Annotated in this window: 46 protein-coding genes and 7 pseudogenes (2 of these 53 only partly in view); 25 read left to right on the forward strand and 28 right to left on the reverse strand. The window is 64.7% G+C overall.

Annotation, left to right across the window (positions count from 1 at the left end):
- Together ACVWW1_RS31145 and ACVWW1_RS31150 are read left to right on the forward strand one after the other, a co-directional pair.
- Positions 1-482 carry the final stretch of an SDR family oxidoreductase gene (locus tag ACVWW1_RS31145; protein ID WP_456658516.1) on the forward strand. Its footprint begins 847 nt before the window's first position, so the window shows 482 of its 1,329 coding nt (coding positions 848-1,329); its start codon lies off the left edge, out of view; it ends in the stop codon at positions 480-482.
- 59 nt (positions 483-541) lie between these two features.
- Positions 542-949, forward strand: a complete 408-nt coding sequence (locus ACVWW1_RS31150; protein WP_456658517.1) for a thiol-disulfide oxidoreductase DCC family protein — start codon at positions 542-544, stop codon at positions 947-949.
- Positions 950-1,006: 57 nt separating this feature from the next.
- Here the strand turns inward: ACVWW1_RS31150 and ACVWW1_RS31155 are convergent.
- From ACVWW1_RS31155 to ACVWW1_RS31190, 8 genes and pseudogenes are all read right to left on the reverse strand, one after another.
- Positions 1,007-1,949, reverse strand: a protein-coding gene (locus ACVWW1_RS31155) for an IS630 family transposase (protein WP_456655323.1) whose coding sequence is annotated in 2 segments (ribosomal slippage) — positions 1,007-1,612 and positions 1,614-1,949 — 942 coding nt in all. Because the reading frame shifts where the segments join, the coding sequence is not laid out codon by codon here.
- Between the two features lie 136 nt (positions 1,950-2,085).
- Positions 2,086-3,343: pseudogene (locus ACVWW1_RS31160) on the reverse strand (flavin monoamine oxidase family protein).
- A 187-nt stretch (positions 3,344-3,530) separates the two neighbouring features.
- Complete coding sequence (typA, locus tag ACVWW1_RS31165; protein WP_092121300.1) at positions 3,531-5,357, reverse strand: translational GTPase TypA; 1,827 nt, start codon at positions 5,355-5,357, stop codon at positions 3,531-3,533.
- 282 nt (positions 5,358-5,639) lie between these two features.
- Positions 5,640-5,801 (reverse strand): hypothetical protein, encoded by a 162-nt coding sequence (locus tag ACVWW1_RS31170; protein ID WP_456658518.1) that lies wholly within the window; start codon positions 5,799-5,801, stop codon positions 5,640-5,642.
- A 75-nt stretch (positions 5,802-5,876) separates the two neighbouring features.
- Positions 5,877-6,146 (reverse strand): hypothetical protein, encoded by a 270-nt coding sequence (locus tag ACVWW1_RS31175; RefSeq protein WP_456658519.1) that lies wholly within the window; start codon positions 6,144-6,146, stop codon positions 5,877-5,879.
- On the reverse strand, positions 6,143-7,588 hold the full coding sequence (locus ACVWW1_RS31180; protein WP_456658520.1) for a radical SAM protein: 1,446 nt from the start codon (positions 7,586-7,588) through the stop codon (positions 6,143-6,145). Before ACVWW1_RS31180 ends, ACVWW1_RS31175 begins: the two co-directional genes overlap by 4 nt.
- A pseudogene (locus ACVWW1_RS31185) lies at positions 7,569-8,250 on the reverse strand (prolipoprotein diacylglyceryl transferase). Before ACVWW1_RS31185 ends, ACVWW1_RS31180 begins: the two are co-directional and overlap by 20 nt.
- 198 nt (positions 8,251-8,448) lie before the next feature.
- Positions 8,449-9,216, reverse strand: coding sequence for a Crp/Fnr family transcriptional regulator (locus ACVWW1_RS31190; RefSeq protein ID WP_456658521.1), 768 nt, complete (start codon positions 9,214-9,216; stop codon positions 8,449-8,451).
- Positions 9,217-9,417: 201 nt separating this feature from the next.
- Here ACVWW1_RS31190 and ACVWW1_RS31195 point away from each other — a divergent pair, with 201 nt between their 5' ends.
- Both ACVWW1_RS31195 and ACVWW1_RS31200 read left to right on the forward strand, forming a co-directional pair.
- Positions 9,418-9,792 carry a response regulator gene (locus ACVWW1_RS31195; protein ID WP_456658522.1) on the forward strand — a complete coding sequence of 125 codons (375 nt, stop codon included), beginning with the start codon at positions 9,418-9,420 and terminating at the stop codon, positions 9,790-9,792.
- A 93-nt stretch (positions 9,793-9,885) separates the two neighbouring features.
- Positions 9,886-11,046 carry a hypothetical protein gene (locus ACVWW1_RS31200; RefSeq protein ID WP_456658523.1) on the forward strand — a complete coding sequence of 387 codons (1,161 nt, stop codon included), beginning with the start codon at positions 9,886-9,888 and terminating at the stop codon, positions 11,044-11,046.
- A 26-nt stretch (positions 11,047-11,072) separates the two neighbouring features.
- Here the strand turns inward: ACVWW1_RS31200 and ACVWW1_RS31205 are convergent, their stop codons facing one another.
- From ACVWW1_RS31205 to ACVWW1_RS31215, 3 genes and pseudogenes are all read right to left on the reverse strand, one after another.
- The gene (locus ACVWW1_RS31205) at positions 11,073-12,074 is read right to left on the reverse strand and encodes an N-acetylmuramoyl-L-alanine amidase family protein (protein WP_456658524.1); all 1,002 of its coding nucleotides are present in this window, start codon (positions 12,072-12,074) and stop codon (positions 11,073-11,075) included.
- Positions 12,075-12,224: 150 nt separating this feature from the next.
- Positions 12,225-13,789: pseudogene (locus ACVWW1_RS31210) on the reverse strand (alkaline phosphatase D family protein).
- A gap of 245 nt (positions 13,790-14,034) precedes the next feature.
- Entirely contained in the window at positions 14,035-15,447 is a 1,413-nt protein-coding gene (locus ACVWW1_RS31215) for a TAXI family TRAP transporter solute-binding subunit (protein ID WP_456658525.1), read from the reverse strand.
- 212 nt (positions 15,448-15,659) lie between these two features.
- Between ACVWW1_RS31215 and ACVWW1_RS31220 the strand changes: the two genes are divergently transcribed.
- Both ACVWW1_RS31220 and ACVWW1_RS31225 read left to right on the forward strand, forming a co-directional pair.
- Positions 15,660-15,965, forward strand: a complete 306-nt coding sequence (locus tag ACVWW1_RS31220; protein WP_176534427.1) for a 4a-hydroxytetrahydrobiopterin dehydratase — start codon at positions 15,660-15,662, stop codon at positions 15,963-15,965.
- 95 nt (positions 15,966-16,060) lie between these two features.
- A complete protein-coding gene (locus tag ACVWW1_RS31225) occupies positions 16,061-16,450 on the forward strand; it encodes a YkvA family protein (RefSeq protein WP_207834064.1) in 390 nt (129 codons plus the stop codon).
- A 287-nt stretch (positions 16,451-16,737) separates the two neighbouring features.
- On the opposite strand, the gene ACVWW1_RS31230 is transcribed toward ACVWW1_RS31225, so the two are convergent.
- Complete coding sequence (locus ACVWW1_RS31230; protein WP_456658526.1) at positions 16,738-17,718, reverse strand: NADPH:quinone oxidoreductase family protein; 981 nt, start codon at positions 17,716-17,718, stop codon at positions 16,738-16,740.
- Positions 17,719-17,808: 90 nt separating this feature from the next.
- Between ACVWW1_RS31230 and ACVWW1_RS31235 the strand changes: the two genes are divergently transcribed.
- The 6 genes from ACVWW1_RS31235 to argG all read left to right on the forward strand — a co-directional run bounded on the left by ACVWW1_RS31235 (position 17,809) and on the right by argG (position 23,656).
- Positions 17,809-18,648 (forward strand): SDR family oxidoreductase, encoded by an 840-nt coding sequence (locus tag ACVWW1_RS31235; protein ID WP_456658527.1) that lies wholly within the window; start codon positions 17,809-17,811, stop codon positions 18,646-18,648.
- A 238-nt stretch (positions 18,649-18,886) separates the two neighbouring features.
- Entirely contained in the window at positions 18,887-19,444 is a 558-nt protein-coding gene (locus ACVWW1_RS31240; protein WP_420840908.1) for an invasion associated locus B family protein, read from the forward strand.
- 73 nt (positions 19,445-19,517) lie between these two features.
- A complete protein-coding gene (gene rlmN / locus ACVWW1_RS31245) occupies positions 19,518-20,732 on the forward strand; it encodes a 23S rRNA (adenine(2503)-C(2))-methyltransferase RlmN (protein WP_456658528.1) in 1,215 nt (404 codons plus the stop codon).
- Between the two features lie 4 nt (positions 20,733-20,736).
- Positions 20,737-21,222: a hypothetical protein gene (locus ACVWW1_RS31250; protein WP_456658529.1), complete on the forward strand. Its 486-nt coding sequence runs from the start codon at positions 20,737-20,739 to the stop codon at positions 21,220-21,222.
- Positions 21,223-21,456: 234 nt separating this feature from the next.
- Positions 21,457-22,239, forward strand: coding sequence for a phosphatase PAP2 family protein (locus tag ACVWW1_RS31255; RefSeq protein ID WP_456658530.1), 783 nt, complete (start codon positions 21,457-21,459; stop codon positions 22,237-22,239).
- Between the two features lie 79 nt (positions 22,240-22,318).
- Positions 22,319-23,656, forward strand: a complete 1,338-nt coding sequence (argG, locus tag ACVWW1_RS31260) for an argininosuccinate synthase (RefSeq protein WP_456658531.1) — start codon at positions 22,319-22,321, stop codon at positions 23,654-23,656.
- A gap of 166 nt (positions 23,657-23,822) precedes the next feature.
- Here argG and ACVWW1_RS31265 read toward each other — a convergent pair whose 3' ends face one another.
- Positions 23,823-24,410, reverse strand: coding sequence for a TetR/AcrR family transcriptional regulator (locus ACVWW1_RS31265; protein ID WP_456658532.1), 588 nt, complete (start codon positions 24,408-24,410; stop codon positions 23,823-23,825).
- Positions 24,411-24,506: 96 nt separating this feature from the next.
- Here ACVWW1_RS31265 and ACVWW1_RS31270 point away from each other — a divergent pair, with 96 nt between their 5' ends.
- Positions 24,507-24,872 carry a nuclear transport factor 2 family protein gene (locus ACVWW1_RS31270; RefSeq protein ID WP_176534417.1) on the forward strand — a complete coding sequence of 122 codons (366 nt, stop codon included), beginning with the start codon at positions 24,507-24,509 and terminating at the stop codon, positions 24,870-24,872.
- Between the two features lie 187 nt (positions 24,873-25,059).
- On the opposite strand, the gene ACVWW1_RS31275 is transcribed toward ACVWW1_RS31270, so the two are convergent.
- The 6 genes and pseudogenes from ACVWW1_RS31275 to ACVWW1_RS31300 form a co-directional block, all read right to left on the reverse strand.
- On the reverse strand, positions 25,060-27,393 hold the full coding sequence (locus ACVWW1_RS31275) for an OmpA family protein (protein WP_456658533.1): 2,334 nt from the start codon (positions 27,391-27,393) through the stop codon (positions 25,060-25,062).
- A gap of 234 nt (positions 27,394-27,627) precedes the next feature.
- Positions 27,628-27,861: a hypothetical protein gene (locus tag ACVWW1_RS31280; protein WP_224924749.1), complete on the reverse strand. Its 234-nt coding sequence runs from the start codon at positions 27,859-27,861 to the stop codon at positions 27,628-27,630.
- Positions 27,862-27,991: 130 nt separating this feature from the next.
- On the reverse strand, positions 27,992-28,378 hold the full coding sequence (locus ACVWW1_RS31285; protein ID WP_456658534.1) for a VOC family protein: 387 nt from the start codon (positions 28,376-28,378) through the stop codon (positions 27,992-27,994).
- Between the two features lie 200 nt (positions 28,379-28,578).
- A pseudogene (locus ACVWW1_RS31290) lies at positions 28,579-29,437 on the reverse strand (FkbM family methyltransferase).
- A 30-nt stretch (positions 29,438-29,467) separates the two neighbouring features.
- Positions 29,468-31,516, reverse strand: a complete 2,049-nt coding sequence (locus ACVWW1_RS31295) for an ABC transporter ATP-binding protein/permease (RefSeq protein WP_456658535.1) — start codon at positions 31,514-31,516, stop codon at positions 29,468-29,470.
- Between the two features lie 236 nt (positions 31,517-31,752).
- Positions 31,753-33,897, reverse strand: coding sequence for an ATP-binding protein (locus ACVWW1_RS31300; RefSeq protein ID WP_456658536.1), 2,145 nt, complete (start codon positions 33,895-33,897; stop codon positions 31,753-31,755).
- Between the two features lie 366 nt (positions 33,898-34,263).
- On the opposite strand from ACVWW1_RS31300, the gene ACVWW1_RS31305 reads away from it, so the two are divergent.
- From ACVWW1_RS31305 to ACVWW1_RS31315, 3 genes and pseudogenes are all read left to right on the forward strand, one after another.
- Positions 34,264-34,551, forward strand: a complete 288-nt coding sequence (locus ACVWW1_RS31305; protein ID WP_456658537.1) for a FeoA family protein — start codon at positions 34,264-34,266, stop codon at positions 34,549-34,551.
- Positions 34,548-36,423: pseudogene (gene feoB / locus ACVWW1_RS31310) on the forward strand (ferrous iron transporter B). Before ACVWW1_RS31305 ends, feoB begins: the two are co-directional and overlap by 4 nt.
- A gap of 113 nt (positions 36,424-36,536) precedes the next feature.
- Positions 36,537-39,288 (forward strand): annotated as a pseudogene (locus ACVWW1_RS31315) (bifunctional acetate--CoA ligase family protein/GNAT family N-acetyltransferase).
- Positions 39,289-39,330: 42 nt separating this feature from the next.
- Here ACVWW1_RS31315 and ACVWW1_RS31320 read toward each other — a convergent pair.
- Together ACVWW1_RS31320 and ACVWW1_RS31325 are read right to left on the reverse strand one after the other, a co-directional pair.
- Complete coding sequence (locus tag ACVWW1_RS31320; RefSeq protein WP_456658538.1) at positions 39,331-40,353, reverse strand: helix-turn-helix domain-containing protein; 1,023 nt, start codon at positions 40,351-40,353, stop codon at positions 39,331-39,333.
- A gap of 38 nt (positions 40,354-40,391) precedes the next feature.
- Complete coding sequence (locus tag ACVWW1_RS31325; protein WP_456658539.1) at positions 40,392-41,399, reverse strand: SphA family protein; 1,008 nt, start codon at positions 41,397-41,399, stop codon at positions 40,392-40,394.
- 505 nt (positions 41,400-41,904) lie between these two features.
- Between ACVWW1_RS31325 and ACVWW1_RS31330 the strand changes: the two genes are divergently transcribed.
- The 3 genes from ACVWW1_RS31330 (at position 41,905) to ACVWW1_RS31340 (ending at position 45,626) form a co-directional block, all read left to right on the forward strand.
- Positions 41,905-42,828: a formylglycine-generating enzyme family protein gene (locus ACVWW1_RS31330; RefSeq protein WP_456660716.1), complete on the forward strand. Its 924-nt coding sequence runs from the start codon at positions 41,905-41,907 to the stop codon at positions 42,826-42,828.
- 111 nt (positions 42,829-42,939) lie between these two features.
- A complete protein-coding gene (locus tag ACVWW1_RS31335; RefSeq protein ID WP_456660717.1) occupies positions 42,940-44,541 on the forward strand; it encodes an arylsulfatase in 1,602 nt (533 codons plus the stop codon).
- Between the two features lie 68 nt (positions 44,542-44,609).
- Positions 44,610-45,626, forward strand: a complete 1,017-nt coding sequence (locus ACVWW1_RS31340; protein WP_456660718.1) for an HAD family hydrolase — start codon at positions 44,610-44,612, stop codon at positions 45,624-45,626.
- Positions 45,627-46,033: 407 nt separating this feature from the next.
- On the opposite strand, the gene ACVWW1_RS31345 is transcribed toward ACVWW1_RS31340, so the two are convergent.
- The 5 genes and pseudogenes from ACVWW1_RS31345 to ACVWW1_RS31365 all read right to left on the reverse strand — a co-directional run bounded on the left by ACVWW1_RS31345 (position 46,034) and on the right by ACVWW1_RS31365 (position 50,624).
- Positions 46,034-46,819, reverse strand: coding sequence for a succinate dehydrogenase iron-sulfur subunit (locus tag ACVWW1_RS31345; protein ID WP_176534408.1), 786 nt, complete (start codon positions 46,817-46,819; stop codon positions 46,034-46,036).
- Between the two features lie 18 nt (positions 46,820-46,837).
- Entirely contained in the window at positions 46,838-48,682 is a 1,845-nt protein-coding gene (sdhA, locus tag ACVWW1_RS31350; protein ID WP_456658540.1) for a succinate dehydrogenase flavoprotein subunit, read from the reverse strand.
- A 3-nt stretch (positions 48,683-48,685) separates the two neighbouring features.
- Positions 48,686-49,061 (reverse strand): annotated as a pseudogene (sdhD, locus tag ACVWW1_RS31355) (succinate dehydrogenase, hydrophobic membrane anchor protein).
- Between the two features lie 14 nt (positions 49,062-49,075).
- Entirely contained in the window at positions 49,076-49,474 is a 399-nt protein-coding gene (sdhC, locus tag ACVWW1_RS31360) for a succinate dehydrogenase, cytochrome b556 subunit (protein ID WP_092121389.1), read from the reverse strand.
- A gap of 229 nt (positions 49,475-49,703) precedes the next feature.
- On the reverse strand, positions 49,704-50,624 hold the full coding sequence (locus ACVWW1_RS31365) for a LysR family transcriptional regulator (RefSeq protein ID WP_456658541.1): 921 nt from the start codon (positions 50,622-50,624) through the stop codon (positions 49,704-49,706).
- A 143-nt stretch (positions 50,625-50,767) separates the two neighbouring features.
- Between ACVWW1_RS31365 and ACVWW1_RS31370 the strand changes: the two genes are divergently transcribed.
- Positions 50,768-51,628, forward strand: a complete 861-nt coding sequence (locus ACVWW1_RS31370; RefSeq protein ID WP_176534406.1) for a sulfite exporter TauE/SafE family protein — start codon at positions 50,768-50,770, stop codon at positions 51,626-51,628.
- 101 nt (positions 51,629-51,729) lie between these two features.
- Here the strand turns inward: ACVWW1_RS31370 and ACVWW1_RS31375 are convergent, their stop codons facing one another.
- The gene (locus ACVWW1_RS31375) at positions 51,730-53,256 is read right to left on the reverse strand and encodes a malonate--CoA ligase (protein ID WP_456658542.1); all 1,527 of its coding nucleotides are present in this window, start codon (positions 53,254-53,256) and stop codon (positions 51,730-51,732) included.
- An 87-nt stretch (positions 53,257-53,343) separates the two neighbouring features.
- Between ACVWW1_RS31375 and ACVWW1_RS31380 the strand changes: the two genes are divergently transcribed.
- Positions 53,344-54,105, forward strand: coding sequence for an SDR family oxidoreductase (locus tag ACVWW1_RS31380; protein ID WP_229169601.1), 762 nt, complete (start codon positions 53,344-53,346; stop codon positions 54,103-54,105).
- A gap of 141 nt (positions 54,106-54,246) precedes the next feature.
- Here the strand turns inward: ACVWW1_RS31380 and ACVWW1_RS31385 are convergent, their stop codons facing one another.
- Positions 54,247-55,380 carry an MFS transporter gene (locus ACVWW1_RS31385; RefSeq protein ID WP_456658543.1) on the reverse strand — a complete coding sequence of 378 codons (1,134 nt, stop codon included), beginning with the start codon at positions 55,378-55,380 and terminating at the stop codon, positions 54,247-54,249.
- 38 nt (positions 55,381-55,418) lie between these two features.
- Here ACVWW1_RS31385 and ACVWW1_RS31390 point away from each other — a divergent pair, with 38 nt between their 5' ends.
- The 4 genes from ACVWW1_RS31390 to ACVWW1_RS31405 form a co-directional block, all read left to right on the forward strand.
- Positions 55,419-55,550, forward strand: coding sequence for a hypothetical protein (locus ACVWW1_RS31390; RefSeq protein WP_456658544.1), 132 nt, complete (start codon positions 55,419-55,421; stop codon positions 55,548-55,550).
- A 425-nt stretch (positions 55,551-55,975) separates the two neighbouring features.
- The gene (locus ACVWW1_RS31395) at positions 55,976-56,530 is read left to right on the forward strand and encodes a fasciclin domain-containing protein (protein ID WP_176534400.1); all 555 of its coding nucleotides are present in this window, start codon (positions 55,976-55,978) and stop codon (positions 56,528-56,530) included.
- Positions 56,531-56,710: 180 nt separating this feature from the next.
- Positions 56,711-57,343, forward strand: coding sequence for a cytochrome b/b6 domain-containing protein (locus tag ACVWW1_RS31400; protein WP_456658545.1), 633 nt, complete (start codon positions 56,711-56,713; stop codon positions 57,341-57,343).
- A gap of 11 nt (positions 57,344-57,354) precedes the next feature.
- Positions 57,355-57,490, forward strand: partial view of a molybdopterin-binding protein gene (locus ACVWW1_RS31405; RefSeq protein WP_456658546.1) — the beginning only. It continues 650 nt past the right edge of the window; 136 of the gene's 786 nt are visible here — the first part of the coding sequence; it begins with the start codon at positions 57,355-57,357; the stop codon falls past the right edge of the window.

The following is a 57,490-nucleotide window of genomic DNA, read 5'->3' on the forward strand; positions in this document are numbered from 1 at the left end:
GCGTCACCGGCGATCCCACAGCCTGGATGGAAGCGACCGGCATCGTGCCGAAGACGATCGCGCAAGCGGTCGGTGGGCGCCCCGCAACGATTCAAGATAAATGGTTCGCGCGGCTGTTCCTGATCAAGGCGCTGATCTTCGCAAGCCTCGTGCTGTTCTGGGTCGCGTCCGGCTTCATCGCGCTGGTCATCTCCTATGACGCCGCGGCGGGCATCTTGAGCGCGCATCATTTCCCGCCCGCTTTGGTCGGGCCGGTGACGGTCTTGACCAGCCTGATGGACATGAGCATCGGTGTGCTGATCGCCTTCCGCCGCACCGCGGCGTTTGGCTTGATCGCAGGCATCGTGGCTTCGCTCGGCTACATGGCCGGATCGGCGATCCTGACGCCCGATCTCTGGATCGAGCCGCTCGGCGCGCTGGTGAAGACCGGGCCCGCAATCGTGCTGATGCTGGTCGCGTTGCTGATGTTGGATAACCGGTAGCGTTTTCGAGCGAAGTGGGAACCGGTTCGCGTGAAGAAAACGCGTCGAAGGAAATCAAGATGAGCGAGTGGCCGGATGACGACGTGATCCTCTACGACGGCGTCTGCATCTTCTGCTCGCGCTGGGTTCGCTTCGTCATCGCCCGCGACACAACGCGCCGCTTTCGCTTCACGCCGATCCAGTCCGACTACGGCACGCGGCTGGCAAAGACCTTCGGCATCGACCCCGACGATCCCGACACCAACGCCGTGGTCCATGGCGGCATCGCCTGGATGAAGTCGGACGCGGCACTGACGGTGCTGAGCCATCTCCCCGGCTGGCGCTGGACCCGCGCACTGTTCACAGTACCCAAGCCGCTGCGCGACGCGGTCTACAGCCTCATCGCGCGCAATCGCTACCAGATCTTCGGGAAGTACGAGACGTGCTTTGTGCCCGATGCGGATATGCGGGGGCGGATGTTGGAGTAACAACCGTCATTGCGAGCGTTGCGAAGCAATCCATCTTTCCGCTAGAGCATGATGTGTTTATACGGAAACGTACCCTGAATTTTTGAGATAGTTGGCGCACTCCTCCTTGGAGAAGACGTCGAGGAGTTCGCCGACCTTGCGCCAAGTCGCTTCGACATCACGCGGCTGCGCGGCTCGCATCAGGTGTTTGAGCTTGGCGAAGACCTGCTCGATCGGATTGAGGTCGGGGCTATAGGGCGGCAGGAAGAGCAGATGGGCTCCTGTGGCGCGGATGGCGTTGCGCGCCGCCTTGCCCTTGTGACTGCCGAGATTGTCGAGAATGACGAGTTCACCCTTTGCGAGGGTCGGCGCCAGCACCTGCTCGACATAGAGGGTGAAGAGCTCGCCATTGATGGGGCCGTCGATGACCCATGGCGCGCTGATCCGGTCGTGGCGCAGCGCCGCGATGAAGGTCATGGTCTTCCAATGGCCGAAAGGCGCAGACGCCTGGAGACGTTGCCCACTCGGTCCCCAGCCTCGCAGCGGCGCCATGTTGGTTTTGATCCAGGTCTCGTCGATAAAGACCAGGCGCGAGGCGTCGATCCTGCCCTGATGGGTCTTCCAGCGCGTCCGTTTACGGGCGATATCGGGACGATCTTGTTCGGCCGGCAGGATCGTTTTTTTTGAAGCTCAGCCCTTCGGCATGGACGAACGTCCACACTGCCCGCACGTCGGTCTTGATCCCGCGCGCAGCCAGTTCCTGCGTCAGCTTCCGCAAAGTGAATGGGCCGGAGCGAATGCGTTTGCGCAGCCAGTCGGCATTGGTGCCGGACAGAACCGGCTTCTTGTGACCGCCGATCTTGCCGGGAGAAACGCCTCCGGTCTCCCGCCGCAGATTCTTCCACTTTGTCACACAGGAAGGACTGATCTGAAGCGCTTCTGCAATCGAACGCACGGTCTCGCCCGCGTCAGCCCGCGCCAGAGCGAGTTCACGAAGATCTTCCGAATAGGGTCGCGTCATCCATGCTGGCCCCCGTTCCAGCATGGAGTTTGAATCAGAAATTGTCCCTTCTGGGAATCCCGATTCCGGCAAAAAACAACATGCTCTAGTGGCGACATGGATTGCTTCGTCGCTGTCGCTCCCCGCAATGACGGTGTCACCATTTGCGCGGCAAAGCCGCCAACACTTCCTTCGCCGCCCTCTCTCCGCTGTCCCGCGCGCCATGCGCGGTCGAGAAGAAGTGCGGCGAGGTGGCCTCTCCGGCGAAGAACAGCCGGCCGTCGACCGGTGCGGCCAGTGCGGCGCGCTTGTCGGCGTGGCCGGGCAGCGCGTGCGAGTAGGAGCCGCGGGCGAACGGGTCGTGCGCCCAGCGGGATTCGCTGAGCGGCCTTAGCTTGCGGCGGAAATCGTTGCCGAGGAAGGAGACGATCTCGTCGATGCTGTGGGCGGCGATGGCGCCGTCGCCGGCGTCTTCTAGCTCTCGCGCAAAGCGGCCGCCGAAGAAGCCTTCGATGCAGGGCTGGCCGAACGGGCGGATGTGATAGGTGCCCATCTCGGTGCGCATGGTGGCGCCGCGCAGATTGCCTTCCTTGGGTAGCGCCTCGGGCTCGGCGAGCGCCAGCGTCACCTTGTCGGCGAGGCCGAGCGGCAGGCTGCGCGCGGCATCGAGCTTGTCCGGCAGTGCAGGCGAAAAGCGGATCGCCTCGTCGGCGATCAGATTGGTCGGCACGGTGACGATCACCTTGTCCGCCTCAAGCACGCCGCGCGATGTCTCGATGCGCAGGCGCCGGCCTGCGTGATCGATCAGCCGGACCTCGCAGTTCCGCGCGACCGATACGTGCTCGCCATAGGCTGCGACCAGCGCGCCATAGCCGCGCTTGACGCGCCAATTGACGTTGCTGTCCTCATAGGCGTCGAAGTCGGCCATCGAGGATCGAGAGCTGGTCGAGCTCGCAGCCATTCACATAGGTCGAGATCGCATCGATCATCGCGTTCCAGCGGTTGCCGGGCTCGAGATAGCGATCGGCGGAGGCGTCCTTGCCGCCGCGCGCGGCCTGCTCGATGCGATCGTAAAACTGGTCGAGCGCAAGCATGAACGCGTCGCGGTCGGCCTGCGGGAATGCCTTGCCATAGGCGCGCTCGCGCCACGGCGGCAGGTCCTTGTTGAGCTCGAAGTTTAGCTGCTGGGCGATGCCGACAAAGCTGTTCTGGTCGGCCGAGTGCAGCCAGCCGCAGCCGACGTCGAACACCACGTCAGGCGCAGCCTGGATCGTATGCGCGCGGCCGCCGAGGCGGTCGCGGGCTTCCAGAACGATGCTGGAAAGGCCGGTGCCCTTCAACGCATGCGCGGCGCCGAGGCCCGCAGCGCCGGCGCCAATGATGGCGACATCGATCGTGGAGGGGAGGGAACTCATAGCCCGGCTCTAGCACGTTCGCCGCCGGGCCTGAAGCTGCCACGCGCATGACTGTCATCACCCGCGAAAGCGGGTGATCCAGTATTCCAGAGACAGCGATGATTGAGCCGAGAGGCCTCGGCGTACTGGGTGCCCCGGTCAAGCCGGGGCACGACAGATTGTTCTGCGCGATAGCTTACGCCACCGCTTAAGCTACAGCCTCTTTGGCCTTTTCGGCGCGCTTGCGCTCGTTCGGGTCGAGATGCTTCTTGCGCAGCCGGATCGACTTCGGCGTCACCTCGACGAGCTCGTCGTCCTCGATATAGGCGAGCGCCTTTTCCAGGGTCATCCGGATCGGCGGCGTCAGGCGCACGGCTTCGTCCTTCGAGGTGGTGCGGATGTTGGTGAGCTGCTTGCCCTTCAGCACGTTGATCTCGAGGTCGTTGTCGCGGGTGTGCTCGCCGACGATCATGCCCTTGTAGACCTTCCAGCCCGGCTCGATCATCATCGGGCCGCGGTCTTCCAGCTTGAACATCGCATAGGCCACCGCCTCGCCCTGGTCGTTGGAGATCAGCACGCCGTTGCGGCGGCCCTGGATCTCGCCCTTGTAGGCGGCATAGCCGTGGAAGATGCGGTTCATGATCGCGGTGCCGCGGGTGTCGGTGAGCAGTTCGCCCTGGTAGCCGATCAGGCCGCGGGTCGGCGCGTAGAACACCAGCCGCAGGCGGTTGCCGCCGGACGGACGCATCTCGATCATCTCGGCCTTGCGCTCGCTCATCTTCTGCACGACGACGCCGGAATGCTCCTCGTCGACGTCGATCACGACCTCTTCGATCGGCTCCTGCCAGGCGCCGGTCGCCTCGTCCTTCTGCAGCACGACGCGCGGGCGCGACACCGAGAGCTCAAAGCCCTCGCGGCGCATGGTCTCGATCAGGATCGCGAGCTGCAATTCGCCGCGGCCCGAGACTTCCATCGAATCCTTGTCGGCGGCCTCGACGACGCGCAACGCGACATTGCCCTCGGCCTCGCGCAGCAGGCGGTCGCGGATCATGCGCGAGGTCACCTTGTCGCCTTCGGTGCCGGCCAGCGGCGAGTTGTTGACGATGAACGACATCGACACCGTCGGCGGATCGATCGGCTGCGCCGGCAGTGGCGTCTCGACGGTGGGATCGCAGAAGGTGTCGGCGACGGTGCCCTTGGTGAGGCCCGCGATCGCGACGATATCGCCGGCATCGGCTTCCTCCAGCGGGGTGCGCTCGATGCCGCGGAAGGCGAGGATTTTGGTGATACGCCCCTGCTCAATGGTCTTGCCGTCGGCGCCGAGCACCTTCACGGCCTGGTTCGGCTTGATGGAGCCCGATGTGATGCGGCCGGTGATGATGCGGCCAAGATAAGGGTTGGCTTCGAGGATGGTGCCGATCATGCGGAACGGGCCTTCTTCGACCTTCGGCGGCGCGACATGGCGCACGATCAGGTCGAACAGCGGCTGCATGCCAGCGTCATGCGAGGCTTCCGGGCTGTCGCCCATCCAGCCCTGCTTGGCCGACCCGTACAGAATCGGGAAGTCGAGCTGCTCCTCGCTGGCATCAAGCGCTGCGAACAGGTCAAACACCTCGTTGATCACTTCAGTCGGGCGTGCGTCGGGGCGGTCGACCTTGTTGATCACGACGATCGGCTTCAGGCCGACCTTGAGCGCCTTCGACACCACGAACTTGGTCTGCGGCAGCGGACCCTCGGCGGCGTCGACCAGCACCAGCGCGCCGTCCACCATGTTGAGGATGCGCTCGACCTCGCCGCCGAAATCGGCGTGGCCGGGCGTGTCGACGATGTTGATGCGGGTATCCTTCCACTGCACCGAGGCCGCCTTGGCCAGGATGGTGATGCCGCGCTCGCGCTCCAGATCGTTGGAGTCCATGGCGCGCTCGGTGACCTTCTGGTTCTCGCGATAGGTCCCGGATTGCTGCAGCAGGCGGTCGACGAGGGTGGTCTTGCCGTGGTCGACGTGGGCGATGATGGCGACGTTACGAAGGTTCATGGCTCTTCTTCTGGTCGTGCAATGGTCAGATGCGCGATCTCGCCGGACCAGTTTGGCCGGCCGCTCGCTCACGTGGCCCAATCGGGGCCCGGATCACGCTCATACCCAAGAAATTTGACGGGGACGCATCACCCCAAAAAGGAAGCCCGGTCAGAGGACCGGGCACCTTGCGCGTTGCGGCGCAATATAGTCAGAAAACGCCAAAAAACAACGGTTTATTGGCGGTTTAAGTGCCTGATTTTCGCTCCGGAAGCCGGTTTTGAGGGGCTTTTCGGGGCCGATTCAGCCTCGCTTCTGCGCCCGCGCGAACACAATCAGCCCGAGCCCGCCAAGCGTCACCAGCACCGCAAGGCCGGTGATCGGGTCGTTGGACCCACCCAGAGTGACACTGAGGACCACACAGAGGGCGCCCGGGATCAGCAGCAGCACCCCGACGATCAGCATGAAAATCGCGCAACCACGCGGCAGGCGCGATTCCTGCCGCGGCGGCTCCGTTGGCGGGGGGCGTGTCGGAATTGCTCATGAGCTTCCCTTGATCGCGGCGCGGATCAGCATCACGCCGGCAAAGCAGACCGCGAGCCCGAGCAGGATCAGGAAGAGAATGGAGGGATCGGTTCTCGACTCGCTCAGGACGCCGAACCCGAACAGGAGGGCGCAGAGCCCGGGCAGAAGAAGGATCAGCCCGAACAGCACCATGAACGCAGTCGCGCAGCCGCCGCGTGGTGGCGGAAGGGGCGGGGGCAGCGAGGGCGGAGATCCATCCGGATTGATGGGGCGGTCGTCGCTCATCGGGGCATCCCCTCACCCTGCCGGGCCTCGCGATAGGTCTGCCCGGCCAGGCTCGCGCGGATGCCGTCGATCTTTCCGTCGCGATAGAACAGATTGTAGGTGTCGAACGGGATGATCGCGCCGCTCTCGGTGACGAAGTGGATGCAGCTTCGCTTGACGTTGCCGACGCAGAAGTTGAAGCGATCGAGAAACTGCACGATGGTGACGCGGAACACGTTCTCGTAAGTCAGGCCGTCCGGCACCTCGAAGCTCGGCAGGCAGCACAGCAATTCGCAGACTCGCTCGCTGGTGTTCAGCGGCCCCGACGACAGCGAGAACAAATCGACGAACTTTTCCCGGAGCACCGGATATTTCTCCGGACTGATCGTGTTGGGCATCACGGCGACGAGCTGTTCCTGCGGGATCAGCGAGGTCAGCGGCAACACCTTGTCGCCGTTGCGCAGGCCGTAGCCGATCGAGATGCTCTCGGGATTGCACGGCAGCGGGATCATGTCCTTGTCGCCGAACACCCCGGTCTCGATCACGCGCTGGCGGATCTCCGACAGCATGATGCGGTCGGTGTCCTTGTTGAAATCCTCGTTGCGGCCGGCGTCCTGCACCGGCTGCAGGGTAACGCCGCGGACGCATGTCCAGGTCAGCGCGTGGCGGACGATGTCGCCGATCTCGGCATCGTTGACGCCGCGCTTGATGGTCGCGACCAGCGTGGTCGAGACGCCGTGGCGTTCGAGATTCTCCAGCGCCTGCTGGCGGATCTTGCGCAGATCCGCGCCACGCAGATTGACCAGCGCCTCGCGCTTCAGCGAATCGAACTGCAGATAGACTTCCAGCCCGCGCTTGTTCTCGGCGAGCTCGGCCACGAAGTCCGGCTCGCGCGCGATTCTGAGGCCGTTGGTGTTGATCATGACGTGGCGGATCGGGCGGGCGCGCACCGCATCCAGGATCGCGAAGAAATCCGGATGCAGCGTCGGCTCGCCGCCGGAGATCTGCACGAGGTCGGGCTCGCCCTCGCTCGCCACCAGCGCATCGAGCATTTTCTCGATCTTCGCCAGCGGCGTAAAGCTTAAGCGTGCCGGTGAGGACTCCGCAAAGCACACCGGGCAGGTCAGGTTGCAGTGCTCGGTGATCTCGATCAGCGCCAGGCAGGAGTGCTGCTCGTGGTCCGGGCACAGCCCGCAATCATAGGGACAGCCGAATTCGGTGTGGCGCTGGAAGGCCAGTGGCCGGTCGCCGGGTTTGATGAAATCCTTGCACAGCCGCCAATAGGCCGCATCGGTCGAGACCAAGGTCGACTGCACGCCGTGCTGCTTGCAGCGCTTCTCGTACCAGACCTCGTTGCCTGATATCTGGATCTTGGTCGGCACCAGGCTCAGGCAGGTCTCGCAAAGCGACTGGGTCTGGCCCCAGAAGATGTAAGGGCGGGACTTACGCAGCGGCGCGTTCATGCTTCAAGCTCACTTTCGGGGCCGTCGCCAGCATGACGGCGGCATAAACCATGACAAACAGCGACAGCAGGTGGAACAGCGAGAACGGGCCGATCAGCGTGCCGTACGGCTTGACGAACTCCCACACGAAGCGCTGCAGCCCGTAGTAGAACAGCACGAGGTAGAATCCATTGGTGATGACAGCGGCGTTGCGGTTCAACACGGCCCAGACATAGAAGGCCGCGAACGCCGCCATCGCCAGGCTCTCATAGAGCTGTACCGGATGGCGCAGGATGCCGTCGCCGAAATCGTGGCCCCAGGGCAGCGTGGTCGGCGTGCCATAGGTGAAATCCTCGAGCCCGGCGAAATAGCAGCCGAGCCGGCCGACCGCGACGCCGATCGCAAGCGGCAGCGCGAACCGCGCACCCGTCCGCAACGAAATGCCGTGCAGCCATTTGTAGAGCTCGATCGCGACGATGCTGCCGGCCAGCGCGCCCTCGACCGAGCGGGCGATGCCGGGGATGCCCGAGAACCACAGGTTCAGCGTGCGCGGCGATATACGTCAGCTCGAAGGATTGCCTCGGGAATTGCAGCCCACGCAGGCGCGACAGCCACCACATCGCCACGGCTGCCGCGCACCATGCTGCGACGTCGAAAACGGCGTGAAGTTCAGCCCCACTCATGAGGCGAGTGTAGCGTGATTTTCGCGTTAGGCGATATAGGTTCTCCCTCTCCCCGTTCTTACGGGGAGAGGGTTGGGGTGAGGGACTGCCTCCGCGAGTTGTGACAGCGATGAGACCCGTACCCCCTCACCCGGATTGCATCTGGCGATGCAATCCGACCTCTCCCCGCAAGCGGGGCGAGGTGAGCCGTGTGCCAGCCTAGTTCGTTGGGTTGTCCTCGCTCGGATACACCCCGCGCAGCACTTCCTCGAAGTGATCCTTCACCGCCTCGTTGCACAGGCAGGAGCGCAGCTTGAGCTTGTCGGGGTCGCGGATCACGATCGCGCCGCGGCGCGTGTCCAGCACACCCTCCGCCTTGAAGTTCTGGATCACCCGGCTGGTGTAGCTGCGGCCGACGCCGAGCAGGGTCGAGAGCTGCTCATGCGTCAGCGGCACCACGCCATCGCCATTGGTGCGCTCGATCGCCGAGATGATCCATTTCGCGGCGCGCTGCTCGATCGAGTGGATCGCATTGCAGGCGGTCGACTGGAAGATCTGCGCCAGCATGCAGTCGGCATAGCGCGCGAAGATGTTGCGCACCGAGATCGACGTCAGCTTGGCGGCGTCGCGGAGCTTGCTGATCGGCAGCCGCACGAACGGCCCGCCGAACTTGACGGTGATGCGGGTATAGGCCGGCAGAAATCCCTGGCTGACGATGCCGCCGACCGCGCCCTCGCGGCCGACTAGGATGGTCTCGACGTCGCGGCCGTCCTCGTTGGCCACCAGGTAGGACGCAAGGCTCGGTCCGCATGGGAAATGCACGATCTGGACGTCGTCGCCGGGATTGTAGAGCAGATCGCCGGCCGCCGCCTCGACCACCGCAAGATGCGGTGCGATCAGCTCGTAATCGGCGGCATTCAGCCGACGCAAGAGATTGTTGAACGGCCGGTCGCTCGTCCCGGCCAAATCGGTCCGTTTCGCAATCATTTGGAAAATCCTGAAAGCCCAACGCGGACCATACTGAAAAAGTTCCCGGATCTATGTTCACTAGTGAACAGACGCGCCGGCTTGCGATGTGATGAGTTTCATCTCGGGAACCACTGGCGTGCTTTCGGGCGCCGGTCGCGGGCCATCCGGCCGGACTGATCCGGTCCTCTCATCCATCATCGAAGCAATGGACACCGCGCCATGGAATCCGCTCGCAATGCCAGCATGCCCGGTGACGTTCTCGTGGTCGAGGACGATCCGATCATCTCGCTCTATTTCGAGGACACCATCCTGGGCTTCGGCGCCCGGACGGTGCGCACCGCTGCGAACGTCGCCCGCGCGCTCGAATTGATCGCCGAGCGCGCGCCGGATTTCGCGCTGCTCGACGTCGGTCTCGTCAGGGGCGAGAAGACCTTCGCGATCGCCGAGCGGCTGGATGCGCTGAAAGTGCCCTTCGCGTTCGTCACGGGCTATGGCGCCGATATCAGGCTGCCGGAATCGCTCGCCGGCAAGCCGCGGCTGACCAAGCCTTGTTCGAGCGAAGCGCTGGAAGCCGCGCTGAAAAACGGACACTGACGGATTGCCGGGCTTCGGCCTCGCCGTCGGTGCGTTCGTCGTCTACCATCCGGCTTATCGGATTCGGCGACGCACAGGCATCGGGAAGTCGTCATGGCGATCGGGACATCTGCCGCTGCGCCCGCAGCGGCGCTCTCTCTCGGGCTGCTCCTCGCGCCGGTTGCAACGCATCCGATGGCCGGCGCGGTGTTGTCGTCGCTGGCCTCGGCTGTCGTCGCCGGTTTCGTGTCGCCGGCCATCGCCGAGCCAGCCGCGCTCACGAGCGAGCAATCGGCCGCGCTCAAGACTTACGACAATGCCCTGAAGAACTTCGTATCGATCCTGCGCCAGCGACGCGCGCAGATCGATTCACATCAGTCGCTGCCCGACTTGCCGGGCCAGGCCCTCTACCTTGCCCGTGTCGAGATGATGAGCGCCTACAAGGATCTCACCGATGCGCTTCCGTCCAGGATCGGAAGACCCAACAGATTCGGAATCCCTCCGGCTTATTTCGACGCCGACAATGAGCCGCTGCTCGATGAGTACAGGAAGCTCTTCGACCTGATGGAGGCGCCGCCCGCCAGCGCGCAAAGCTCCGAGACGCCATTCAAGGACGTGGTCGAGCTGGCGACGGTGATCGCGCGCGCCAGGGGTCTGGATGCCGCTGACGCCGCGGTCGCCGGCCGGATCAGTCTCGGCCTGTTCTTTGCCGAGACAAGCGGCAAGCAAAATGCCGGAAATGCGCGGTCGAACACCTACAAGGGCAGCCTGCAGACCGGCCCGTCCGAAGATCGCAACGGTCGAAAGAAGTGGGCCGCCATCAAGCAATCGATCACGGCCCTCGATCCTGCGCTCAGCCGTCGCGACGACATGGAAGAAGCGCGTGTCGGCAATCTCGATCACCGGTTCAATCACTGGACCGCGGTGCGCGATGCGCTCATGAACGAGCATGCGGAGATTTTCCCGCAGGTCCCGGCGATCGCAAAGGCGCTGCCCAACCCGATCGATCAAATGAAGCTCTTCGAGCTCATCCAGATCATTCCCAGCCCGACCAGGTCCGCGCTGAAGTCAGGCGACCTCGTCAATTACAGAATTTCCGAGCCCAGGATCATGGGATATCTGCGAAACAACAGCGTCTTCGCTTTCGGCCGCGCCGACCGGGCAAGGACATCCGCGAGCTTCCGCGAAATCCTCGATGCGATGTGGCTCTTCAGCCCCAAATTCGAACAGGCGCTGGCCAAATTCGCGGAAATCAAGGCCGGCAAACCGGGCTGAGCCGGGAAGTGCCGATCGCTTGGCGGTCAGAGCGGGCCGAGGAGCGCCCATCGCGGCTCGCAGAATTCCTTGACGGCGGAAGCGACGCCGCTGCTGATCGCGTTGCGGCGCTCGGGCGAGGCCATCTTGAGTTCTTCGTCCCGGTTGATGATCGATCCCGCCTCCAGCAGGACGGCGGGCATCGCGGTCCTTCGCAGCACGATGAGCTTATCGTAGCTGTAGACGCCGGTGTCCTTGTTCAGCAGGGGATGCTGGTCGGGGCCCATGATGGGCTGGCTGTATTGCTCGGCATATTGCAGCCCCTCTGCCTTCATTTCCCTGGCGACCAGCTCGGCGAACAGCAGGCTGGTCTTGAAGTCCGGATTGTTGCGGGAGACGAACACCGAGTAGCCGCTGAAGCGATCGCTGAAATGGCGCTTCTTTCCCTCGAATTCCCAGTCCTCGAGCATCTTGTTGGGCACGGAATCATGATGGATCGACAGCAGGAGATCCGCGTGCAGATCGTTGGCGGCGGCGACCCGCTTGAAGAGGCTCGGCCTCGCTTTGCCTTCGGTCAGCAGCAGCCTGGTTTCGGCAAAGCCGTCGGCCTTCAACTTCTCCGCGATCAGCCGCGCAAGGCTCAGATTGAAGGCGAACTCGGCAACATTGCGTGCGCTGATCGCGCCTTCCGATTCAGCGGTATGTCCCACATCGAGAACGATCCGCAATGTCGAGGGATCGCATTTCGCGGCGGCCGGCTTGGAAGCGAAAGGCGGCAGGGCTACCGGCCCGAGGGCGGCGAGCCGCGTGGCGCGTTGCTTTGATGGCGCGCGGTGCTGCCTTGCCAATCTGGCCGGCTTTGCCGATTTCGCGCGCTTTGGCGCCTTGGGATGCTTCGATGAGCTCTTGAAGAGATCAGGCAGCCAGCCGGCATCGCTGACCTCGATCGGCAGCAGCGCGAACACGGCGATCGCGACCACAAGCAAACGGTGCGGCCGAAGCCCCACGACGATGCCACCGAGCACGCGAATCAATTCGCAGCGCCTCATGCTCCGCCCCTCCGGGCCCCCAGCATAACGGCTCCGATAGAGGTACCGGAAGAGGCTGGTGGCGTCCATCCCCCGTCAATCGTGCAGCCCCAGCCTTGAGGCAAGGGCTGCAGGACAGGACGTCGGGTTCCGTCGCGGCTGAGACCCTGATTACACCGGCTTCGGATCGAGCGTGATCGCCCACAGCTCGGCGTCGACGCGGTCGCGCAGGCTCACCGTCATCTGCCCGCTCTTGCCGTCGATCTTGACGTGACCGAAGAACTGCATGCCGGCCGACGGCGGCAGGTTCTGGTTGGCTTCGCCCGGTGCCTTGACGAACTTCACCTCGGGACCAAACGTGTTGTCGAGCTCGTTCGGACCGAATGTGCCGGCATGCAGCGGGCCGGAGACGAATTCCCAGAACGGATCGAACTCCTGGAACTGGGCCTTGTTCGGGTTGTAGTAGTGCGCAGCCGCATAGTGCACGTCGGCGGTCAGCCACACCGTGTTGGCGATGCCTGCGGTCTTGATGAAGCGCAGGATGTCGGCGATCTCGAGTTCGCGGCCGCGCGCCGGGCCGTCGCCCTGCGCGAACGCTTCCGAGCCCTTCTTGTTGGCGGCATCGTCATAGACGATCAGCGATAGCGGCATGTCGGAGGCGATCACCTTCCAGGTCGCGCGCGAGTTGAGCAGCGCGCGCTTCAGCCAGGCCATCTGTTCCGGCCCGATGAAATAGGCGTCGGGGCCGTAGGTCTCCTGCAGGTTCGGACCGTTGGGGCCGCGATAGCTGCGCTCGTCGAGCATGAACACGCGTCGAGATGCGGGCCGTAGCTCAGCGTGCGATAGACGCGGCCGGGCTCGACGATGCTCTCGCGCATCGGATACATCTCGTGGAAGGCTTTTGCCGCGCGCGCCGCGAGCACGTTGATGTCGCGCTCCTTGTAGGCCGCCGGCAGCTGCTTCGACAGCGACCAGTTGTTGGTCACCTCGTGGTCGTCCCACTGCACGAAGATCGGCACCTCGGCATTGAAGGCGCGCAGATTGCCGTCGAGGAAATTGTATTTGTGCGCGGCGCGGTATTCGTCGAGCGTCTCGGCGACCTTGGCCTTCTCCGGGATCGTGATGTTCTTCCAGATCTTGCCGTCGGGCTGCTTCTGCTCGGCGGTGATGACGCCGTCGGCATAGATGGTGTCGCCGGAATGCAGGAAGAAATCCGGGGCGTGCTTCTTCATCGCGGCGAAGGTGATCATGCCGCCGTCGTCAGGGTTGATGCCCCAGCCCTGGCCGGCGACGTCGCCGCCCCACACGAAGGAGACGTCGCGGCGGTCGCTCGGCGCGGTGCGGAAGCGGCCGACCACGGGCTCGCCGACAATGTCGATATGGGCGAGATCGCGGAAGCGGACGCGATAGAAGATGTCCTGGCCCGAGGGCAGGTTCTCCAGCAGCATCTTTGCGGTGAAGTCGCTCTCCGGCAACGCCGTGATCGGCGGCAGCGCGCGGACATCCTTGAACGAATCTGATGTCGCGACCTCGACCATCATCTGGGAGGGACGGTCCGCGCGCGCCCACACCACGCCGCCGTCGACGCCGACATCGCCGGACTGCACGCCATGGGTGATCACGGGGCGATCGGCCGCGCGCGACAGATAAGGCATCGCAATCACGCCGGCGCCGGCCGCAGCAGCCGTCGAGAGAAAACGTCGGCGGGTCAGTCTTCGCGAGAACCGGATCGTCATGGAACCTCCTCAGGTCACAGCGACAATGCGCCGCGGGCCAGCACAGACCTAGAAAAATTCCATGACGGAGAGATTACAGCGGAGAGTACGCAGCGTGAGGCGAGCACGCACGTCAGGCTCCCTCTCGCGCTTGCGGGAGAGGGTGGGGTGGGGGCTCTCTCCACGAGTCGTATCGCCGAGAGAGCCCCCCACCCGCAAGCGGGAGAGGCGAAGGTGAGCTTGTGGAGAGATTGGGAGAGTAAACCCTACGCCGTGCCCGCCGCCCTGAACTGGCTCGCAGTCCGTTGCAAATTCTGCGGCATGCTGAGCAGCAGCGCCTTGCGGTCGGCCACCGCGTTGTGGAACTGCTCGAGCGCGATGTTGAACGCGGTCAGCGTGCCTTCCTCGATGGCGCCATGCTCGAAACAGTCGAGCGTGTGGCGCAGGATGTCGTCGGCTTCCGCCTGCAGTTGGTCGAGCTCATCGGTCGAATCGCTCTGCCGCGCAGCCTTCAGCATCTCCAGCAGGCGTTCGCGCTGCGAGGTGTTGGTGTTGCGCTCGTCCTGCTTGAGATAGCCGGCGAACCATGCACCGGCCGAGCCCATCGCCGAGAACGCCATCAGGCTCCACCAGATGTAATCGCTGTAGCGGTCGAGGAAGGTCTTTTCCTCGCCGTCGACGAAGGCGGCCGCGCCGGGATGCACCGGAATGGTGGCGTCCTTGTCGGTGTCGGGCGTCTCGATCTTGGCGGCGAGCGGGAAATCGTTCTTGAGCGATTGGCGGATCGCGAACAATTGCCGGGTGAATGCCGCGACCGTCGCGTCCGACAGGCCCTTTCGCGCGACGATATGGTGCGAAAAGCTGATCGTCTTCACCTCGTCGTCGGGCCGGTCGGCCGAGCCGAGCGAGCCGGCGGGAATTTCCGCGGCCTCATAGGCCGGATGGTTCTGCGCGATCGCCTCGGACGCGTCGATCGGCAGGAAGGTGGGCTCGCCGCCGTCTTTGGTCGACGCCGTGATCGCATCGATCGTGAGCTTGCTGTTGGCCGGACCGACGGCAAGATAGGCATCGGCCTTCAGGTTCTTGATGGCCTCGACCGCTTCATTGGCCGGGAATTGCACGATCTCGACCTTCATCGGGTCGACGCCGTATTGCTGCAGGATGAGCTTCAGCAGATTGACGTTGGCCGGCGTGCGGCCGACGACGCCGATCTTGCGGCCGGCAAGCTGCGCGATCTTGGTGATCTTTGCGGCCTTGCGGCTCTTGCTCTTGCCCTTGGCTGCGGGCGGCACCCACATCACCACGACGTTCTTGCGCAAGGTCGCGACTGCCTGCGCATTCTTCGGCACCTCGAGATCGCCGCGGATGATGGCGAGGTCGGCCTTGCCGTCGGCCAGCGTCTGCGCGCTGGCGGTGGCGCCGTCGGTCTGCACCGGGCGCAGCTTGACCTGGGTGTGCTGCTGGTTGTTGAAGGCCTGCGCCAGCGCCTGCACGACCTTGAGGTCATCGCTGCTTGCGGGGCCGACCGCGATCCGCAGCGTCACCGGACGCACCGCGAAATAATACCCGGCGGCCATCGCGCCGACGATGGCGAGCGCGCCCGCGATCAAGACGAACATCAGCCGTCGCTTTGCAGAGCGCAGCGGCTTGGGCGATATGCTGGCGGGGCCGTCTGTCATCGATCTCGCAAACAATCGTCGGGGCTCAATCTCGCAAAACTACCAACGCGCACACATTCTGCATTTGTAGCAAATTCCTGGAGCCACAGATGTTACATCTCCGTCATGGTTACCAGCGGCGATAGGACGCTATTTCGGCCTTATTTTCGGCATGGATCCCACCCCGGAGGCCGGTTGTTAGGCTAAGGTCGGCGTCAAACGGGAGGGTTGCCATGGTCGAAAGGCTGTCAGCGGAAGCAAAGAAGGCCGCGCTTTGGGAACTGGCCGGCTGGTCGGAGCTGGCCGGACGCGAGGCGATCGCAAAGACCTTCGTGTTCAAGGACTTCAACGAGGCCTTCGGCTTCATGGCGCGCGCCGCTTTGGTCGCCGAGAAGAGCGACCATCACCCCGAATGGAAGAACGTCTACAAGACGGTCGAGGTCGTGCTGGCGACCCACGATGTCGGCGGGGTGACCAAGCGCGACATCGACCTCGCCAAGGCCATGAACGCGATCGCGAGGCAGTTCGGGGTCAATTGACCCGGCTGCGCGCAACCTTGCGCCGGTTGGCCGACATCCCCAGATTCGCATGGTCCGCCGCCGATCCGTCGCGCGGCGCCAAAGGGAACCTGGTGATGCCATCGACCAACACCGGCGCGGGATTCGGGCCTGCCGACCGGCTGGCGCAGGACCCGGAAAGCGTACGCCGCCGCTTCTGGATCAAGTTCAAGAAAGTGGTGGCGCGGCTGCCTTTCGCCGAGGATCTGCTCGCCGCCTATTACTGCGCCTTCGACCGGCAGACGCCGCGCCATGTCCAGGCGGCGCTGCTCGGCGCGATCGCCTATTTCATCCTGCCGTTCGATTTCATCCCGGACATGCTGCCGGTGCTCGGCTTCACCGACGATGCCGCCGTGCTCGCAACCGCGATCCGCATGGTGGCAAGCCACATCACCCCGGAGCACCGCGATGCCGCGCGCGCCGCGCTGAAGCGCGGAGTGCCGGAAGAGGGAGCGTCGCAAGCGTAGCGGGAAGGAGCTCTCGATCCGTCATCCCCGCGCAACGGCTAAGCCGTTGTCGCTGGAGGTGCGAGCGGAGCGAGCCTCGAAGGATGCACGGCCCCGCCGGTGGCCGTCGACCCTTCGAGACGCGCGCAAGAGCGCGCTCCTCAGGGTGACGGTGATGGCAAGGAGCGCGGTCGTCTGTTCTCAGACTGTAGCCCGGATGAGGCGCAGCGCAATCCGGGGTCTTACTCACCAATCGATCGAGCGGTCCCGGATTTCGCTGCGCTCCATCCGGGCTGCGCGATCTCAGCTCAGCTTCCCGGATGCAAGATCACCTTGCCCATCGCCTTGCGGCCGGCGAGCACCTTCAGGGCTTCTGATGTCTGCGACAGCGGGAAGGTGCGGTCGACATGCGACGATATCTTGCCTTCCGCGGTCCACTGCACGAGCTTCTCGAGGTTCTTGCGGTTCTTCTCCGGGTTCTGCCGCGCCCACGCGCCCCAGAACACGCCACGGATGTCGCAGCCCTTGAGCAGCGCAAGGTTGAGCGGAATCTTCGGAATGTCGCCGGCGGCAAAGCCGATCACCAGGAAGCGGCCTTCCCATGCGGTCGAGCGCAGCGCGGCTTCGGCATAGGAGCCGCCGACCGGATCGAACACGATGTCGGCGCCCTTGCCATTCGTCAGCCTGCGCAGGCCCTCTTTGAGATCTTCCTTGGCGTAGTTCAGCGTCAGCTCGGCGCCGTGCTGCTTGGCGAATGCGAGCTTCTCGTCTGACGATGCGCAGGCAATCACCTTCAGGCCCATCAGCCTGCCGAGTTCGCACGCGGCAAGGCCGGTGCCGCCGGCGGCACCCAGCACCGCGAGCGTCTCGCCCGGCTTCGGGCTCGCGCGATCTTCGAGTGCATGCAGCGCGGTGCCGTAGATGATGATAATGCCGGCGGCGCGGTCGTAATCGAGATTGTCGGGAATCTTCACGATCGTATTCGCCGGCAGCGCGATCTTGTCGCGCGCGCCGTTGTGGCCGCATGAAGCGACGACGCGGTCGCCGACCTTCAGGTCAGTGACGCCCGCGCCGACGCTCTCGATCACGCCCGCGACTTCGGCGGCCGGCGAGAACGGGAACGGCGGCTTGATCTGGTACTTGCCCTGGATCATCAGGATGTCGAAGAAATTCAGCGCCGCCGCCTTGATCGCGATCACGGCTTCGCCCGGACCCGCCACCGGATCGGGCACGTCAGCCAGCACGAGATCGTCGGGTTGACAGTATTGCGAGCAGAGGATGGCTTTCATGGACACACCTGAGTTTCGGACGCAAAAAGAGCTGAAAGCTTCATGCCGGATTTGCGGCGGAGCGACAATACAGTGCGGAGGGATCAAACTATGTTTGAAAAAGGCCTGCTAGCGAAAAAGCGCATCCTGATCACCGGCGGCGGGTCCGGTCTTGGTGCAGCGATGGGCGGCCGCTTCGCCGAACTCGGCGCCGAACTGATCATCTGCGGGCGGCGCGAGGGGCTGCTGGAGGAAACCGCGGGCAAATTCCGCAGCGAGCTCGGCGCCAAGGTGTCGACCGCGCGCTGCGATATCCGCGACGGCGCCGCGGTCGAGGCGATGATGCATCAGGTCTGGCAGGACGCGCCGATCGACGTTCTCGTCAATAATGCTGCCGCAACCTTTATTGCGCAGAGCGAACATTTGTCATTCCGTGCCGCGGACGCGATACTCGCGCCGACGCTGCATGGCACGATGTACTGCACGCTCGCTGCCGGCCGCCGCTGGATCGACGGCAGGCACAAGGGCGTGGTGCTCTCGATCCTCTCGACCTCGACCATCACGGGCCGCGCCTTCACGGTGCCGTCGTCGATGGCCAAGACCGCGGTGCTGGCGATGACCAAGAGCCTTGCCGTCGAGTGGGGCCCGAAAGGCATCCGCACCGTGGCGATCGCGCCGGGTGCGTTTCCGACGCCGGGTGCGACCGGGCAGTTGCGTCCCGAAGCGCGCGGCGAGACCTGGTCGCAGCGCAATCCGCTCGGTCGCGCCGGCGAGCATTCCGAGCTTGCCAATCTCGCGAGCTTCCTGATTTCCGATCAGGCCGGCTACATCAACGGCGAGATGGTGGTGCAGGACGGCGGCGCGCATTTGCGCAGTTCCGGTGCCGAGGACCTGCTGCAATGGACCGATGCGCAATGGGAGAGGCAGCGTGCGGCGCGCGCCAAGGGTTGATCAAGCGCTGATCAAGGTCAGATGCGCGACAACAAGCACTAAGCATGAATCGAGAATCAATGGACGCGCGCGAGGCTGGGCCGGCGCGAGGGTCCGGGCCAACTGCCTTCCCAAAAAAGCGTTTCCCGGTTATCCATCCGAGCCGGCGGAGGGGAATCGCCGAGCCATCTTCCAGTCACAATGATGGGGGAACCAGTTGGCCGTGCGGCAAATTCTGACATCACTGGCTGTTTGTGTCGTGTGCGGGATCGTCTCCCTCGCGCCGGCGCAGGCTGCACCCAAGAAAGATACGGCGAAGGAAGCGGCCAAGCCGGCGACTTCGGCCGCGGCAGCTGCAGCCGGCGGCGCGGAGCCGACGCTGATCGGCCAATTCGGCACCTGGGGCGCCTACACCGCAGCGCCCAACGGCAAGAAGGTGTGCTTTGCGCTCGCCAAGCCGTCGTCGTCGAAGACCAACCCGCCGAACCGGCCGCGCGATCCGGCCTATGCCTTCATCTCGACCCGCCCGGCCGAGAAGGTCGTCAACGAAGTCTCGATCATGATCGGCTACACCGTGAAGCCGGGCTCGGAATCGACGCTCCAGGTCGGCGGCGGGACCTATGCGATGTACACCCAGGGCGACGGCCTCTGGATCAAGAATGCAGCCGAGGAGGAGCGGATGGTGGAAGCCATGCGCAAATCGGCCGATCTGACGGTAAAAGCCGTCTCGGCGAAGGGCACCGAGACGATCGACAGCTTCTCGCTGAAGGGCCTGGCGCAGGCGCTCGACCGGCTGGGGCAGGACTGCCGGCGCTAAGACCGGCTCTGAGGGAAAAATTGAGGTATTTGGCGGCTTTCCAGCACCGGCTGGAAGGCCTATTTGAGGTTTCATGACCGACACCGTGACCACCAATGCCGTGTCCGGCGCCAGCGCGCTGGTCGAAAAGGTTCCGCTCGAGACCTATGTGCCGCCGGCCAAGCCGTCGCTGATCGGGCTGTCGCGCGCCGAGATCGCCGATCGCCTGGGCGAGATCGGCGTGCAGACTGCGCAGCGCAAGATGCGCACCCAGCAGCTCTGGAACTGGATGTATTTCCGCGGCGCCAAGAGCTTTGCCGAGATGACCAACGTCTCGAAAGACATGCGCGCCGAGCTCGAGAAGCATTTTACCGTCGACCGTCCCGAGGTGGTCGCCGAGCAGATCTCCAACGACGGCACGCGCAAATGGCTGCTGCGGCTGCCGAGCGGCGACAAGGTCGAGCGGCCGCACGAGGTCGAGTGCGTCTACATTCCCGAGACCGATCGCGGCACGTTGTGCGTTTCCTCGCAGGTCGGCTGCACGCTGAACTGCTCGTTCTGCCACACCGGCACGCAACGGCTGGTGCGCAACCTCACCGCCGGCGAGATCGTCGGCCAGGTGATGGTGGCGCGCGACCGGCTGAACGACTGGGCCGATCGCGAGGACGGCACGCGGCGCGTCACCAACATCGTGATGATGGGGATGGGCGAGCCGCTTTACAATTTCGACGCGGTGCGCGATGCGCTGCTGATTGTCGGCGACAATGAAGGCATCGGCATTTCCCGCCGCCGCATCACGCTGTCGACCTCGGGCGTGGTGCCGAATATCCAGCGCACCGGTGACGAGATCGGCGTGATGCTCGCGATCTCGCTGCATGCCGTGCGCGACGAGCTGCGCAACGAGCTGGTGCCGCTGAACCGCAAATATCCGATCAAGGAATTGCTGCAGGCCTGCCGCGATTATCCCGGCGCCTCGAACGCGCGGCGTATCACCTTCGAATATGTGATGCTCAAGGGCGTCAACGATTCGCTCGACGACGCCAAGCTGCTGGTGAAGCTGCTCAAGGGCATTCCGGCCAAGATCAACCTGATCCCGTTCAATCCGTGGCCGGGCACCGCCTACGAATGCTCGGACTGGGAGCAGATCGAAAAGTTCTCCGAATACATCTTCAACGCCGGCTATTCCTCGCCGGTGCGCACGCCGCGCGGCCGCGACATCCTCGCCGCCTGCGGCCAGCTCAAGTCGGAGACCGAAAAGCTCTCGGCCCGCGAGCGCCAGGCGCTGCGCGCGATGGCGATGACGGACTGATCAGATGGCCTTCATCGGCCGCCTGTTCGTCGTCGCCTTCGGCTTCCTGATGGCCTGCTTCGTGGCCGGGATCATCGTGGTCGTCGCGGTGCTGTATCCCGAGATCAGCGATTTCGGCGGGCAGATCGACCAGAGTGCGATTAACGTCGTGCTCGGCTTCGGCTTCATCTTCATATCCGGCTTTGCATTGTTGCCCGCGCTGATCGTGGTGCTGATCACCGAGGCCTTCTTCATCAGGAGCGTGCTGGCCTACGCCGTCGGCGGCGCAATCGTCGGTGCGGCCTGCTATCTCGGCCTGGTTCCGTTCGATCCCGACATGATGCAATTCCACGGCATCGTGCGCCGGCACATGGAGATCATGACCGGCGCCGGCATCGTCGCCGGCCTGGTCTACTGGCTGATCGCCGGCCGCACCGCCGGCGCCTGGCGCGAGCCGCCGCGTCCCCTGCCGCCGCCCCCGCCATTGCCGTCGCAATCGCCGCAGCCGTGATGACGGCTCTCACCCTCCCCTGGAGGGGGAGGGTCGTTGCGCATGGAGCGGAGCGCAATGCGCAGCGGGGTGGGGTGATCCCTCAACTCGGGCAGTGCCGAGGCGGAGAGACCTTCACCCCACCCCGGCTCACATTTCGCTCCGCTCAACGTGAGCCGACCCTCCCCCTCCAGGGGATGGTAAGGCAAGCCGACGCACTTTTCATGCTCATCCGCCTCGGCTAAACCGCGCGCCATGAACCGGACCGGACTCTTTATCGCGCTGGCGCTCGCGCTCATCATCGGCATCCTGTTCGGGGTCTATCCCGAGCTCGACCTGAAGCTCGCGGCCATGTTCTACGACGCCGCGCAGAAAACCTTCCCGCTGAAGCTCGACGCGGTGGCGTCGTTCGCGCGCGATGCGGCGATGTGGGTCGCCTGGGCGCTGGTGCTGCCGGCGATCGTGACCATCGTCTGGAAATTCATCCGCCCCGAACGGCCGATGCTGATGTCCGGCCGCGCCGCGGTGTTTCTGCTCACCACGATGCTGCTCTCGGCCGGCGTGCTCACCAACCTCACCTTCAAGAACTACTGGGGCCGGCCGCGGCCGGTGTTCGTGACGCAGTTCGGCGGCGATTTGCCATTCAAGCCGTGGTGGGACCCGCGCGGCGGCTGCCCGCGCAACTGCTCGTTCTTCTCCGGCGAGGGCGCCACCGCGTTCTGGACCTATGCGCCGGCGGCGCTGACGCCGCCCGTCTGGCGGCCGCTGGCCTTTGCCGGGGCGACCGTGTTCGGCATCGTCACCAGCGGGCTTCGCATGGCCTTTGGCGGGCACTTTTTCACCGATGTGGCGATCGCCGGCTTGGTGTCGTTCTTCACCGTCTGGCTGTTCTATGCGCTGATCTATCGCTGGGCCGCGACCCGGCTGACCGATGCCCAGGTCGATGCCGCGCTGACGCGGCTGGCGATGCCCGGCTACCGGCTGATGCAGCGCTGGCGCCGGGGCGGCAAGGCCGAGCCCGGCGGTACGGAAGCCTGATTAAAGGCGTGCCCCGCCTTCCGAAATTTGATATCGCCACCCCAGAAACCTCATCGATTTCGACCGATTGGACCGTCCCATGAGTACGATTCTGAAAAGCCTGCCCACCGGCGAAAAAGTCGGCATCGCGTTCTCGGGTGGGCTCGACACCTCGGCGGCGCTGCTCTGGATGAAGCTGAAGGGCGCCAAGGTCTTCGCCTACACCGCCAATCTCGGCCAGCCCGACGAGGCCGATTACGACGCGATCCCGCGCAAGGCGATGGATTTCGGCGCCGAGAAGGCCCGCCTGGTCGATTGCCGCACCCAGCTGGTGCATGAGGGCATCGCCGCGATCCAGTCCGGCGCGTTCCACATCTCGACCGGCGGCATCACCTATTTCAACACCACGCCGCTCGGCCGCGCGGTGACCGGCACGATGCTGGTCGCGGCCATGCAGGAGGACGGTGTCAACATCTGGGGCGACGGCTCGACCTACAAGGGCAACGACATCGAGCGCTTCTACCGCTACGGCCTGCTGACCAATCCGAGCCTGCGCATCTACAAGCCGTGGCTCGACCAGCAGTTCATCGACGAGCTGGGCGGCCGCGCCGAAATGTCGGCGTTCATGACCGCGCAGGGCTTTGCCTACAAGATGAGCGCGGAGAAGGCCTATTCGACCGACAGCAATTTGCTCGGCGCGACCCATGAGGCCAAGGATCTCGAGAGCCTTGCGAGCGGCATCACCATCGTCAATCCGATCATGGGCGTGCCGTTCTGGCGCGCCGATTGCGACGTCAAGCCCGAGAAGGTCGTGGTACGCTTCGAGGAGGGCCAGCCGGTCGCGCTCAACGGCAAGAGGTTCGCCGATCCGGTCGCACTGTTCCTGGAGGCCAACGCGATCGGCGGCCGCCACGGGCTCGGCATGAGCGACCAGATCGAGAACCGGATCATCGAGGCCAAGAGCCGCGGCATCTACGAGGCGCCCGGCATGGCGCTGCTGCACATCGCCTATGAGCGTCTCGTCACCGGCATCCACAACGAGGATACCATCGAGCAATACCGCATCAGCGGCATGCGGCTCGGCCGGCTGCTGTATCAGGGCCGCTGGTTCGATTCGCAGGCCCTGATGCTGCGCGAGACCGCGCAGCGCTGGGTGGCGCGCGCCGTCACCGGCGAGGTGACGCTCGAGCTACGCCGCGGCAACGACTACTCGATATCGAATACCGAGAGCCCGAACCTGACCTATGCGCCCGAGCGTCTCAGCATGGAGAAGGTCGAGGACGCCGCCTTCACGCCGGCCGACCGCATCGGCCAGCTGACGATGCGCAACTTGGACATATCAGACACCCGCGCCAAGCTCGGCCTGTACAACAAGACCGGCCTGCTCTCGAGCGGCGAAGGCTCGCAGATCTTCCGGCTCGAGAACGACAAGGATTGAGGCGGCGCTCTCTCACCTCGTCGTCCCGGGCAAGCGAAGCGCGACCCGGGACCCATAACCACCGGCCGTGGTGATGAAGCACGCTGGGGCCCCAGCTCGCTTCAACAACTCAATCCCGTGGTTATGGGCCCGGCCTTCGCCGGGACGACGCGGGGAGAGAGTTCGGCTACTTCACCCTGAGCGCATCGAGCAGCGAACGGAACGCACGCGCGTAATCGGTGCCGGTCTTGCCGATGTCGGGCCCGGCGGAGACAGCGACTGCGGCTTCCGTCACCGCGCCGAGCAGCAGCCGCGCCAGCGGCTCGACCGGCTGCTTGGCGATCACGCCGGCATCCATCGCCGCCGTCAGCGCGCGCGGAAACTTGCCGCCGAAATGCTTGGCGTCGATCTCGCGCCAGCGTTCCCAGCCGAGCACGGCCGGGCCGTCGCGCAGAATGATCTGGCCGGTCGGGCCTTTTGAACACGCCGCGAAATAGCCCTGCGTTCCGGCCGCCATCGCCGCGAGCGGATCGTTCTCGGCGCGCGAGATGCGGTCGAGATCGGCGACGAGGTCCATCGAGACCTGCTCGAACACCGCCTCGAACACCGCCTCCTTGGTCGCGAAGTGATGATAGACCGCGCCCTTGGCGACGCGCGCGCCACTGGCGATGTCGTCCATCGTCGCCGCGGCAAAGCCGCGCTCGCCAAAAATGCGCCGCGCCGCCTTGACGATCGCGGCTCTGGTCTTCTCGCGCCGTTCGGCCTGGGTTGCCATCATCCATCTCTAGCCCAGCTTCCGCAGCGGCGCCAGTTGACTTACCGACTATCAGTCGATAAATACCGACCATCAGTCGGTAAAAGGAGAGTGCTCATGCCCTCGCTCAAGACGTTGCAAGCCTTCGCTGACACGGTCGAATCCAACGATCATGTCGGCGCAATCAGGAACTTCTATTCGGCCGATGCCCGCACCCAGGAAAACGACGGCGAATGGCGCGTCGGCCGCGAGGCGCTGGCGGCGCGCGAAGCGGCGGTGCTGGCGGCAGTCTCCGGCGTCAAGACCACGCGGCTCGGGCCGCTGCTCCTCGACGGCGATCATTCGGCGATTTGCTGGCGGTTCGAATTCACCGGCAAGGACGGCAAGGTCCGCAGCATGGAGGAGGTCGCCTGGCAGACCTGGCGCGGCGAGGAGCTGGTCGAGGAGCGCTTCTTCTACGATCCGCAGCAGATGGCGCGGTGATCGGACAAAGCAGTCCGCGTCCACATCGGCGCGGCGCTCCCTTGTCCCGTTCTTCACGGGGAGAGGGTTGGGGTGAGGGGGAGTCTCCGCAAGCGGGGCGAGGTGAAGCAAGAGGCCTCGCGTCGCGCCACATACAAAAATGGCCGGGATCGCTCCCGGCCATTTCGTATCGTAATGTCGCGCCGGCTCAGCGCGGCGGCGCTGCGGAGGCGGTGCCGCCGTTGAGCAGCGGGGTGATGCGGCGGACGGTGACGCGCCGGTTGATGCGGCTCGGTCCGTCGGTCTGCTCCTTCAGGTATTGCGAGCCGTAGCCCTGCGAGGTCAGGTTTTCCGCCGGCACGCCGAATTGCTGCGTCAGCAGCTCAGCGGCGGATTGCGCACGGCGGTCGGACAGCGACAGATTGTCGGTGTCGTTGCCGGTCGCATCCGTGTGGCCTTCGATCAGGAACACCTCGCGCGGATTGCGCTGGATGGCCCGGTTGAGGCCGTCGGCGATCGCCTGCAGCTTCGCCGCCTGATCCGGCGGAATCTGCCACGAGCCGGAGTCGAAGTTGATGCTGTTGACGTCGATCGACGGCATCAGCATGCGGACGTTCGGGCTGTAGCGGATCTCGTCGAGCGTATAGCGTCGGGCGATCCGGTCCACTGGCGGCGCCTCCATGGTGTCGTAGATCACGTCCGGCGCCGCACTGTCGGACTCGACGATGTAGCGATCATAGGGGATGCGGACCACCGGCGGAGGCAGGTCGACATAGAAGCCGCCGACCGCGCCCGGATCGCGATAGCTGTTGTCGATGATGACGAGCTCGCGGCCACCGGGATCCCTGCGGATCCGGCGCAGCATCTGGCCATCAGGACCGACCACGGTGATGATCTCGCTGCCGTCGGGACGAACCACGACGGTGCGGGTCTCGCCGCCGATCGTCTCGGTGCGGATGTCACGCGCGCCATAGCGGAAGCGATAGACGTCGTCGCCGCGCACATAGGCCTGACCGCCCGGATCGCGGATGATGATGCGGTCCGGCTCGGTGTAGATGGTGCGGCCTCCTTCGACGACTTCCTGCCGCTGGTTGTGCAGGTCGGCGATGGTCCCGCCGATGATCGCGCCGGCCACTACGCCCGCACCGACGGCGGCACCGATCGCGAGCGGCGAGATGTTGTCACGTCGCGGAGGCGGCGGAAGCGGCGCCGTGACCGTTGGCGCGGCCCGGAACGCGGACGAGACCGTCGGCGGGGCGTATTGCGCCTTGTCGGGCGGGGGCGTTGCGGCCGCCGAGCCGGGGACGACACCCGGCGCCGAGGGGCCGGCCGGCCGCGCCGCTGGCGCGCCCATGGCGGCTCCTTGGGCTGGTGATACGCCGGGCGCAGCACCAGCAGCTGGCGGAGTACCCGGGCGTCCCGGCTGACCCGGAGCCGGTGTCGCGCCGGGGGCGCCCATTGCGGCTCCCGGGGTCGGAGCCGTTCCGGGCGGTGTGGCCGGACGTCCTTGCTGACCCGGCGCCGGTGGTGTCGGCGTCGCCCCGGGAGGCGTCGCGGCAGGTGGGGTGCCGGGGGTGCCAGGCCGTGCCGGCGGCTGGCCGCCTGCGGCAGGAGGTGTCGTCGTCGTCGATGGTGTAGGCGTTGCCGGCGACGTCGCGCCGGGCGGCGTGCCCGGCGGTTGCTTCGCGCCGCCAGGACGTTCACCAGCCGGACGTTCACCACCCGGCCGATCGCCAGGCCGGCGCTCGGCCGGTGCCGTTGTCGGGGCTCCCGGCGTTGCGGGTGTTGGCGTTGCGGCCGCGGGCGGCGTGCCGGGGCGTGCTGCGGGAGCTGCGGTCCCCGGCGCTGTCGGTGCTGCGGCCCCCGGGGCGGGCGTCGGCGGCGTGTGCGCGGGACCTGCGCCGGCCGGCGGTGTGCCCGGGCGTTGCGGTGCTGCGGCAGGCGGCGGCGGGGTCGGCGTCGGATGTGCGGGCGCGGCGGCCGGTGGCGGTGGCGTCGCAGGCTTCGCGGGCGCCGCCGCAGGCGGCTCAGGCCGTGCAGGTGCCGGCTTCGCGGCAGGCGGCTCGGGCCGTGCGGGTGCGGCTGCCGGCGGAGGCGGTGCCGGGCGCGCGGCGGGTGGTTCGGGCCGTGCCGGAGCTGTCGGCGGAGCAGGGTGTGCGGGAGCGGCCGCGGGCGGCGGAGGCGGAGCGGGGCGCGCAGGTGCTGCCGCGGGCGGAGCCGGCGGCGTCGGATGCGGCGGAGCAGCGGCCGGTGGCGGAGGTGGCGGGGTTGGACGCGCGGGCGCTGCGGCCGGCGGCGGAGCCGGATGCGGCGCGGCTGCTGGAGGCGGCGCTTGCGGATGCGGTGCGGCGGCGGGCGGTGCCGGATGCGCAGGTGCGCCCGGCGCGGGCCGTGGCTTCGGCTTTCCGTCAGGTCCGAGCTCTTCCTTTGGCTGCGCCTGTGCAACGACCAGCGGCGAAGTTTGTGCGTGCGACGCTGAGGTGGCGAATTGCATCACCGTCAGCGCAGTCGTGGCAAGCAGCACGAGACGAAGCTTTGTCATGGTCTTGGAGTCCCCGGCGGAAAGTCTGGGCAGGAAGGATAAGGAAGTCAGAGCCGAACAATTCGGCAGGACGATGAATTGCCAGCCGTTAGGCCGGATTGTGGCGAGCGCCGAATCATCGGCGAAGTTTATTTCGACATTATAACGGGTTGCATGTGTGCTTGTTCACCGCGTGTTCAGAAGAAACGCTCGGACACACTCGCAGTCGACGTGGAACCAGGGCGCGATGGCGAATCAGGGGACGGCGGGTCGATCTGTCGCAGGCGGCGGGCCAGTCGGCCCGGGCGGTCCGCGCACCGGTGATTCGTCGGGGGTCTTGCCGGGCAGTTCGTCCGGTCGCGGCGGCTCGCCGGGTTCGCGCACCGGCGGTGGAACCTCCGGCTGCGGATTGCCGGGCGGAATTCCGGGCGGCGGTTCACTCGGCGTGCCCGGCGTCGTCGGGGGAATCTCGGGAGGCTCGATCGGCATTACGAGTCGAGACCGTGCGGCAGTTGCCGATGTCAGGTCCACCGATGTCAGGTCGCGTCGCGCGCATTGATCGCTCCATCGCAGTTCGAAGCGATAACGGATCGCGCGCCGCGCCGTTCCTTGAAGCACCTCATCCGGGCGTTTGGCAGACCGCCTCGATGTTGTGGCCGTCGGGATCGAGCACGAACGCGCCGTAGTAGTTCGGGTGATAATGCGCGCGAATGCCGGGCGCGCCGTTGTCGCGGCCGCCGGCGGCCATCGCGGCCTTGTAGAAGGCGTCGACGGCGGCGCGGTCCTTGGCTGTGATCGCGATATGCACCGGCTTGTTCATCGCGCCCTCGCCGCCGATCCAGAAATCCGGCTTGCCGTCGGCGCCGAAGCCCGCCGCAGGCGCGTGCCCAGTGACTTCAGCAGGCACTTCCATGATCAGGCCATAACCGAGCGGCGCCAGCGCCGTCTGGTAGAACGTCTTCGCGCGTTCGTAGTCGGAGACCGAAAAGCCGATATGATCGATCATTGCGAGTTTCCCTGTGTGTGCGACACTACATCCTCAGACTCGTTGCACCTCTCCCGCTTGCGGGGGGAGGTCGGGTTGCATCGAAGATGCAATCCTGGTGGGGGCTCTCTCCGCATAATGACTAGCCCCATCGCGGCGACACCCCACCCCAACCCTCCCCGCAAGCGGGAGAGGGAGCAGATCTCTGACGTGGTTACATCTCATTCCCGCACAAGCAGCGTGTTGCTCCGCGTCCGGCCCTGATCGACGTAACCGCGCGCGTGCATGTCCGCAATGCAGTCGTCGGTCCATTCGTCCTTTGACAGATGCTCGATCACGACCGCGCGGGGCCACAGCTGCTCAGGCGCGTCGCGGAAGAAGCCGGTGAGCACGCGGTCCTCGAAACCCTCGACGTCGATCTTCAGCGCATCGACGCTGGTCGCGCCGGCCTCCTCGAGGATGCGTTGCAGCCGCAGCGATGGCACCTTGAACGCCTTGCCCGTGGGCGTGCCGGTGACGATGTGGCTGGCGCCGAGATTGTCGCCATCGGTCTCGATCATCAGCTCGCCGTCGGTCGGACCTGCGGCGGCCGCAACCAGCCGCACCTGCGGATAGCCGGAGGCCTGCGTGTTGAATTTGAGCCGCGCATGCGTCATCGGATGCGGCTCGATCGCGATCACCTTGCCATTGGGCCCGACATCGCGCGCCAGCGCCAGCGCATAGGTGCCGACATTGGCGCCGAGATCGACGAAGGTGCCGCCAGTGCCGACATGCCGGCGCAGGAAGGCGAGCTCTTCCAGATTGTAATCGGGATTGAACAGCGCGCCGCGCTCGGTCGCGCTCGCCTGATGATAGAAGCGGAACGATGCACCCTGATAGGTCACGTCGAGCGGCCCCGAGCCGAACAGATTGACCAGCCGCGACAGCCAGGGCCGGAACGCGCCGCGCTTCAATCCGCTGCCATGCGCAAGCCGGATGATGGCAGCCTGCGCCGCATTGGGCGCCAGGGCCGCCGAACGGGGCCGGCGAAATGTCGTTGCTCGGGATCACGCATTGCCTCATCAAAAGCGCGGCATGCATAACCGGTTTTGACGGGAGCGCCAACGCCCGTTATGCCGCTTTGGCTGCGGCTCGCCGTTGCCGCAGGAAGCCTCCGAGCAGCCTTCGCTTGCCCTTGCGCGGGATCAGGTCGACGTCGCTGACCAGCCTGGCGCCGCCCTTGCGGCGCTCCAGCACGATCTTGCGGCTATGGAATGCTTCGAGCTCGACGCGATGGGCGACGCTGACGATGGTCGCCTTCGGCAATTCCATCGTCACCATCTCCATCATCTTGTCCTGGCTCTTTTCGTCGAGCGCGGAAGTCGCCTCGTCGAGCACGACGATGTCGGGGCTGTGCAGCAGCAGGCGGGCAAAGGCGAGCCGCTGCTTTTCGCCGCCGGACAGCGTCTGGTCCCACGGCGCGTCCTCCTCGATCTTCTCCTTGAGATGGTCGAGGCCGACCTTGTGCAAGGCGTCGCCGATCTGCTCGAGGCTCCAGTCCTCTGCCGCGCCGGGATAGGCCGCCGCGCGCCGCAGCGTGCCCGAGGGTACGTAGGGCTTTTGCGGGAGCATGAACAGGCGGCGGTCCGCATGCAGGCTGACACTGCCTCCGCCCCAGGGCCACAAGCCGGCAATGGCGCGGACCAGCGTGCTCTTGCCGGTCCCGGATTCGCCGGCGACCAGCAACCGTTCCCCCGGCTCGATCACGACCTCGGTTTCGCCGACCACGGCGGTACCGTCGTCGAGCGTGACGGAGAGGTCGTTGAGGCTCAGCATGGCTTCACCGCTGGTCTCGCCGCGCTTGATGCGGCCGAAGCCGTCGCCGGTCTCGGCGCGTTCGAGCCCGTCGAGCGACATCATCAGCGACGCGATGCGGCGTGCGCATGCGTTCCAGTCGGCGAGCCTCGGATAATTGTCGACCAGCCAGCCGAACGCGGTCTGCACGATGGTGAAGGCGGAGGCTGCCTGCATCACCTGGCCGAGCGTCATGCTGCCCTCGAGGAATTTTGGTGCGCACAGCAGCAAGGGCACCACCGGCGCAATGAGATTCGATCCCTGCGACACCAGCGTCGTGCGCATGTGCTGTCCGGCGAGCCGCGCCCATTGCCGCAGCACATTCGAGAATGTCCTGTCGATGCCGTCGCGCTCCTCGGTCTCGCCGCCGAGCAGTGCGATGCTTTCGCCGTTCTCGCGCACGCGGGTCAGGACATAGCGGAATTCCGCCTCCGCCTGGTTCTTGTCCTCGGAAATCTGCGCGAAGCGACGACCGATCGCCATGATCGAGCCGGACGCGATCGCGGCATAGATGATCGCGGCGATGACAAGGAAACCCGGGATGCTGACGGAGGAGCCGCCGAGCGTCAGCGTCAGCGCGCCGCCGATCGTCCAGAGCACGACAATGAACGTGACGGCAGACAGCAGCGCCGACGTCACGCCGGCGATGAAGTCGACCGGCGAGTCGGTCGCGATCCGCAGGTCCTCGGCGATGCGGTATTCCGGGTTCTTGTGGTCACCGTCGACGAGGTTGAGCTGGTAGTAGCGGCCGCTCGCCAGCCAGCGCGAGACGACGGCGTTGGTCAGCCAGGCGCGCCAGCGCCGCTGGATGCCCATGCGACCGAATACCTGGGCGACGCCGAGCAGCACGCTGCCGATCGCGAGCGGAAAGAAGATGGCAGTCAGGTGAAAGACACTCGCCGAATCGCGCTTTTCGATCGCATCGAAGATCGCGCGATTCCAGACATTGATGCCGTACTGGACGGCGACATTGGCGACAATCAACAGCAGCAGGCCGATCGTGAACAGCCACGCCAGCCGGTCGCCGTTGCGTCCCCAGTAGCCGTGCGCGGTGATCCAGAACCGCGTCAGCAAATAGTCCTTGCGCGCCTGCTCGGCCTCTTCGGGCGACAATTCGGGATCGGGCTCGAGAATTTCCGGTGGCGGCGGTTCGACATGGTCGCCGTCTTCCGCGGTGACCTCGACAAATTCAGACTTGTCGTCTTCGGTCTGCGCGGCGTCGGTATCTTCGAGGCCGGCTTGCTTCGCGCCCGCCGCCCGAGGCGAAGATGCCTTGGCGGAAGATTGCTTGCTCGAAGCTTCGGATGTTGCCGCAGCTTTGCTCATGCCACGACAACGCCAAGGCAAATCAAACGGTTCCTCGCCGTGCCCGCGATCAAATCATGTCGCGAGGATGCGAAGCTGCTCCTCCTCCACGCGGTCATCGCCCGGCTTGACCGGGCGACCCAGTACGCCGCGGCCTATCAGATTGGACTCGGCGTCTCTGGAATACTGGATCACCCGCATGCGCGGGTGACGACACCGGTGGCGAGGCAACGGAATCGAGAACCTGCCGTCCATCGTCACGACGCCGGCGCCTGGTCCCGCTTCAGCCGGCGCGAGCGGGTGGCCTTGTGCAGCACCCGCGCCAGCTGCTCGGCGGAGTACGGCTTCTGCAGCAGCTCGAAGCCGCCGCTGCCCTGCTGCGACAGCACCTGGCTGTAGCCGGAGGCAAGCACGATCGGCAGATCGAGCCGCTGCCGGCGGATCTCCTCCGCAAGCTCGATGCCGCTCATGCCGGGCATCACGACATCGGTGAACACCAGGTCGAACCTGCCGGGGTCGACGGCCAGCTCCTCCAGCGCGTGGGTGGCGTTCTCGACCAGCACGCAGGTGCAGCCGAGCTGGGTCAGCGTGTCGGCGGCGAACTTTCCGACCTCGGCATTGTCCTCAACGATGAGGACCGACGCACTGGTCGGATCGACCGAAGGTGCATCCTCCGTGAGCGGCGATTGTACGTTGTGTCTGCCGACGACACGCGGGAGATACAGCGTGAACGTCGAGCCCTTGCCGACTTCGCTGGTCACGGTGACCTCGCCGCCGGATTGCTTGGCGAAGCCGAACACCTGCGACAGGCCAAGGCCGGTGCCGTGTCCGACCTCCTTGGTGGTGTAGAACGGCTCGAAGATGCGGCCGAACAGCTCCGGCGGAATTCCGACGCCGGTATCGGCCACCGACACCGCGACATGGCCGTGCGGGCTCGGCGGCGTGATTGCCTCGGACGGCAGCTTGTTTACGGCGCGGACCGCGATCGTGAGCCGGCCGACGCCGTCCATCGCGTCGCGCGCATTCACCGCCATATTGATGATGGCGGTCTCGAACTGGCCCGCATCGGCGTTGACGAGGCAGGTTTCGTCCGGCACCTGCGCCGTGATCTCGATGCGGGAGCCGATCAGGGTGGTGATCATCTCGCTCAGGGTGCGGACATTCTGGCAGACGTCGAACACCTCGGGCTTCAGGGTTTGCCGGCGCGCGAATGCAAGCAGCTGGTTGGTCAGCTTGGCGGCACGGTTCACGGTGTTGGAGATCGCATCGATGTAGCGCTGCCGCCGCGGCTCCGGCAGGTCCGGCCGCCGCAACATGTCGACCGACGCGCGGATCACGGTGAGCAGATTGTTGAAGTCATGCGCGACGCCGCCGGTGAGTTGCCCGAGTGCCTCCAGCCGCTGGCCATGCCGCAACGCGTCCTCGGCCTCGATGCGCCGGTCGGCCTCCTCCTGCAGGCGCTGGGTTCGCCGGAAGGCGAGCGCGAGCAGGCCGAACAGCAGCGCGGTGGCCGGTATGCCGAAGATCAGGTGCTGCGCCATGGTCGAGATCCAGCGCGCCTGGATCGCCGAGGTTTCGAGCCCGGCGCTGACATAGATCGGGTATTCGGCCAGCCGCTGATAGCGCATGCGCCGTTCGATACCGTCAGCCGGGGAACGGATCGTCATGCCGCCGGTCTCGGGATTGGCGACGACCTGTCGCCCCAGCGGCCCGCTCGGCTCGAACCTGGCGTCGTGGTCGATGACAGGGAAATGCGCCAGGATCGAGCCATCGGTCCGGATCAGCGCCAGGAATCTGCCGGGCTCGCGCCCGATCTTGGCGTAGAAATTCTCGAAATATTCCGGAAGCACAGAGGCCTGGATCACGCCGCCAAAGCTGCCGTCCTCGTTGTTGCGGCGGCGGCCGACGCTGAAGAACCGCGATCCCTGATAGGGTGCGCGCGGCGTCAGCACCTCGCCGATATAGGTGCCGATGTCGCGCTCCATGTGGATGCGGAAGTAATCCCGATCCGAGAAATCGATGTCGGGGGCCGGTTGCACCAGGCTGTTGACCAGCGCATGGCCGTTGGCATCGAACACCCAGATCGATTTTACCTGGGGGAGCGTGTCGGCGACCCGGCGCAACCGCTCGTGCAGGCTCTTCTCGCGCGCGGCGATATCGGCATCGCTCATGCCGCGGACGACCTCGGTGATCTCGGCCAGGCTGCGGTCGATGGTCTCGAACACCTTGAGCGCGTGCTCATGGGCGACGTCAAGCGTGCGCTGGATTTCCTGGTCGGCGGCCTCGCTGGTCGAGATCCGGGACATCGCGGAAGCAAACAAGAACAGCGCCAGCGGAAGGGCCAGCGAGGCGGCCATCATCCATTGCAGCAGTCTCAGCGAATTGCGGTGTGCGGTCGGCACGGGCGCTCCGGCTTCTTGCGAACCTTAACGCAAACCGTCGCGCCGGAGGAAGCGAAACCCCGCCCGGGATGGCCGTGCGGATGGCGATCCGCCGCCCGCAGGCAGCGAAAGGGCGTCCAGAGCGATCGGCCGGCAGCCGGTCCGCGCGCGGGCCCGCCGCGGAGGGGCAATGCCGACCGCGCGGCCGACCCAATCGTGTCTGCCGGGCGGATGCCGCCCGGAGGGATCACGACCTCGTTAGCGAGGGCGCGGCAGTCAAGCGGAAAATCGGCCGGGATGACGCTCGCGGGCGCTGTTTTTAGGAGTTCTAAAACCACCCGCGGGCAAATGCTTGACCCTGTGACTACCTGCTGAAACACAGGCCGCATGACAGGCGATCCAAACTCCTCCCAGGATAACGTACGGGACATCCGGCTCGGACATGCGGATCGCGGTTTTGTCGGAAAAATCATCAGGCTCGATGCGCTCGTGACGGGTTCATCGCTCTCTCCGCAGGAGCTCGAGCAGCGCCTGGTGGAGATGGGATTTGTCGAGGGCGCGCGCGTGGAAATCCTGCATGAAGGCACGATCCGGCGGGATCCGATCGCGGTGCGCGTCGACAACATCACGATCGCGCTGCGCCGGAGCGAAGCCATGGCCGTGATCGTCCAATGACAACTGCATCCCTGCGCCTGGCGCTGGTCGGCGCGCCGAACACCGGGAAGACGTCGCTGTTCAACCGGTTGACCGGCAGCAGCCAGAAGGTCGCCAATTATCCCGGCGTCACCGTCGAACGCAAATCCGGCGGCTTCGTCACGCCGGAGGGCCGCAGCGTGACGGTGCTCGATCTGCCCGGCACCTATTCGCTGCGCGGCCGCAGCCCGGACGAGGAAATCACCCGCGACATCGTGCTCGGCCGCTTCGACGGCGAGGCGGTGCCCGATCTCGTGCTCTGCGTCGCGGACGCCACCAATCTGCGGCTCACCTTGCGGCTGGTGCTCGAACTGAAGCGCGTCGGCCGGCCGATGATGCTGGTGCTCAACATGATCGATATCGCGAGGCGGCGCGGCGTCACGATCGATCTCGATCGCATGTCGCAGGAACTCGGCCTGCCGATCGTGACCTCGGTCGCGGTCCGCAAGGGCGGTGTCGACGAGCTCTTGAAGCGGACCGACGAATTCCTGGCGCGGTCGCATGAGGCGGCGGCCAGCGCGTGGGCGACGCCAACGATTGCCGACCTCAAGGCGGCGCAGCGCGAGGCGGACCGCATCATCGCGGCGGCCGTAACGCTGCCGACCAAACCCGACACGCTGACCAACCGGATCGATTCCGTCGTGCTGCATCCGGTCTGGGGTCTCGTGATCCTGGCCGTGATCCTGTTCGTGATGTTCCAGGCGGTGTTCACCTGGGCGCAGCCGGCGATGGAATTGCTGTCGGACGGCTTCTCCGCGCTTGGGCAGCTGATCCACGATTTGCTGCCGGAAAGCTGGAGCCTGTTGCAGAGCTTCCTGCAGAACGGCCTGATCTCGGGCGTCGGCAGCGTCATCGTGTTCCTGCCGCAGATCATCATCATCTTCCTGTTCATCCTGCTGCTGGAAGATTTCGGCTACATGGCGCGCGCCGCATTCCTGATGGACCGCATCATGGGCGGCGCCGGGCTGCATGGCCGCGCCTTCATTCCGCTGCTGTCGAGTTTTGCCTGCGCCATCCCTGGCATCATGGCGACGCGGGTGATCGACAATCGCCGCGACCGCCTGACCACGATCCTGATCGCGCCGCTGATGACCTGCTCGGCGCGGATTCCGGTCTATACGCTGATCATCTCGGCCTTCGTTCCGGCGACCTCGCTGTGGGGCTTCGTCAATCTGCAGGGGCTCGTGATGTTCGGTCTCTATGCCGCCGGCATCACCAGCGCGCTGACGGTCTCGGCGATCGCAAAGTTCTTCCTGTGGCGTGACCATGCGCCGGCGCCGTTCATGCTGGAATTGCCCGGACTACAAGGTGCCGCGGCTGCGCAGCATCGCGATCGGCGTGCTCAATCGCGCGAAGATGTTCCTGTATCGCGCCGGCACCACGATCCTCTCGATGATGGTGCTGATCTGGTTCCTGGCCTCGTTCCCGACCGCGCCGGCCGGCGCCGAGGGGCCGGCGATCAACTACAGCTTTGCGGCGATGATCGGCCACGCGCTCGAGCCGCTGCTGCGGCCGATCGGCTTCAACTGGCAGATCGCGGTGGCGCTGATCCCGGGCATGGCGGCACGCGAGGTCGCGGTCGCGGCGCTCGGTACGGTCTATTCGATCGAGGGCGGCAAGGAGGCGGCCGAGCAGATCGGCCAGGTGCTGGCGCAGAAATGGTCGCTGGCGACCGCGCTGTCGATGCTGGTCTGGTACATCTTCGCCCCGCAATGCGCCTCGACGCTCGCGGTGATCCGCCGCGAGACCGGCGGCGCGAAGTGGATGGTGGTGACGTTCCTGTACATGCTCGCGCTGGCCTATGTCGCGAGCTTCCTGACCTTCAATTTGGCGCAGGCGCTGGGGCTGCACTAGCCGGGCCGTCGCGTTCTGTCGCGGCGGCAATGGGTGCAACCGGGCGGGCGACGAAGTAGAGTTCGTTCGGGGGCGCCTCCCGCGCATCCACGGGTTTCCTGCGAGACCACGCAATGTCGACGTTCGGCCTGGAGCGGGTATTTTCGCCTCGAAGCATCGCTATTGTCGGCGGCAGCCCCAGGCCGTCGTCGCTCGGCGCGGCGGTGCTGCGAAACCTCAAGGCGAGCGGCTTCGCCGGCAGACTGGGCATCGTCAACCGGTACTATGCGGACGTTGATGGCCAGTCCACTGTTCCGGACCTGAAGTCACTCCCGTTCGTTCCGGACCTCGTCGTCATCAGCGCACCGGCCGCCGCGATCCCGGAGATCGTGGCAGAGGCCGGGCTCGCCGGCGTTGCCGGCGCCGCGATCCTGTCGGCCGGTCTCGGCCATGGCACAGGCTCGCGCGCGGAGATCGTGGAGCAGACGGCGCGGCGGCACGGCATGCGCCTGGTCGGGCCGAATTGCCTCGGCGTCATGGTGCCGCGCGCGAAACTCAATGCGAGCTTCGCCTCCCATCAGCCGTCGGATGGCCATGTCGCGCTGATCTCGCAGTCCGGCGCGGTCGCGTCGGCGATGATCGAGTGGGCGGCTGAGCGGCGGCTCGGCTTCTCGGGCATCGCTTCGATCGGCGACCAGCTCGACGTCGACGTCGTCGACCTCTTGGATTATTTCGCGCTCGACGATCATACCAGCGCGATCCTGATCTACCTCGAAGCGGTCAAGGATGCGCGCAAGTTCATGTCGGCGGCGCGCGCCGCGGCGCGCATGAAGCCGGTCGTCGTCGTCAAGTCGGGGCGGATGGCGGAGGGGGCAAAGGCCGCCGCGACCCACACCGGCGCGCTGGCCGGCTCCGATGCGGTCTATGACGCCGCCTTCCGGCGCGCCGGCATGCTGCGCGTCTACGATCTTCGCCCAGCTGTTTGACTGCGCCGAGCTGCTCGGCCGCGGCTTCGTGCCGCGCGGCAACCGGCTTGCGATCCTGACCAATGGCGGCGGGCTCGGCATCCTCGCCACCGATCGGCTGGCCGAGCTCGGCGGCATTCCCGCGACGCTGACGCCGCAGACCATCGCGCGGCTCGACGAGTTACTGCCGCAGGGCTGGTCGTCAGCCAATCCCGTCGACATCGCAGGCGATGCCGATGCCGCCCGTTACGTGGTCGCGCTCAACGCGCTGCTCGATGACGCGAACAACGATGCGGTCCTGGTCGCGAACGTGGAAACCGCGGTGGCGCCGGCGGAGGGCATTGCCGAGGCGGTGGCGCAGTGCGTGCGTGACCGCAGGACCAAACGAAGTGCGGTCGCCGCATTGGTGCTTGCAGCATGGGTCGGCGCCGACGAGCGCACCGGCGCGATCTTCGAGGCGGCCCGCATTCCACACTTCCCGACCGAGGACGACGCAGTCCGCGCCTTCATGTATCTGGTGCGCTATCGCGAGGCCTCCACGGCGCTCGCCGCGACCCCGCCGGGCGTCGCATCGGTGTTCACGCCGGAGACGGCCGCGGCGCGGCATGTGGTTGTGAAGGCGTTGTCGGAAGGGCGCGCCTGGCTCGATCCCGCCGAGATCGTCGCCCTGTTCGAGGCCTATCGCATTCCGATCGTGACGACGGTCGTCGCTGACAGCGCCGAGGACGCCGCCGAGAAGGCGCTGCCGTTCCTCGCCGGGGGGCACGCGATCGTGGTCCGGGTGTTCTCGCGCGACATCAGGCACGCGTCCGAAGTCGGCGGCGTGATCCTCGACCTGCGCACCAAGGACAGCGTCGTCGAAGCGGCAAGGACGGTGCTCGAACGCGCCCGAAGCGCGCGGCCGGATGCGACGCTGCAAGGTGTGACGATCCAGCCGATGATCGTGCGGCGTGCGGCGCGCGAACTGATCCTCGGCATCGCCGACGATCCGACCTTCGGCCCGGTGATCGTATTCGGCCGCGGCGGCCCTGCGGTCGAGGTGATCAACGACAAGGCGGTGGCGCTGCCGCCGCTCGACATGAATCTCGCCCATGAGCTGGTCGGGCGGACGCGCGTCTCGCGGCTGCTCGGCGGCTATGGCGATGTGCCGGCCGTCCCGGCCGAACTGGTGCCGCTCACCCTGGTCAAGCTGGCGCAGATGGCGGCCGACATTCCCGAGGTCGCCGAGCTCGATATCAATCCGATGCTGGCGGACGAGACCGGTGTGCTCGCGCCCGATGCGCGGGTGGCGATCCGCAAGCCGGCGCGGCTGTTCGCCGGTCAAACCAGACTGGCGGTCAGGCCCTATCCGTCGCAATGGGAGGGCGAGCTTGCGCTACGCGACGGCTCGCGCGTCACGGTGCGCCCGATGCGGCCAGAGGACGAGCCGATGGTCGCCGAGTTCTTCAAGCGCGTCACCGCCGAAGACCTCAGGCTGCGCTTCTTCCACGCGATGAAGGAATTCTCGCACGCCTTCATCGCGCGCCTCACCCAGCTCGACTATGCGCGCGCGATGGCCTTCGTAGCGCTCGATCCGGGCACCGGCGAGATGATGGGGGCGGTCCGGCTGCACTCGGACTCGCTGTACCAGAACGCCGAATACGCGATCCTGCTGCAGTCCGATCTCAAGGGCAAAGGGCTTGGCTGGGCGCTGATGCAGCTCCTGATCCACTATGCGCGGTCGGAGGGATTGAAGCGTCTGTCCGGCCAGGTGCTGACTGAGAACACCACCATGATCGGGATGTGCCGCGATCTCGGCTTCACCGTCACGATGGATCCGGAGGATCACAGCATCGTCGATGTCGTGCTCGACCTCGATCGATCCACGATCGATGCGGTCGGCGCCGATATCCTGATCCGGCCCGCGGCGGCTGGCCGCTGAGGACAGCTGTATTCGAACGATAAGGCTCTTACCAACGCTCTTTCAGGCTGGGGATTGCCTGGAGGCCTTTGGACTATCTGCAAGCCTATTGTTCGTGGCAAACCTCTGGCCGAACGTTTCGGATGGATACTCGCCGAACAGCGACCGGTAGTAACCAGAAAATCTTCCCAAATTCAGGAAACCGTGCTGAAGGGCGATGTCCGCGATCGTTGTGGTGGCTGGATCATTCCTGCAAAGAGCAGAATGAACCTCACATAATCGCAGACGTTGAAGATACGCGACGGGGCCAATGCCGAGCGCATCCTGGAAGGCGCGATGCAGTGTGCGCCGCGAGACATTAAGCTTACTGCAGATCTCGGAAATATGCACCGGCACCGCACCGGTCTGATCGAGATAATCTTCGACCTTCCTGACAATTTTGTGCGCCGACGAAAGAGGGCGGTCCGATTCGGCGGGGTCGTTCAGCCGGATTGGCGCCGTCATGGTTTCGACGATCGATCGCTTCCAGAATTCGACGGCGGCGGCGCCGAGTTTCCCATCATTATCTCGCAGACGTGCGACGATTTCGTGCAAAAGGGCAATGAACTGGGCCCCGGCATGAGGCGCCGCGCAAAAACGAGCTTTCTTCCAGGTATTCATGTCCGCCAGCCGCGGCTCGCTTCCGAACAGTGAAGAGATATCGGAGGGTGCGAAGGAGATAACGGCAAATGACGCGCTACCGTCATACCTGCCATCATGTTCGTGGCCTGGGGGCGTCACCATGACGTCGCCGATATGGACATGGTGTAACCATTGCGTCACCCGTCCGGCGGATCCGGTCAGCATGCCGATGGCTATTCGATCCCGGCTCAGAATTCCCGTCGACCGCATGCCGACCGAGAAGGTGCCCAGGTCCACGGGCAAGTCGCCGATCGAAAGGTGCGTGAGTTGACCGCGCATGCGGCCACGGTCGATCTGCACGATCTCTCTCTGCGATCCGCGGACCGCACTCTTGAGTTCCTCGAAACTTCCGAGACTGCGCACCTGGATTGGCGTCGATTGTCCCATCGATTTGCCTCGTTTCATGGTGCCGTGACGGCGCCGGCGCGCGCCAAGCCTCAACTCTAGAACTTGGCTTTGATGCTCTTTCCTGCAGCTTCGGTCATGACCGCGGAGTCGATCGCCAGTGGCATCGATACCGTGAAGAAGCCCACAGTGCCCTCCAGGTGATTGACGGCGTCAAACTCACGATAGACCTTCAGCCGAGTCGAGATCGGCAGTTTACCGGCTTCGAACGTATAGCCAATGGCGCCGCCAAGCGCGACCACTCGGCCCTCGAATGCGCCGAGGATCGCACCGGTGCCGCTATCGGGCGTGAGCTGTTGATAGTAGTACCCGACGAAGCCGATGGTGAATTCCTTCGTGAGATATTTCGTCGCAGCCCATTCCAGGTGGAATTCGTCGCCTGTCTTGTAGTCGGTCGCGGTGTTGGTCTGGTTAAAGGTGAACCCCGCAGCCGCAGACAAGTCCCAGCCCACCGCGGGGTCAAGCCATGTCAGTGTGCCGAACAGATCGACCGCGGGGCGGTTGAGCGAAGCGTTCGAAAGCTGTCCCGCGACATAGGTGCCCGACGGAATCACGCCGCCGATTCCGAGTTGCCAGTGAAAGTTGCCCGCCTGCCATCCGAGAAAGGACTGCACGAAGAAGTCGCTGAGAGCAGTGTTATCGTTGGTGACGTTGGCGCCGATCGGGCCAAGACGCGGCGAATTGATCAGCAGGCTGGCGTTAACGCGCGGCTCGCCCACCGATGACGTCAGCGAGAATGCGAGGTCGCCGCCGAGGATTTTTGCCGGCGTGACCCATAATGTCGTGGGAAGATTGAGCCAGGTCTGCGTCGAAACGTTGGCGACCAGCAAACCGCCGAACGGCAGGGATTTCCCGCCGCCGAGTTTCGCGTCGTAGAAGTAGGTGTCGTCGTTGAAGTAGACGCCGGGAGGTGGCGTAATGCCCGCGCCGTTCGAGCGCGACCCCAAGAGATAGGCGCCGATGCCGCCTTCAGCCGCTTTCGTCGGTGCATCGTTCAGGCAAAACAGCGCGCCGACGACAAGTGCGGCAGTGAGATGATGTCGCATTTGCCTCCCTTTGTCCCAAAAGCGAAACGCATGATTTCAAATCACAGTCTTGGCATTTTATGCGACATTCCGACGTGAAAACAACCGCTCAATCTCTGAGCGAATGAAGAATCGGATGCTATAGCTATCACGCTGTTTGATTTGAATTGTCGAACAAATGTGGATGCGCTGAAATCGAATGATAACGATCGCCACGCATAAATTCTTCAGTAGGAAAATGCGCGACCAGAAGCTTGGCACAAATCGGACATCACATCAGCGCGGTCTTCCGCTAGGCTTCAATTCCACATGGCACCAGAAGATAGGGAAGGGCATCTGACCCATCGAGCCATAGTTCAACTTGAGGGTGAAATGCGGAGGGGCGCTGGAGATACAGTTTGTCTTGAAAACACGCTGGCTCAAGCAAGGCCCGTAACCACGATCGTCTGGAGCGTTTGCGTTGACGTTGCTGCCCACCAACATTGAGCGAAACGATCGGCCAGCGGAGGATAGCCCGAACGGGGACATGGTCCGGATTCCTGGCGGCACGTTCCGCATGGGTTCCGACGTTCATTACCCAGAGGAGGCGCCGTCGCATCGCGTGACGGTGGACGGATTCTGGATCGACCGCACGCCGGTGACCAACCGTCAGTTCGAGGAGTTCGTCAGGGCCACCGGTCACCGGACGTTCGCCGAGATTGCGCCCGACCCGGAAGATTACCCCGGCGCGCTGCCACAAATGCTGTATGCCGGCTCGCTGGTATTCTCGCCGCCGCCGCGCCTGACAAATTTGCGAGAATGGAGTCAGTGGTGGGACTTCATGAAAGGCGCCGATTGGCGCCATCCCTATGGGCCGATGAGTAACATCAAAATGCATGACGACCACCCGGTCGTCCACGTGTCGCTCTCCGATGCGCTGGCCTACGCACAATGGACGGGGAAGGACCTCCCGACCGAAGCCGAATGGGAGTTCGCCGCGCGCGGCGGTCTGGACGGTTGCGAGTTCGCCTGGGGTGATGAATTCACGCCTAATGGCATGCACATGGCCAATACCTGGCAGGGCGAATTCCCGCGACAGAATCTGGGCATAGATGGCTACGAGCGCACCTCGCCGGTAACCGCGTTTCCGCCGAACGGTTATGGCGTGCACGACATGATCGGCAATGTCTGGGAGTGGACCTCCGACTGGTACACGCCGAAGCACGAGGCCGATGCACAGAAGGCGTGCTGCATTCCCGAGAACCCGCGCGGCGGCCGCGAAGATGGCAGTTACGATCCGCAGCAGCCCAACATCCGCATTCCGCGCAAGGTTATCAAGGGCGGCTCGCATCTATGCGCGCCGAATTATTGCCGCCGCTACCGGCCGGCGGCGCGGCATGCTGAGGCCGTCGACACGTCAACCAGCCATCTTGGATTCAGGTGCGTGATCAGGAACCCGAGCGCGCGATGATCTGTGATTTCTCTTGAAGAATGGAGTGTCGAATGTCCAGCGAAGTGAAAGACCAAGGACGCGCGCGAAGCCGCCAAATCCGACGATAGTTCTCTCAACCGCCGAAATCTCCTGCTGGGAACGTCGACTCTCGTAGCTGCGGCGACGCTGACATCCGGAGCGCTCGCGCAGGCGCAAAAAGCCGCGGTGGCTGCTCCCTCCGGACGCAAACCCAACATTTTGTTGATCATGGCCGATGACATAGGTTGGTTCGACGTCGGTGCTTATAATCGCGGCATGATGGGCGGCCCGACACCGAATATCGACCGCATCGCTGCGGAAGGTGCGCTACACACCGATCATTACGGCCAGGCAAGTTGCACCGCCGGGCGTGCGGCGTTCATCACCGGACAAATTCCGATGCGAACCGGTCTGACCACCGTCGGCATGCCCGGTGCCAAGGAGGGACTGCAGGCCGAGGATCCCACCATCGCCGATCTGCTCAAGCCGTTGGGTTACATGACTTGCCAGACTGGCAAGAACCACCTTGGTGACCGCAACGAATACCTGCCGACGGTGCACGGCTTCGACGAATTCTACGGCAACCTCTATCACCTCAACGCTGAGGAGGAGCCCGAGCAGGACGATTATCCGAAGGGCAATGAGAAGTTCAAGGAGACGTTCGGGCCTCGCGGCGTTCTCGAATGCAAGGCGACGGACAAAGACGATCCCACCGAAGACAGGCGCTTCGGCAAGGTCGGAAAGCAGACTATCAAGGATACTGGACCTCTCACCCGGGAACGCATGACGACCATCGAGGATGACCTTCTCGCGCGTTCGTCGGACTTCATGGACCGCGCCAGCAAGGCCGGGAAGCCGTTCTTTCTCTGGCACAACACCACCCGGATGCATGTCTGGACACGCTTATCCAAGCGATGGGAAGGCAAAACCGGCCTCGGGCTCTATTCCGACGGCATGCAGGAACTCGATTACGTCGTCGGTGGGCTCCTGAAAAAGCTGGACGATCTCGGCATTGCCGACAACACGCTTGTTATCTTCACGACTGACAATGGTGCGGAAAAGTTCACTTGGCCCGACGGAGGCACTTCGCCCTTCCGCGGCGAGAAGGGCCTTGGATGGGAGGGCGGCTTTAGGGTGCCCTTCCTGATCCGCTGGCCCGGCAAAATCCAGCCCGGCCGGATCGTCAATGGGATCACTTCGCACGAAGACGTGCTTCCAACGGTGCTCGCAGTCGCCGGCGAGCCCGATGTCGTCGCAAAATGCAAGGTGGGCTACGCCGCCGGCGACAAGACCTTCAAGGTGCATCTCGATGGTTTCAACCAGTTGCCTTATCTGACGGGGGAAGCCAAGGAATCCGCGCGCGAGCAATTCGTGTACTACGGTGAAACAGCGCTCTACGCGATCCGTTACAAGAACTGGAAGGTTCACTTCGAGACAAAGGACGATTGGTTCGCGGGACACTCCGCCGCGCCGACAGTGCCGCAACCGGTCAATCTGCGTGCCGATCCCTTTGAGCAGCACATGCAGGCGCCGGCCTACCCCAACTATGCGGTCAACAAGCTTTGGACCGTGCTGCCGATCGCGGCGCTCGTCGAACAGCATCTGGCCACGTTCAAGGAATTCCCGCAGCGCCAGACACCAATCGACGTCGATGTGAATGCAATGATGAAACGCGTGATGGCGGCTGCGGCAAAAGTGCGCGGCGGCAATTAGGGCAGAACTACAGGATTCGGCGTCGGGCGGCATTCGTGCCGCTCGGCAGTCGTCTGCGAGGCGGTTCAATGTTGTCATTCCTCCCTGTCGTGGCGTGGCGAGCACTTTTCACCATCTGGCTCGTCGGGGGTCTTTTCGCTACACAGTACGCATTCGCGCAAACCGATCCGCTGCCGTCCTGGAATGACAGCACAGTCAAGAGATCCATCACCGATTTCGTCTCGCGCGTTGCCACGCCGGGCGGCTCCGACTTCGTGCCCGTCGAGCAGCGCATCGCGACCTTCGACAACGACGGCACGCTATGGTGCGAACAGCCGGCCTATTTCCAGACCGCCTTCGCGTTCGATCGCATCAAGACGATGGCGCCGCGGCATCCGGAGTGGAAAACGACGCAGCCGTTCAAGGCGATCCTCGGCAAGGACATGAAGGCGCTGGCCGCCTCCGGCGAAAAGGGTCTGCTGCAAATCCTGGCCGCTACGCATAGCGGCATGACGGCAGATGAATTTTCGAAGGCGGTCATGAAATGGATCGCGACCGCCCGCCATCCACGCTTTAACCGCCTCTATACGCAGCTCGTCTACCAGCCGATGCTGGAACTGCTGGCCTACCTTCGTGCCAACGGTTTCAAAACCTTCGTCGTCTCGGGGGGCGGCGTCGAGTTCATGCGCCCCTGGATGGAGAAGGTCTACGGCATTCCGCCCGAACAGGTGGTCGGCTCGTCCGGGGTCGTCACGTTTCAGATGGACGCCAGCGGCAAGCCGTCACTGCTTAAGACACCAAAACTCGAATTCGTCGATGACGGGCCGGGCAAGCCAGTCGGCATCAACCGCTTCATCGGCCGCCGTCCCATCTTCGCATTCGGAAACTCCGACGGCGACCTGCAGATGCTGCAGTGGACGACCGCAGGCGCAGGCGCGCGCTTTGCCGGTATCGTTCATCACACCGACGCGGAGCGCGAATACGCCTACGACAGACAGTCGAAGGTCGGAAGACTCGACAAGGCGTTGGACGAGGCCGTCGCGAAGGGCTGGGCCGTGGTTGATATGAAGCAGGACTGGAAGGAGATATTTGCCGACGAAAAGTAGGATACGAGCCTGTCCGATCTCGATTTTTTCGCCTAGACCGTTCTGATGACACGCTGCTGTCTATCGACCACCCGCAAAATGCTCATGTCGAGATAGGTGGAAGAGCGCGATCGGTCGGTGGATTTGGAAGAACGACGTCAAGTCTGCCAGCCCGCGGCAGTCGAACTCCCCCTTGCTCCAGCCAGCAAAATGCAGTTGTCGCCAGATGCCGGGGCCCCAAGAGCAATCGAGGGTCACGAGCGAACCGGGACCTTTATTGGCTGAAGCATGATCCGGAAAAGTGCGAAGCGGCTTTCCGAAAAGATCATGCTCAAACAAAGAGCTAATGCGCGATGACGATTAAACCTAATCTCATCGCGCTTTAGGTAAAGGACGACAGCGGCGGCGCCAGCCGCGGCTGCGTCGGATCAGATCTGGCGTTCGACCATCTTGAACTTGAGCTCGGCAATCGCTTCCGAGGGATTGAGGCCCTTCGGGCACGCCTTGGCGCAGTTCATGATGGTGTGGCAGCGATAGAGGCGGAACGGATCTTCGAGATTGTCGAGCCGCTCGCCGGTCGCTTCATCGCGGGAATCGGTGACCCAGCGCGTCGCCTGCAGCAGCGCGGCGGGACCGAGGAAGCGCTCGCTGTTCCACCAGTAGCTCGGGCAGGAGGTCGAGCAACAGGCGCACAGGATGCACTCGTAGAGACCGTCGAGCTTCTCGCGGTCCTCGTGGCTCTGCCTCCACTCCTTCTGCGGCGTCGGCGTCGTGGTCTTCAGCCACGGCTCGATCGAGGCATACTGGGCGTAGAAATTGGTGAGGTCGGGCACGAGGTCCTTGACCACCGGCTGGTGCGGCAGCGGGTTGACCTTCACTGCGCCGCCGGCGCTCACGTCGTGCATCGACTTGGTGCAGGCCAGCGTGTTCTGGCCGTCGATGTTCATCGCGCAGGAGCCGCAGACGCCTTCGCGGCAGGAGCGGCGGAAGGTCAGCGTCGGATCGATGTGGTTCTTGATCCAGATCAGGCCGTCCAGCACCATCGGACCGCAATCATGGGTGTCGACGTAGTAGGTGTCGACGCTCGGATTCTTGCCGTCGTCCGGGTTCCAGCGATACACCCGGAATTCGCGCGTCTCGGTGGCACCGGCCGGCTTCGGCCAGGTCTTGCCGCCGGAAATCTTCGAGTTCTTCGGAAGTGCGAATTCAACCATGCTTGCTCGCCTTCGTTCTCAGTAGACCCGCGCCTTCGGCGGGATGTACTGCACATCATTGGTCATCGTGTAGTCGTGGACGGGACGATAATCGATCGCGGTCTTGCCGGCCGGATCGATCCAGGTCAGCGTGTGCTTCATCCAGTTCTTGTCGTCGCGCGCCGAGAAGTCTTCGCGCGCATGCGCGCCGCGGCTTTCGGTGCGGTTGGCCGCCGAATCCATCGTCACGACCGCCTGCACGATCAGATTGTCGAATTCCAGCGTCTCGATCAGGTCGGAATTCCACACAAGCGAGCGGTCGGAGACCGAAATGTCGCCGACGCCGCCATAGACCTTGTGGATCAGGTTCTGGCCTTCCTGCAGCACGTCGCCGGTGCGGAACACCGCGCAATTGTTCTGCATCACATGCTGCATGCTGTCGCGCAGCTTCGCGGTCGGCGTGCCGCCGGAGGCGTAGCGGAAGTGATCGAGCCGGCCGAGTGCGCGGTCGGCCGAATCCTTCGGCAGCTCCGGCTGCTTGGCGTTCGCCGTCAGCTTGTCGGCAAGGCGCAGCGCGGCGGCGGCGCGGCCGAACACCACGAGGTCGATCAGCGAGTTGGAGCCGAGGCGGTTGGCGCCATGCACCGAGACGCAGGCGGCTTCGCCGATCGCCATCAGGCCCGGCACCACCGAATTGTCGTCGCCGTTGCGCTTGGTCAGCACCTCGGCGTGATAGTTGGTGGCAATGCCGCCCATGTTGTAGTGCACGGTCGGCACGATCGGGATCGGCTCGCGGGTGACGTCGACATTGGCGAAAATCTTCGCCGATTCGGAGATGCCCGGCAGCCGCTCATGCAGCACCTTTGGGTCGAGGTGATCGAGGTGCAGGAAGATGTGATCCTTCTTCTTGCCGACGCCGCGGCCCTCGCGGATTTCGATCGTCATCGCACGCGAGACGACGTCGCGCGAGGCGAGGTCCTTGGCCGATGGCGCGTAGCGCTCCATGAAGCGCTCGCCCTCGGAGTTGACGAGATAGCCGCCTTCGCCGCGGGCGCCTTCGGTGACGAGACAGCCCGAGCCGTAGATGCCGGTCGGATGGAACTGGACGAACTCCATGTCCTGCAGCGGCAGCCCGGCGCGCAGCACCATGCCGCCGCCGTCGCCGGTGCAAGTGTGTGCAGACGTACAGGACGCATAGGCGCGGCCATAGCCGCCGGTCGCCAGGATCGTGGTCTGGGCGCGGAAGCGATGCAGCGTGCCGTCGTCGAGCTTGAGCGCGATCACGCCGCGGCAGACGCCCTGGTCGTCCATGATCAGGTCGATGGCGAAGAATTCGATGAAGAACTCGGCCGCGTGGCGCAGCGACTGGCCATACATCGTGTGCAGCATGGCGTGGCCGGTGCGGTCGGCGGCGGCGCAGGTGCGCTGCGCCTGGCCCTTGCCGTAGTCCAGGGTCATGCCGCCGAACGGGCGCTGATAGATCTTGCCGTCCTCGGTGCGCGAGAACGGCACGCCCCAATGCTCGAGCTCGTAGACCGCGTCGGGCGCGTTGCGCACCATGTATTCGATCGCGTCCTGGTCGCCGAGCCAGTCCGACCCCTTCACGGTGTCGTACATGTGCCAGCGCCAGTCATCGGGATGCATGTTGCCGAGCGAGGCCGAGATGCCGCCCTGCGCCGCAACGGTGTGCGAGCGGGTCGGGAACACCTTGGTGATGCAGGCGGTGCGCAGGCCCGCTTCCGAGCAGCCGACCACGGCGCGCAGGCCCGCGCCGCCGGCGCCGACCACGACGACGTCGTAGGTGTGGTCCTGGATCGGATAGGCCTTGCCATTGGTAGCCGGGCCACTGCCGTTGGTGGCCTTGCCGTTTCCTTCACCGGCCATGGGTTATACTCCCGACGACAATTTGAGGATTGCGTAGATCGAGGCCAATGCGACCGCGACGCAGAAGAAGTTGTTCGCCATCACGCAGGCGATCTTCAGCTTCTCGTTATGGATGTAGTCCTCGAACACGACCTGCATGCCGATCTTCATGTGCCAGGTGCTGGCGACGATGAAGAGCAGCAGGATGATGGCGATCGGGGATCGAGCCGAGGATCTGTGCCGCGCCGGCATGATTGCGGCCGATCAGCATGATCACTACGACGATCACGGGAACGATCAGGAGCGTCATCGCAACCGCGGTGAGGCGCTGACGCCAGAAATCGCCCGTGCCGGTGTGGGCGGAGCCGAGGCCGCGGACGCGCTCCAGCGGCGTGCGCATCGAAGAGGGGCCGCTCATCGTCCACCTCCAACCGCGTAGGCAATGATCCAGACCAGTACGGTCAGCACGATGCCGGCGACCAGCGCGCCCCAGGTCAGGGCTTCGCGCTCATTGGCCTTGAAGCCGTAGCCGAGGTCCCAGACGAAATGCCGGATGCCACTGCACAGATGGTGCATCAGCGCCCACGTGTAGCCGAACACGATCAGCTTGCCGATCGCGCTGCCGGTGAAGGCCTGGACGTTGGCATAGGCGGTCGGACCGGAGGCGGCTGCGATCAGCCACCAGGCGAGCAGCAGGGTGCCGAAATAGAGCGCCACACCTGTGGCGCGGTGGACGATGGACAGCGCCATCGTCAGCGTCCACCGGTAGGTCTGCAAATGGGGTGAAAGCGGTCGTTCGATCCTGGCGGTCATCGGCGGGCTTTATGTTGTGAGGGACCGCGGCCGGCCCATCGGGGAACGCGGTAGAGGAGTTCTATTTACGGAGTCGGATCAGCCCGCGCAACGGCCAAATAGCCTTCGGTCGAACCGAAGTTCATTGTTAGAGTTGCCGAATTCTGATTGATCCGCAGTGTGGTATACCAGATGCAAGGTCGAGTGAACCAAGAACTGAATCGCTAAATCCGTGGATCGACCGGCGCGTTTAACGGTGCATGGATGGGGCCCGGACGGCATCGATTTTACCCCATTGTTCCACCAGATAATCGACGAATGCCCTGATCTTAGGCGATGCGGGGCGTGACGGCTGAAGCATCAGATGCAGCGGCGTCGGGGCCGGCTCATGATCGATCAGCAGGGGTTGCAGGCGGCCGCTCGCGAGATCGGACTGCACCTGCCACGATGGCGCGCGGACGATGCCCGCGCCCTCCCGCGCGGCGTTGACCAGTGCCTCGAGGCTATTCATCCAGAGCCGACCGGATATGCGGAATTTGCGACCCGTCTTCGAGCCGTCGGCAAACCGCCACTCCGCGCTCCCTGGCGAATCGGAAAACACAAGGCAGTCCTGCTCGGCAAGATCGTCCGGCGTCCGCGGCTCACCGCGCCGTGCGAGATAGTCAGGTGATGCGCACACGATCATCTGCAGATCGGTGAGCTTGCGTGCAACGAGCTGCGAATCGCGCAGGCGGCCGATGCGGACGGCGAGGTGGATATCCTCCTCGACCATATCGACGGCGCGATCGATCAACAGCAGGTCGACGGCAACAGCCGGATAGCGGCGCAGAAACTCGACCAGCAACGGTGCGATCACGAGCCGCCCGATCAGGCTCGGCGAACTCAGCCGAATCCGGCCCGACGGCTGATGCGGGTCGCGCGCCAGCGCCGCCTCGATCTCCCTGACCTCGCCGAGAATCGATTTCGCGCGCTCATAGAGGATGCGCCCGTCATCGGTCAGCGCGAGCTGGCGGGTGGTGCGCAGCAGCAGGCGGGTGCCGAAATGCTCTTCAAGCGCGCTGATCTGGCGGCTGACCGAGGTCAGCGAGCTCGGCAGCGACCGCGCCGCCGCCGACAGGCTGCCGGTCTCGACTGCGCGGACAAAGGCCGCCATCGCCGCAAGCTGGTCCAAGCTCGATCCTTCCGCATTTCGCAAGAGAGCCTGCTCACGAGCATAGATACTCCCGAATCTCAAAAGGGGCTATTGCTGTCCGCGAACAGGCTCAAGACGGCGCTAAATGCCTGCGTGCGGGCGCCAACCACTGCGCGAAGGACATGATGGCCGGCCTCGATCCCAAGGAATTGCTCGAACTCGCACTGCTGCTGATTGCGGTCGGCGCGTTGTCCGGCTTTCTCGCCGGGCTGTTCGGCATCGGCGGCGGCGCGATCCTGGTGCCGGTGTTCTACGAATGCTTTCGTCTCGCCGGCGTGCCGCTCGAAGTGCGTATGCCGCTCTGCATCGGCACCTCGCTCGCGATCATCATCCCGACCTCGCTGAGTTCGTTTCGCGCCCATTATCGCCGCGGCGCGGTCGACATGGAGATCCTGAAGCGCTGGTGGCTGCCGATCGTGATCGGCGTCGCCGCGGGCAGCGTCACCGCGCGGTTCGCGCCGGAGCGGCTGTTCAAGATCGTGTTCGTTGTGGTGGCGTGGTCGGCGGCGGCACGGCTGCTATTGGCGCGCGAGACCTGGAAGTTCGGCGACGACGTGCCGAAGGGCTTTCTGATGCGCATCTACGGCTTCTTCGTCGGCTTGCTGTCGACGCTGATGGGCATCGGCGGCGGCCTGTTCGCCAATCTCTTGATGACCTTCTACGGCCGGCCGATCCATCAGGCGGTCGCGACGTCGTCCGCGCTCGCGGTGCTGATCTCGATCCCCGGCGCGCTGGGTTACGTTTATGCCGGCTGGCCCGCCGCCGCGCGCTTTCCCGACGTCGCCGCGCTGCAACTGCCCTTCGCGCTCGGTTACGTCTCGCTGATCGGCGCGCTGTTGGTGATGCCGACCACGCTCGTCACCGCGCCGCTGGGCGTAAGGGTCGCGCACGCGCTGTCGAAGCGGGCGCTGGAGATGGCGTTCGGGGCTTATCTCTTCATCGTCGGTGGCCGATTTGTGATCAGCCTTCTCGGCGGACATTAGCCGGAGCGCGCAGCCGGATGAAGCGAAGCGCAATCCGGGGTTCTTGCTGGTGATAGACCTTTCCCGGATTTCGCTTCGCTTCATCCGGGCTACGCACCGAGCTACTTCGCGTAGATATCCTTGTACGTATCCCGCAAAATGTTCTTCTGCACCTTGCCCATCGCGTTGCGCGGCAATTCATCGACGACGAAGACGCGCTTGGGCATCTTGAATTTGGCGAGCCGCCCGTCGAGCGCCTTCAGCACCGAGGCTTCGCTGATATCGGCGCCCTTGCTGCAGACCAGAACGGCGGTGACGCCTTCGCCGAAATCGGCATGCGGCACGCCGATCACGGCGGATTCGATCACGCCGGGCATGGCGTCGATCTCGCTCTCGATTTCCTTGGGGTAGACGTTGAAGCCGCCGGAGATCACGAGATCCTTGCCGCGGCCGAGGATGTGGACATAGCCCTTGGCGTCGATCTTGCCGAGGTCGCCGGTGATGAAGAAGCCGTCGCCGCGGAATTCGGCCTTGGTCTTCTCCGGCATTCGCCAGTAGCCCTGGAACACGTTCGGTCCCTTGACCTCGATCATGCCGATGGTTTCGCGCGGAAGCTCCTTGCCGGTCTCGGGATCGGTGACGCGCACCGAGACCCCGGGCAGCGCGAAGCCGACCGCGCCGGGCACGCGGTCGCCGTCATAGGGATTGGAAGTGTTCATGTTGGTTTCGGTCATGCCGTAGCGCTCAAGCACGGCATGTCCGGTGCGATCAGACCATTCGCGATGGGTGTCGGCGAGCAGCGGCGCGGAGCCGGAGATGAACAGCCGCATGTGTCTTGTCGCGTCCCTGTTCAGGCCGGGGTTCTGCAACAGGCGGGTATAGAAGGTCGGCACGCCCATCATCACGGTGGCGCGGGCCATCAGCTTCAGGATCGCGTCCGGATCGAACTTCGGCAGGAAGATCATCGAGGCGCGCGAGAACAGCGTCACGTTGCTCGCCACGAACAGGCCATGGGTATGATAGATCGGCAGCGCGTGGATCAGCACGTCCTTGTCGGTGAACCGCCAGTAGTCGACCAGCGAATACGAATTCGACGCCAGATTGTCGTGCGAGAGCATCGCGCCCTTGGAGCGGCCGGTGGTGCCCGACGTGTAGAGGATCGCGGCGAGGTCGTCATTGCCGCGCGGCACGGTGACGAATTCCTTCGGCGCCTTGTCGGCCGCCTCGGTCAGCGAGCCCTTGCCGGTCGGGTCGAGCGTCTCGACCTTGGCGCCTACCTTGGCGGCGATCGCCTTGATGCCCTCCAGCTTGGAAGGATCGCAGACCACCAGCGCCGGCTCGGCATCGGTGATGAAGTATTCGAGCTCGTTCAGCGTATAGGCGGTGTTGAGCGGCAGATAGACGCCGCCGGCGCGCACGGTGGCGAGATAGAGCACCAGGGCCGAAACCGATTTCTCGGTCTGCGCCGCGACGCGGTCGCCCGGCTTGACGCCGCGTTCCACCAGCACGTTCGCCATCTGGCCTGCGCGGGCGATCAGGTCGCCATAGGAGATGCGGCTGCCGTCGAGCTGCTCGATCGCCAGCCGATTGGGGTCGTCGAGGCCGTCGAACAGGCGGGAAAACAGGTTGGCGTTGGTGGTCGTGTTCATGCAACATCCCCTGAGGGGCGAAAGTGCCGGTAAAGGTCCGGTTGGATTAGCAAAAACGCCCTTCGGAAAGCAACGGAGACAGTTTGCATGACAAATAATGGGAAACGCGTGGCCTGGGTCACCGGCGGCGGCACCGGAATCGGCGAATCCGGGGCGGAATTCCTGGCTGCGGACGGCTGGACTGTGGTGGTCTCCGGCCGCCGCAAGGAAGAGCTCGACCGCGTGGTGGCCAACATCACGAAGAAGGGCGGCAAGGCCGAGGCGATCCCGCTCGATGTCAGCAACAAGGCCGACGTCAACAAGGCCGCGGAGGCGATCGTCGGCAAGCACGGCCGCATCGACCTCCTGGTCAACAGCGCCGGCATCAACGTGCCGAAGCGCAGCTGGGCCGACATGGAACTGGAAGGCTGGGACAAGCTGGTCGAGGTCAACCTCAACGGCGTGCTTTATTGCATGCGTGCGGTGCTGCCGACGATGCGCAAGCAGCAGGACGGCTGCATCATCAATGTCGCGTCCTGGGCCGGCCGCCACGTCTCGAAGATGCCGGGCCCGGCCTACACCACGACCAAGCATGCGGTGCTGGCGCTGACCCATTCCTTCAACATGGACGAATGCGTCAACGGCCTGCGCGCCTGCTGCCTGTCGCCGGGCGAGGTGGCGACGCCGATCCTGAAGCAGCGGCCGGTGGTGCCGAGCGAAGCCGAGCAGGCCAGGATGCTGCAACCCGAGGATTGCGGCCGCACCATCGCCTTCGTCGCCAGCATGCCGGCGCGGGTCTGCATGAACGAGATCCTGATCAGCCCGACGCATAACCGCGGCTTCATTCAGACGCCGACGAACAGGGATTAGGCGCGCCGGGTCTTCTCCATCCCCCTGCAAGGGGGAAGGTCGGGATGGGGGTCGGCCGCAGGCGACGCTGCAAGTGGAGAGAGCAGATCCCCACCCGCCTTGCTCCAACCTCCCCTTTTTCAAGGGGAGGTTGGAGCAAGATCACTCGCTGATCTCGTTCAGCTCCTTGCCGGAATGCTCCGGCACGAACAGGTACACGCCGATCGCCATCGCGATCATCAGCACGGGGATGCAGAGGAACGCCAGCGCGAACGAACCGGTGCGCTGCTGGAGCGCGATGGAGACGAAGGGAAACAGCACGAAGCCGACGAAATAGGCGATCGCCCAGACCACGCCGTTGGCGGCGCCGCGAATCCGGGTCGGGAAGATCTCCGCCGTCAGCGTCGTGCTCGGGCCCCAGAAGCCGAGGAAGCCGAGACACCAGGCGAGCCCGAACGCCCACAGCAGGGCGCGGTCCTCGGAATAGACCCAGAGCGTCATGAAGATCGCGCCCTCGATCAGGGTCACGATGAAGGTGCGGCGGCGGCCGATCTTGTCGATCAGCCAGCCGACCAGGCACAGGCCAAGGAAGCCGCACAGGCCATAGAACACGTAGAACAGGCTGTATTCCGCGGTCGACCAATGCTTCTCGGTCGAGGGGTAAAGCGGCATCCAGGCGCCGACCGTGCCATAGATGCAGGTGCTGGCGCAGGCCACGAACAGCGCGACCAATGTTGAAGGCAGCACGTCGGGCATGAACACCTGGCGGATGCCGACCGACTGGGCCTTGCCGAACCAGGCGCTGTCGTCGTCGTTGACCGTGCCGCCGCGCGCCAGCGTCTCCGAGATGCGCCGCTTGCGATCCTGCGCGCGCACCCAATAGGGCGATTCCGCACAGGTGGAGCGGATATAGATCGCGAGCAGCGCGATCACGCCGGGCACCATCACGGCGATGCGCCAGCCGTAATTGGCAGCAACCAGCCCGGTGATCGCGCCGGCGAGCGTGGCGCCGAGGCACCAGGCCGAGCGCGTGATGCTGATGACGCGGCCGCGCAGCCGGGCCGGCCAGGTCTCCGCCACCAGCATCGAGCCGAGCGACCATTCGCCGTTGAGTGCGAAGAACAAGAGCGAGCGCGCGATCACGAAGACCGTAAAGGTCGGCGACAGCGCCGCGACCGGCATCAGGAGCGAGAACAGCGCGATGTTGACCGCGAGCAGCGTGCGGCGGCCGTAGCGGTCGGCGAGCCAGGGCCAGAAATAGAGCCCGGCGATGCCGACGAACAGCGCGATCTGCATGCCCGGAGCGATATTCCGGCAGGCTCAGCTGGAATTCCTTGATCACCATCGGCGAGATCAGCGCGAAGATCACGCCGTCCATGCCGTCAAACCCCCAGCCGAGCGCATTGGCGGTGGCGATGTGCCAATGGGTCTTGGTGAGCTCGGTGCTGCCGGCGACCGCGCGGTAGTTGGCGTATTGCAGGTGCTTCTGCTCGAGCGGGCCGACGTCGCTGCCGGCATCATTCACCGCAGGCGCGGCGCGGCCGTCAGCCGTGATGCTGCTCATGATTGCTTCTCCCCACTACCGCTCGTCGTGAAGCTGCGCCGCAATCTCAGGCTGAACCAATCGGGCAAGGGCGGCAAGCAAATTGCTCGCGGCAGCGCACCCGTCCATTCCGTTGAATGGAATGCGCGACGGCTGCGTGAAGCGCCACATGTACGAAGCGCGCGCCAACCGGTTTCAAGAATCACAAAGAGTTATTTCCGGAAACCGCCCGGAAAACCTCCCGTAGCTCAGGCCAACGACGACGCACACCAATCAACACGCGCCGTTGTTGCCCCTTTATCGCCGGCGGAGACCGAGCCGGCCGGATTACCCATCGGGAGACGAACCATGTCGAAGCGTATTGCCTATCTTGCCGCCGCCGCCTTCAGCGCGCTTGCGATCACTGCCACCGTCGTGGCGCCAGTCCGCGCCGAGGAAAAGACCGTGATGGTCGGCGGCGCCGCGATGTTCCCGTCCAAGAACATCGTCCAGAACGCCGTCAATTCGAAGGACCACACCACCCTCGTCGCCGCGGTGAAGGCCGCCGGCCTGGTCAGCACGCTGGAAGGCAAGGGCCCGTTCACGGTGTTCGCGCCGACCAACGCTGCGTTCGGCAAGCTGCCGGCCGGAACCGTCGACAATCTCGTGAAGCCAGAGAACAAGGCGACGCTGACCAAGATCCTCACCTACCATGTGGTGCCCGGCAAGCTCGAGGCCTCCGACCTCACCGACGGCAAGAAGCTGAAGACCGCCGAGGGCGAGGAACTGACCGTGAAGAAGCAGGACGGCAAGGTCTGGATCGTCGATGCCAAGGGTGGCACCTCGATGGTGACGATCTCCAACGTCAACCAGTCGAACGGCGTTATCCATGTGGTCGACACCGTGCTGATGCCGGCGACCTGACACCCGGCGGGCCGATTTAGTCCCTGAACGCCTTACGAGACTGCGAGCCGGAGCCTCGCTCCGGCTCGCATTTTTGTGACCAGATGAAGTGGCGTATATCGAACTGATGATGCGCACACCCGTAACGGAACGCCGGTTCCCGGCGTATAAGCCGGTAACGACCACGAGCAGAGACATTCCATGACGAGCCTTGCCGTCAGCGACCACCAGGCAGAGACCGCGGCGCCCGCGAAGGTGATCCAGCCGGTCTGGGTGCGCATGGTGCACTGGATCAACGCATTCGCGATGATCCTGATGATCATGTCCGGCTGGCAGATCTACAATGCCTCTCCGCTGTTCGGCTTCACCTTCTCGCGGAGCATCACGCTGGGCGGTTGGCTCGGCGGTGCGCTGCTCTGGCACTTCGCCGCGATGTGGCTGTTGATGGTCAACGGCCTGATCTATCTGGCGCTCGGTTTCGCCACCGGCCGCTTCCGCAAGAAGCTGCTGCCGATCACCCCCGGCGGCGTGATTGCCGATACCAAGGCGGCGCTGACCTTCAGGCTGTCGCATGACGATCTCAGCAAGTACAATTCGGTGCAGAAGCTGCTCTATACCGGCATCATCACCGTCGGCGTGGTGATCGTGCTGTCCGGCCTGTCGATGTGGAAGCCGGTGCAGTTGCATTGGCTGGTATCGCTATTCGGCGGCTACGACATCGCCCGCTATGTCCACTTCACCTGCATGGCGCTGATCGTCGCCTTCCTGGTGATCCATGTCGCGCTCGCGCTGCTGGTGCCGAAGAGCCTGCGCGCCATGATCATCGGGCGCTGAGGGAGAGTGTTATGGGCCGTCTTCGCAAGCTCCTGATCCCCGGTGTCGACAAGAAGCTGCTCGTGCGCGATGCGGTGAAGACGATGCCGGAGCTGACGCGCCGCCGCTTCATCACGGCCGGAACCAGCCTCGGTGCGCTGACGCTGC

It is taken from the genome of Bradyrhizobium sp. JR3.5, assembly GCF_054057015.1.

Coding starts and splice junctions, on each gene's coding strand:
- typA (WP_092121300.1), bottom strand. CDS start 5,357: ATGAACCTTCGTAACGTCGCCATCATCGCCCACGTCGACCACGGCAAG.
- ACVWW1_RS31285 (WP_456658534.1), bottom strand. CDS start 28,378: ATGATCGATCATATCGGCTTTTCGGTCTCCGACTACGAACGCGCGAAG.
- ACVWW1_RS31230 (WP_456658526.1), bottom strand. CDS start 17,718: ATGAAAGCCATCCTCTGCTCGCAATACTGTCAACCCGACGATCTCGTG.
- ACVWW1_RS31305 (WP_456658537.1), top strand. CDS start 34,264: ATGACAGGCGATCCAAACTCCTCCCAGGATAACGTACGGGACATCCGG.
- ACVWW1_RS31150 (WP_456658517.1), top strand. CDS start 542: ATGAGCGAGTGGCCGGATGACGACGTGATCCTCTACGACGGCGTCTGC.
- ACVWW1_RS31325 (WP_456658539.1), bottom strand. CDS start 41,399: ATGCGACATCATCTCACTGCCGCACTTGTCGTCGGCGCGCTGTTTTGC.
- ACVWW1_RS31370 (WP_176534406.1), top strand. CDS start 50,768: ATGATGGCCGGCCTCGATCCCAAGGAATTGCTCGAACTCGCACTGCTG.
- ACVWW1_RS31295 (WP_456658535.1), bottom strand. CDS start 31,516: ATGAGCAAAGCTGCGGCAACATCCGAAGCTTCGAGCAAGCAATCTTCC.
- ACVWW1_RS31330 (WP_456660716.1), top strand. CDS start 41,905: ATGGTCCGGATTCCTGGCGGCACGTTCCGCATGGGTTCCGACGTTCAT.
- ACVWW1_RS31340 (WP_456660718.1), top strand. CDS start 44,610: ATGTTGTCATTCCTCCCTGTCGTGGCGTGGCGAGCACTTTTCACCATC.
- ACVWW1_RS31175 (WP_456658519.1), bottom strand. CDS start 6,146: ATGAGCGACGACCGCCCCATCAATCCGGATGGATCTCCGCCCTCGCTG.
- ACVWW1_RS31235 (WP_456658527.1), top strand. CDS start 17,809: ATGTTTGAAAAAGGCCTGCTAGCGAAAAAGCGCATCCTGATCACCGGC.
- sdhA (WP_456658540.1), bottom strand. CDS start 48,682: ATGGCCGGTGAAGGAAACGGCAAGGCCACCAACGGCAGTGGCCCGGCT.
- sdhC (WP_092121389.1), bottom strand. CDS start 49,474: ATGACCGCCAGGATCGAACGACCGCTTTCACCCCATTTGCAGACCTAC.
- rlmN (WP_456658528.1), top strand. CDS start 19,518: ATGACCGACACCGTGACCACCAATGCCGTGTCCGGCGCCAGCGCGCTG.
- ACVWW1_RS31170 (WP_456658518.1), bottom strand. CDS start 5,801: ATGCTGATCGTCGGGGTGCTGCTGCTGATCCCGGGCGCCCTCTGTGTG.
- ACVWW1_RS31395 (WP_176534400.1), top strand. CDS start 55,976: ATGTCGAAGCGTATTGCCTATCTTGCCGCCGCCGCCTTCAGCGCGCTT.
- ACVWW1_RS31275 (WP_456658533.1), bottom strand. CDS start 27,393: ATGACAAAGCTTCGTCTCGTGCTGCTTGCCACGACTGCGCTGACGGTG.
- ACVWW1_RS31345 (WP_176534408.1), bottom strand. CDS start 46,819: ATGGTTGAATTCGCACTTCCGAAGAACTCGAAGATTTCCGGCGGCAAG.
- argG (WP_456658531.1), top strand. CDS start 22,319: ATGAGTACGATTCTGAAAAGCCTGCCCACCGGCGAAAAAGTCGGCATC.
- ACVWW1_RS31265 (WP_456658532.1), bottom strand. CDS start 24,410: ATGGCAACCCAGGCCGAACGGCGCGAGAAGACCAGAGCCGCGATCGTC.
- ACVWW1_RS31205 (WP_456658524.1), bottom strand. CDS start 12,074: ATGAGGCGCTGCGAATTGATTCGCGTGCTCGGTGGCATCGTCGTGGGG.
- ACVWW1_RS31400 (WP_456658545.1), top strand. CDS start 56,711: ATGACGAGCCTTGCCGTCAGCGACCACCAGGCAGAGACCGCGGCGCCC.
- ACVWW1_RS31385 (WP_456658543.1), bottom strand. CDS start 55,380: ATGCAGATCGCGCTGTTCGTCGGCATCGCCGGGCTCTATTTCTGGCCC.
- ACVWW1_RS31180 (WP_456658520.1), bottom strand. CDS start 7,588: ATGAACGCGCCGCTGCGTAAGTCCCGCCCTTACATCTTCTGGGGCCAG.
- ACVWW1_RS31320 (WP_456658538.1), bottom strand. CDS start 40,353: ATGAAACGAGGCAAATCGATGGGACAATCGACGCCAATCCAGGTGCGC.
- ACVWW1_RS31190 (WP_456658521.1), bottom strand. CDS start 9,216: ATGATTGCGAAACGGACCGATTTGGCCGGGACGAGCGACCGGCCGTTC.
- ACVWW1_RS31225 (WP_207834064.1), top strand. CDS start 16,061: ATGCCATCGACCAACACCGGCGCGGGATTCGGGCCTGCCGACCGGCTG.
- ACVWW1_RS31250 (WP_456658529.1), top strand. CDS start 20,737: ATGGCCTTCATCGGCCGCCTGTTCGTCGTCGCCTTCGGCTTCCTGATG.
- ACVWW1_RS31200 (WP_456658523.1), top strand. CDS start 9,886: ATGGCGATCGGGACATCTGCCGCTGCGCCCGCAGCGGCGCTCTCTCTC.
- ACVWW1_RS31255 (WP_456658530.1), top strand. CDS start 21,457: ATGAACCGGACCGGACTCTTTATCGCGCTGGCGCTCGCGCTCATCATC.
- ACVWW1_RS31215 (WP_456658525.1), bottom strand. CDS start 15,447: ATGACAGACGGCCCCGCCAGCATATCGCCCAAGCCGCTGCGCTCTGCA.
- ACVWW1_RS31220 (WP_176534427.1), top strand. CDS start 15,660: ATGGTCGAAAGGCTGTCAGCGGAAGCAAAGAAGGCCGCGCTTTGGGAA.
- ACVWW1_RS31375 (WP_456658542.1), bottom strand. CDS start 53,256: ATGAACACGACCACCAACGCCAACCTGTTTTCCCGCCTGTTCGACGGC.
- ACVWW1_RS31195 (WP_456658522.1), top strand. CDS start 9,418: ATGGAATCCGCTCGCAATGCCAGCATGCCCGGTGACGTTCTCGTGGTC.
- ACVWW1_RS31380 (WP_229169601.1), top strand. CDS start 53,344: ATGACAAATAATGGGAAACGCGTGGCCTGGGTCACCGGCGGCGGCACC.
- ACVWW1_RS31270 (WP_176534417.1), top strand. CDS start 24,507: ATGCCCTCGCTCAAGACGTTGCAAGCCTTCGCTGACACGGTCGAATCC.
- ACVWW1_RS31280 (WP_224924749.1), bottom strand. CDS start 27,861: ATGCCGATCGAGCCTCCCGAGATTCCCCCGACGACGCCGGGCACGCCG.